The organism is Curtobacterium sp. PhB137 (genome assembly GCF_003814955.1).
In the GTDB taxonomy this organism is placed as follows: Bacteria; Actinomycetota; Actinomycetes; order Actinomycetales; family Microbacteriaceae; genus Curtobacterium.
This window is the reverse complement of the sequence record NZ_RKQO01000011.1, coordinates 54359-103697: the sequence shown is the minus strand read 5'-3', so window position 1 is coordinate 103697 and position 49339 is coordinate 54359. Positions and strand designations below refer to the sequence as shown.

51 protein-coding genes and 1 rRNA gene (1 of these 52 only partly in view) are annotated in these 49339 nt (G+C 68.4%); 34 read left to right on the top strand and 18 right to left on the bottom strand.

What is annotated here, in order from left to right; translation table 11 throughout:
• The 12 genes from rrf to EDF28_RS18710 all read left to right on the top strand — a co-directional run.
• Nucleotides 1–88, top strand: a 5S ribosomal RNA gene (gene rrf / locus EDF28_RS18760); the annotation flags it as partial.
• Nucleotides 89–481: 393 nt separating this feature from the next.
• The gene (locus EDF28_RS18755; RefSeq protein ID WP_123939398.1) at nucleotides 482–1579 is read left to right on the top strand and encodes a hypothetical protein; all 1098 of its coding nucleotides are present in this window, start codon (nucleotides 482–484) and stop codon (nucleotides 1577–1579) included.
• A complete protein-coding gene (locus tag EDF28_RS18750) occupies nucleotides 1570–2379 on the top strand; it encodes a hypothetical protein (RefSeq protein WP_123939397.1) in 810 nt (269 codons plus the stop codon). Before EDF28_RS18755 ends, EDF28_RS18750 begins: the two co-directional genes overlap by 10 nt.
• Nucleotides 2380–2410: 31 nt before the next feature.
• Nucleotides 2411–3382, top strand: coding sequence for an HAD-IIA family hydrolase (locus EDF28_RS18745; RefSeq protein WP_123294974.1), 972 nt, complete (start codon nucleotides 2411–2413; stop codon nucleotides 3380–3382).
• Between the two features lie 10 nt (nucleotides 3383–3392).
• Nucleotides 3393–3560: a hypothetical protein gene (locus tag EDF28_RS19370; RefSeq protein ID WP_159572718.1), complete on the top strand. Its 168-nt coding sequence runs from the start codon at nucleotides 3393–3395 to the stop codon at nucleotides 3558–3560.
• Between the two features lie 13 nt (nucleotides 3561–3573).
• Entirely contained in the window at nucleotides 3574–4386 is an 813-nt protein-coding gene (locus tag EDF28_RS18740; RefSeq protein ID WP_243650133.1) for a TlyA family RNA methyltransferase, read from the top strand.
• Nucleotides 4383–5312 (top strand): NAD kinase, encoded by a 930-nt coding sequence (locus EDF28_RS18735; RefSeq protein ID WP_111086586.1) that lies wholly within the window; start codon nucleotides 4383–4385, stop codon nucleotides 5310–5312. The genes EDF28_RS18740 and EDF28_RS18735 overlap by 4 nt, the downstream gene beginning before the upstream one ends.
• Nucleotides 5313–5337: 25 nt before the next feature.
• Nucleotides 5338–7032 carry a DNA repair protein RecN gene (recN, locus tag EDF28_RS18730; RefSeq protein WP_123939395.1) on the top strand — a complete coding sequence of 565 codons (1695 nt, stop codon included), beginning with the start codon at nucleotides 5338–5340 and terminating at the stop codon, nucleotides 7030–7032.
• Between the two features lie 218 nt (nucleotides 7033–7250).
• Nucleotides 7251–8966, top strand: a complete 1716-nt coding sequence (locus EDF28_RS18725) for a CTP synthase (RefSeq protein WP_185094304.1) — start codon at nucleotides 7251–7253, stop codon at nucleotides 8964–8966.
• Between the two features lie 114 nt (nucleotides 8967–9080).
• The gene (locus tag EDF28_RS18720; RefSeq protein ID WP_260155092.1) at nucleotides 9081–9656 is read left to right on the top strand and encodes an NUDIX domain-containing protein; all 576 of its coding nucleotides are present in this window, start codon (nucleotides 9081–9083) and stop codon (nucleotides 9654–9656) included.
• Nucleotides 9653–10234 (top strand): DUF1349 domain-containing protein, encoded by a 582-nt coding sequence (locus tag EDF28_RS18715; protein WP_123939393.1) that lies wholly within the window; start codon nucleotides 9653–9655, stop codon nucleotides 10232–10234. The genes EDF28_RS18720 and EDF28_RS18715 overlap by 4 nt, the downstream gene beginning before the upstream one ends.
• A 19-nt stretch (nucleotides 10235–10253) precedes the next feature.
• Nucleotides 10254–11270, top strand: a complete 1017-nt coding sequence (locus EDF28_RS18710) for a site-specific tyrosine recombinase XerD (protein WP_123939411.1) — start codon at nucleotides 10254–10256, stop codon at nucleotides 11268–11270.
• A gap of 112 nt (nucleotides 11271–11382) precedes the next feature.
• Here the strand turns inward: EDF28_RS18710 and EDF28_RS18705 are convergent, their stop codons facing one another.
• Nucleotides 11383–11829, bottom strand: a complete 447-nt coding sequence (locus EDF28_RS18705) for a DUF2510 domain-containing protein (protein ID WP_185094303.1) — start codon at nucleotides 11827–11829, stop codon at nucleotides 11383–11385.
• A 123-nt stretch (nucleotides 11830–11952) separates the two neighbouring features.
• Between EDF28_RS18705 and EDF28_RS18700 the strand changes: the two genes are divergently transcribed.
• Nucleotides 11953–12465, top strand: coding sequence for an ASCH domain-containing protein (locus tag EDF28_RS18700; protein ID WP_260155091.1), 513 nt, complete (start codon nucleotides 11953–11955; stop codon nucleotides 12463–12465).
• 9 nt (nucleotides 12466–12474) lie between these two features.
• On the opposite strand, the gene EDF28_RS18695 is transcribed toward EDF28_RS18700, so the two are convergent.
• Complete coding sequence (locus EDF28_RS18695) at nucleotides 12475–13506, bottom strand: LLM class flavin-dependent oxidoreductase (protein WP_395875480.1); 1032 nt, start codon at nucleotides 13504–13506, stop codon at nucleotides 12475–12477.
• Between the two features lie 56 nt (nucleotides 13507–13562).
• On the opposite strand from EDF28_RS18695, the gene EDF28_RS18690 reads away from it, so the two are divergent.
• Both EDF28_RS18690 and EDF28_RS18685 read left to right on the top strand, forming a co-directional pair.
• On the top strand, nucleotides 13563–13895 hold the full coding sequence (locus tag EDF28_RS18690; protein ID WP_123939389.1) for a TraR/DksA C4-type zinc finger protein: 333 nt from the start codon (nucleotides 13563–13565) through the stop codon (nucleotides 13893–13895).
• A gap of 131 nt (nucleotides 13896–14026) precedes the next feature.
• A complete protein-coding gene (locus EDF28_RS18685) occupies nucleotides 14027–14482 on the top strand; it encodes a TIGR02611 family protein (protein ID WP_260155090.1) in 456 nt (151 codons plus the stop codon).
• 94 nt (nucleotides 14483–14576) lie between these two features.
• Here EDF28_RS18685 and EDF28_RS18680 read toward each other — a convergent pair whose 3' ends face one another.
• A complete protein-coding gene (locus EDF28_RS18680; RefSeq protein ID WP_123939388.1) occupies nucleotides 14577–15830 on the bottom strand; it encodes an MFS transporter in 1254 nt (417 codons plus the stop codon).
• A 100-nt stretch (nucleotides 15831–15930) separates the two neighbouring features.
• On the opposite strand from EDF28_RS18680, the gene EDF28_RS18675 reads away from it, so the two are divergent.
• Together EDF28_RS18675 and EDF28_RS18670 are read left to right on the top strand one after the other, a co-directional pair.
• Entirely contained in the window at nucleotides 15931–16296 is a 366-nt protein-coding gene (locus EDF28_RS18675) for a helix-turn-helix transcriptional regulator (RefSeq protein ID WP_123314349.1), read from the top strand.
• Nucleotides 16297–16340: 44 nt separating this feature from the next.
• Complete coding sequence (locus tag EDF28_RS18670; protein WP_260155093.1) at nucleotides 16341–17888, top strand: methyltransferase; 1548 nt, start codon at nucleotides 16341–16343, stop codon at nucleotides 17886–17888.
• Nucleotides 17889–17910: 22 nt separating this feature from the next.
• Here EDF28_RS18670 and EDF28_RS18665 read toward each other — a convergent pair whose 3' ends face one another.
• Both EDF28_RS18665 and EDF28_RS18660 read right to left on the bottom strand, forming a co-directional pair.
• Complete coding sequence (locus EDF28_RS18665; protein ID WP_123939387.1) at nucleotides 17911–18771, bottom strand: NAD(P)-dependent oxidoreductase; 861 nt, start codon at nucleotides 18769–18771, stop codon at nucleotides 17911–17913.
• 245 nt (nucleotides 18772–19016) lie between these two features.
• Nucleotides 19017–19607 carry a TetR/AcrR family transcriptional regulator gene (locus EDF28_RS18660; RefSeq protein ID WP_123939386.1) on the bottom strand — a complete coding sequence of 197 codons (591 nt, stop codon included), beginning with the start codon at nucleotides 19605–19607 and terminating at the stop codon, nucleotides 19017–19019.
• A gap of 131 nt (nucleotides 19608–19738) precedes the next feature.
• Between EDF28_RS18660 and EDF28_RS18655 the strand changes: the two genes are divergently transcribed.
• Both EDF28_RS18655 and EDF28_RS18650 read left to right on the top strand, forming a co-directional pair.
• Nucleotides 19739–21007, top strand: a complete 1269-nt coding sequence (locus EDF28_RS18655; RefSeq protein WP_243648859.1) for an MFS transporter — start codon at nucleotides 19739–19741, stop codon at nucleotides 21005–21007.
• 57 nt (nucleotides 21008–21064) lie between these two features.
• The gene (locus EDF28_RS18650; protein WP_395875477.1) at nucleotides 21065–23575 is read left to right on the top strand and encodes a glycoside hydrolase family 3 protein; all 2511 of its coding nucleotides are present in this window, start codon (nucleotides 21065–21067) and stop codon (nucleotides 23573–23575) included.
• Between the two features lie 448 nt (nucleotides 23576–24023).
• Here the strand turns inward: EDF28_RS18650 and EDF28_RS18645 are convergent, their stop codons facing one another.
• Nucleotides 24024–25040 (bottom strand): LLM class flavin-dependent oxidoreductase, encoded by a 1017-nt coding sequence (locus EDF28_RS18645; protein WP_123294963.1) that lies wholly within the window; start codon nucleotides 25038–25040, stop codon nucleotides 24024–24026.
• Between the two features lie 87 nt (nucleotides 25041–25127).
• Here EDF28_RS18645 and EDF28_RS18640 point away from each other — a divergent pair, with 87 nt between their 5' ends.
• Nucleotides 25128–27752 (top strand): RNA helicase, encoded by a 2625-nt coding sequence (locus EDF28_RS18640; RefSeq protein ID WP_221182591.1) that lies wholly within the window; start codon nucleotides 25128–25130, stop codon nucleotides 27750–27752.
• Nucleotides 27752–28264, top strand: coding sequence for a GNAT family N-acetyltransferase (locus EDF28_RS18635; protein ID WP_123939385.1), 513 nt, complete (start codon nucleotides 27752–27754; stop codon nucleotides 28262–28264). The genes EDF28_RS18640 and EDF28_RS18635 overlap by 1 nt, the downstream gene beginning before the upstream one ends.
• Nucleotides 28265–28295: 31 nt before the next feature.
• On the opposite strand, the gene EDF28_RS18630 is transcribed toward EDF28_RS18635, so the two are convergent.
• The 3 genes from EDF28_RS18630 to EDF28_RS18620 all read right to left on the bottom strand — a co-directional run bounded on the left by EDF28_RS18630 (nucleotide 28296) and on the right by EDF28_RS18620 (nucleotide 30755).
• Complete coding sequence (locus EDF28_RS18630) at nucleotides 28296–29333, bottom strand: NAD-dependent epimerase/dehydratase family protein (protein WP_123939384.1); 1038 nt, start codon at nucleotides 29331–29333, stop codon at nucleotides 28296–28298.
• 86 nt (nucleotides 29334–29419) lie between these two features.
• Nucleotides 29420–29941 (bottom strand): ribonuclease H, encoded by a 522-nt coding sequence (locus tag EDF28_RS18625; protein WP_123294960.1) that lies wholly within the window; start codon nucleotides 29939–29941, stop codon nucleotides 29420–29422.
• A gap of 70 nt (nucleotides 29942–30011) precedes the next feature.
• A complete protein-coding gene (locus EDF28_RS18620) occupies nucleotides 30012–30755 on the bottom strand; it encodes a LysM peptidoglycan-binding domain-containing protein (RefSeq protein WP_123939383.1) in 744 nt (247 codons plus the stop codon).
• A 202-nt stretch (nucleotides 30756–30957) separates the two neighbouring features.
• On the opposite strand from EDF28_RS18620, the gene EDF28_RS18615 reads away from it, so the two are divergent.
• The gene (locus tag EDF28_RS18615; RefSeq protein WP_111086565.1) at nucleotides 30958–31209 is read left to right on the top strand and encodes a hypothetical protein; all 252 of its coding nucleotides are present in this window, start codon (nucleotides 30958–30960) and stop codon (nucleotides 31207–31209) included.
• Here the strand turns inward: EDF28_RS18615 and EDF28_RS18610 are convergent.
• The 3 genes from EDF28_RS18610 to EDF28_RS18600 all read right to left on the bottom strand — a co-directional run bounded on the left by EDF28_RS18610 (nucleotide 31206) and on the right by EDF28_RS18600 (nucleotide 34050).
• Nucleotides 31206–31778, bottom strand: coding sequence for a hypothetical protein (locus EDF28_RS18610; RefSeq protein WP_123939382.1), 573 nt, complete (start codon nucleotides 31776–31778; stop codon nucleotides 31206–31208). The two genes, EDF28_RS18615 and EDF28_RS18610, sit on opposite strands and share 4 nt — an antisense overlap.
• Before the next feature lie 51 nt (nucleotides 31779–31829).
• Nucleotides 31830–32648 (bottom strand): aldo/keto reductase, encoded by an 819-nt coding sequence (locus EDF28_RS18605; protein ID WP_123939381.1) that lies wholly within the window; start codon nucleotides 32646–32648, stop codon nucleotides 31830–31832.
• 196 nt (nucleotides 32649–32844) lie between these two features.
• Nucleotides 32845–34050, bottom strand: a complete 1206-nt coding sequence (locus EDF28_RS18600; RefSeq protein WP_123673613.1) for an MFS transporter — start codon at nucleotides 34048–34050, stop codon at nucleotides 32845–32847.
• Between the two features lie 333 nt (nucleotides 34051–34383).
• Here EDF28_RS18600 and nrdH point away from each other — a divergent pair, with 333 nt between their 5' ends.
• The 5 genes from nrdH to EDF28_RS18570 all read left to right on the top strand — a co-directional run bounded on the left by nrdH (nucleotide 34384) and on the right by EDF28_RS18570 (nucleotide 39996).
• Nucleotides 34384–34617 carry a glutaredoxin-like protein NrdH gene (gene nrdH, locus EDF28_RS18595; RefSeq protein ID WP_017886897.1) on the top strand — a complete coding sequence of 78 codons (234 nt, stop codon included), beginning with the start codon at nucleotides 34384–34386 and terminating at the stop codon, nucleotides 34615–34617.
• A gap of 110 nt (nucleotides 34618–34727) precedes the next feature.
• On the top strand, nucleotides 34728–35144 hold the full coding sequence (gene nrdI / locus EDF28_RS18590) for a class Ib ribonucleoside-diphosphate reductase assembly flavoprotein NrdI (RefSeq protein ID WP_123939380.1): 417 nt from the start codon (nucleotides 34728–34730) through the stop codon (nucleotides 35142–35144).
• Between the two features lie 17 nt (nucleotides 35145–35161).
• A complete protein-coding gene (gene nrdE, locus EDF28_RS18585; RefSeq protein ID WP_123939379.1) occupies nucleotides 35162–37267 on the top strand; it encodes a class 1b ribonucleoside-diphosphate reductase subunit alpha in 2106 nt (701 codons plus the stop codon).
• Nucleotides 37268–37769: 502 nt separating this feature from the next.
• A complete protein-coding gene (gene nrdF / locus EDF28_RS18575; protein WP_110892181.1) occupies nucleotides 37770–38771 on the top strand; it encodes a class 1b ribonucleoside-diphosphate reductase subunit beta in 1002 nt (333 codons plus the stop codon).
• Between the two features lie 346 nt (nucleotides 38772–39117).
• On the top strand, nucleotides 39118–39996 hold the full coding sequence (locus EDF28_RS18570) for a hypothetical protein (RefSeq protein WP_123939378.1): 879 nt from the start codon (nucleotides 39118–39120) through the stop codon (nucleotides 39994–39996).
• Nucleotides 39997–40493: 497 nt separating this feature from the next.
• Here EDF28_RS18570 and EDF28_RS18560 read toward each other — a convergent pair whose 3' ends face one another.
• From EDF28_RS18560 to EDF28_RS18550, 3 genes are all read right to left on the bottom strand, one after another.
• Nucleotides 40494–41564 (bottom strand): hypothetical protein, encoded by a 1071-nt coding sequence (locus tag EDF28_RS18560; RefSeq protein WP_123939377.1) that lies wholly within the window; start codon nucleotides 41562–41564, stop codon nucleotides 40494–40496.
• Between the two features lie 784 nt (nucleotides 41565–42348).
• On the bottom strand, nucleotides 42349–43236 hold the full coding sequence (locus tag EDF28_RS18555) for a toll/interleukin-1 receptor domain-containing protein (protein WP_123939376.1): 888 nt from the start codon (nucleotides 43234–43236) through the stop codon (nucleotides 42349–42351).
• Nucleotides 43237–43314: 78 nt separating this feature from the next.
• Complete coding sequence (locus EDF28_RS18550; RefSeq protein ID WP_123939375.1) at nucleotides 43315–43623, bottom strand: MazG nucleotide pyrophosphohydrolase domain-containing protein; 309 nt, start codon at nucleotides 43621–43623, stop codon at nucleotides 43315–43317.
• 148 nt (nucleotides 43624–43771) lie between these two features.
• Here EDF28_RS18550 and EDF28_RS18545 point away from each other — a divergent pair, with 148 nt between their 5' ends.
• From EDF28_RS18545 to EDF28_RS18525, 5 genes are all read left to right on the top strand, one after another.
• Nucleotides 43772–44314 (top strand): hypothetical protein, encoded by a 543-nt coding sequence (locus EDF28_RS18545; protein WP_123939374.1) that lies wholly within the window; start codon nucleotides 43772–43774, stop codon nucleotides 44312–44314.
• A 144-nt stretch (nucleotides 44315–44458) separates the two neighbouring features.
• Nucleotides 44459–44740 (top strand): hypothetical protein, encoded by a 282-nt coding sequence (locus tag EDF28_RS18540; RefSeq protein WP_123939373.1) that lies wholly within the window; start codon nucleotides 44459–44461, stop codon nucleotides 44738–44740.
• Nucleotides 44737–45582 (top strand): DUF6602 domain-containing protein, encoded by an 846-nt coding sequence (locus tag EDF28_RS18535; protein ID WP_123939372.1) that lies wholly within the window; start codon nucleotides 44737–44739, stop codon nucleotides 45580–45582. Before EDF28_RS18540 ends, EDF28_RS18535 begins: the two co-directional genes overlap by 4 nt.
• Complete coding sequence (locus EDF28_RS18530) at nucleotides 45575–46048, top strand: hypothetical protein (RefSeq protein WP_123939371.1); 474 nt, start codon at nucleotides 45575–45577, stop codon at nucleotides 46046–46048. The genes EDF28_RS18535 and EDF28_RS18530 overlap by 8 nt, the downstream gene beginning before the upstream one ends.
• Before the next feature lie 378 nt (nucleotides 46049–46426).
• Nucleotides 46427–46942, top strand: coding sequence for a hypothetical protein (locus tag EDF28_RS18525; RefSeq protein WP_123939370.1), 516 nt, complete (start codon nucleotides 46427–46429; stop codon nucleotides 46940–46942).
• 108 nt (nucleotides 46943–47050) lie between these two features.
• Here EDF28_RS18525 and EDF28_RS18520 read toward each other — a convergent pair whose 3' ends face one another.
• The 3 genes from EDF28_RS18520 to EDF28_RS18510 form a co-directional block, all read right to left on the bottom strand.
• The gene (locus EDF28_RS18520; protein WP_123939369.1) at nucleotides 47051–47425 is read right to left on the bottom strand and encodes an HIT family protein; all 375 of its coding nucleotides are present in this window, start codon (nucleotides 47423–47425) and stop codon (nucleotides 47051–47053) included.
• A gap of 136 nt (nucleotides 47426–47561) precedes the next feature.
• On the bottom strand, nucleotides 47562–47987 hold the full coding sequence (locus tag EDF28_RS18515) for a hypothetical protein (RefSeq protein WP_123939368.1): 426 nt from the start codon (nucleotides 47985–47987) through the stop codon (nucleotides 47562–47564).
• A 129-nt stretch (nucleotides 47988–48116) separates the two neighbouring features.
• Nucleotides 48117–48470, bottom strand: coding sequence for an SdpI family protein (locus EDF28_RS18510; RefSeq protein ID WP_123939367.1), 354 nt, complete (start codon nucleotides 48468–48470; stop codon nucleotides 48117–48119).
• 105 nt (nucleotides 48471–48575) lie between these two features.
• Between EDF28_RS18510 and EDF28_RS19365 the strand changes: the two genes are divergently transcribed.
• Nucleotides 48576–48815 (top strand): PLDc N-terminal domain-containing protein, encoded by a 240-nt coding sequence (locus tag EDF28_RS19365; RefSeq protein ID WP_185094302.1) that lies wholly within the window; start codon nucleotides 48576–48578, stop codon nucleotides 48813–48815.
• 110 nt (nucleotides 48816–48925) lie between these two features.
• A protein-coding gene (locus EDF28_RS18500; protein ID WP_123939366.1) for a serine hydrolase crosses the window boundary here: on the top strand, nucleotides 48926–49339 show its start. It continues 432 nt past the right edge of the window; only the first 414 of its 846 coding nucleotides appear in the window; the start codon lies at nucleotides 48926–48928; its stop codon lies beyond the right edge, outside the window.

Sequence of the window (49339 nt, the reverse complement as noted above, 5' to 3'; positions counted from 1 at the left end):
CGGTCACATTCCGAACCCGGAAGCTAAGCCTCTCAGCGCCGATGGTACTGCAAGGGGGACCTTGTGGGAGAGTAGGACGCCGCCGGACTTAACGTAAGAAGATGTGGCCATCGGCCCTCCATCGTGAATTCGCAGGGGAGACCCTCGTTCACGGTGGTGGCCGGTGGCCATTTCTGTTTTGCCGCTCGTCGCTCGACGTCGGCTCCGGTTCGTGATGGACTGGAGCTCGAACGTCGGTCCGACCGACGCGGCACCCAACACAACGACACAGCGGACGAACGCCCGGCCTTCGGCTCGGGCACGCGATGAGGAGCAACGGTGGCGAACGACGACGAGCGGCGGAACGACGGCGACCGGGGAGACCGACCCCGACGGGACGACCGAGCCCCTCGACGCGACGGAGGTCCGCGCGGAGACGCTGCGAGCGGAGGCCGTTGGTCGTCCGGTCCGCGTGACTTCGAACGCCGTGAGGATGACCGTCGTGACCGTCCTGAGCGCTCCGACCGTCCGTTCCGCGACGGCGCTGCACGTCGCGACAGTGCGCCGCGGAGCGGTGGCGACCGTCCGTTCCGCTCCGGAGACCGTGATGATCGTCCGTCGTGGCGGAGCGATCGCGGCGACTCCGGCCGTCCGCCGCGCGGCGACGGCCCCCGCGGTGCTGAGCGTCCGCGCCGCGACGGGGACCGTCCGTTCCGGTCGGACCGCCCCGCGCGTGATGGTGACCGTCCCGCCTACCGTGATGGTTCGGATCGCCCCGCGCGTGATGGTGACCGTCCCGCCTACCGTGGTGGTTCGGATCGTCCGCGTCGTGATGGTGACCGTCCCGCGTTCCGCGGTGGGTCGGACCGTCCCGACCGTCCCGCCCGCGGTGGCGACCGGCCGGCCTACCGCGGTGGCTCGGACCGTCCCGCCCACGACGGCGATCGTCCTGCTTACCGTGGTGGTTCGGATCGTCCGCGTCGTGATGGTGACCGCCCGTACCAGGGTGGTTCGGATCGTCCGCGTCGTGATGGTGACCGCCCGTACCAGGGCGGCTCGGATCGCCCGCGTCGTGATGGCGACCGTCCCGCGTACCGCGGTGGTTCCGACCGTCCTGCTCGCGATGGAGACCGCCCGTACCGCGGCGGCTCTGACCGCCCGGCTCGTGATGGCGACCGTCCGTCGTACCGTGGCGGTTCATCGGACCGTCCGCGTCGTGACGGCGACCGTCCCGCGTACCGCGGTGGTTCCGACCGTCCCGCGTACCGCGGTGGTTCCGACCGTCCGGCCCGCGACGGCGAGCGTCCGGCCCGCGACGCCGACCGTCCGCGTCGTGACGGCGACCGTCCGTCCTTCCGGGGTGCTTCGGACCGTCCGGCCCGCGGTGGCGACCGCCCGCGTCAGGACGGTGGCGACGACCGACGCCGCTTCGGCGACGGGACGCGTCACGCCGGCGCACGGTTCGGCGAGGCAGCCCGCGACGACTGGGAAGACCGCGACCCGTACGGCACGAAGTCGATCCGTCCGCGCCACGACGACCCGGACATCCCCGACGAGATCGATGCGCGCGACCTCGACCCCGCAGCGCGCATGGAGCTGAAGACGCTCAGCAAGGACAACGCCGACTGGGTCGCCCGGCACCTCGTGGCCGCGGCGCTGTTCGTCGACGAGGACCCCGCTCTGGCGAACGAGCACGCCCTGAGCGCCGCCCGCCGTGCCGGACGCGTCGGTGTCGTCCGCGAGACCGCTGCGATCACGGCGTACCGCCTGGGGGACTTCGCGACCGCGCTGCGCGAGCTCCGCACCTACCGGCGCATCTCCGGCCGCAACGACCAGCTCCCGATGATGGTGGACTGCGAACGAGGCCTCGGCCGCCCCGAGCGTGCGCTCGAACTCGGCCGTTCGGTGGAGCGTGCCGCGCTCGACACCGCGGTGCAGGTCGAACTCGCGATCGCGATGTCCGGCGCACGCATCGACCTCGGGAACCCCACAGCTGCCCTGGGCGAGCTGGAGATTCCACAGCTGGACCCGTCCACGGCCTACACGTGGTCACCGGCGCTCTACAGTGCTTACGCGGCCACGCTCGAAGAGCTCGGCCGCCAGGACGAGGCCGACGAGTGGTGGGCCCGTGTCGACCGTGCGGCAGCGGCTCTCGCCGAAGCCGCCGACGAGAACGCTTGGGAGACAGTTGATGTGGTCGAGGAAACGCTCGAAGTCGAAGAACACGGAGACGCCGGCGAGCTCGACGACACCGACCAGCTCGACGACGACGCCGACCTCGACGACGACGAGCCAGCCCTCGCCGAGCCCGACGTCGTCGGCGAACCCGGCGACGCCGACGAGCCCGGCGAACTCGACGACGACAACCCCCGCGACGTCGACGGCTCCGCAGCCGACTGACGTCCCGACCGCGCCGACGGACGGCGTCGACGTGGTGCTCACGGACCTCGACGGCGTCGTCTACCGGGGGCGCAACGCCATCCCGCACGCGGTCGAGGCGCTCACACGGGCCTCGCTGACCGCACGGGTCGGGTACATCACCAACAACGCGTCCCGACGACCGATCGACGTCGCAGAGCACCTCGAGCGCTACGGGCTCGAGGTGTCCGAGGACGACGTCGTCACGTCGTCGCAGGCGGGCGTGCAGCTCCTGTCGACGCTGGTGCCCGCCGGCGCGACGGTGCTCGTCACCGGTGGGCTGGGACTGTCGAGCATCGTCGAGGCCGCCGGCTTCACGGTGACGACCAGTGCCGAGGACTCCCCGGCCGCGGTCATCCAGGGCTTCTCCCCGGACCTCGGGTGGAAGGAACTGGCCGAGGCGTCGTTCGCGTTGGCCGACCCGGCGATCCCGTGGGTCGCCACGAACATGGACTGGTCGATCCCGGTCGAACGCGGCATCGCCCCCGGCAACGGCACGCTCGTGTCCGCGGTCCACCAGGCCGTGGGGCGGATGCCCGTGGTCGCCGGCAAGCCGGAGCGCCCGATCTTCGACGCCGCGGTCGAGCGGTTCGGCGGTGGGAAGACACTGTTCATCGGCGACCGTCTCGACACCGACATCAAGGGGGCGAACGACGTCGGGATCCCGAGCGTCCTCGTGCTCACCGGCATCGACCAGGCGAAGCAGGTGCTCGCGGCCGATCAGCGCTCGCGTCCACTGTTCGTGCTCGAGGACCTCCGTGGTCTGTCCGAGCCCTACCCGGTGACCGTCCGGCGGCAGGACGACGACGGCACGCGGTACGTCACCGTCGGCAGCGCCACCGTGGCGATGCGGGGGCACGTGGTGCGGGTGCTCGACGCCGGCAGCGACATCGATCGGCTCCGTGCCGGCGCAGCGCTGATCTGGGAGTCCGGTCTGGCCATCTACGGCCTCGACGTGGACCCGCAGCTGTACGGCGGCGAGTAGCGTGTCGGACGTGCCGAACCCCGAGCAGCCGTCCGCCGACCTGGAACCGCAGGACGAGTTCGCCGCGCGCACCTCGGCGGCCGAGACCCTGCCGCTCGTCGAACGTGCAGACGCGTTCTCGGCACTCCACGACGAGCTGCGCACGCGGCTCGAGAGCGGCGGCACCGCGAGTGCCTGAACCGGACGGAGCCGTGCCCGACGCGACCCCGGTCCGCCTCGACGCCCTGCTCGCGACACGTGGCCTCGCGCGTTCGCGCACCGCTGCCACCAAGCTCATCCAGGACGGCAGGGTGACGGTCGACGGTCGTCCTGTCGTGAAGCCCTCCACCCCGACCTCGCCGGCTGCCGACATCGTGGTCGACGCGGCCGACGAGTGGGTCTCCCGCGCTGCCCAGAAGCTGGTCGGGGCGCTCGATGCGTTCGGCGTCGACCCGTCCGGCCGTGTGGTGCTCGACGTCGGTGCGAGCACGGGTGGCTTCACGCAGGTGCTCCTGGCCCGAGGTGCTCGCCGGGTCATCGCGCTCGACGTCGGGCACGGGCAACTGCACCCCACGATCGCCGTCGACGAGCGTGTCGCAGTGGTCGAGGGCACCAACGCCCGCAGCCTGACCCGGTCGGACTATCTCGCGCTCGACGGCGCTGCAGCCGAGACGACCCTGGTGGTCGGCGACCTGTCCTTCATCTCGCTCCGGCTCGTGCTGCCCGCCCTGGCCGAGGCCGTCCCCGCCGACGACTTCGTCCTGTTGGTGAAGCCGCAGTTCGAGGTCGGTCGCGGCGGGGTGCGCGAGGGCATCGTGCACGATCCGGCGCTCCGAGACGACGCCCTGATGAACGTCCTGTGGGCCGCATGGGACCTGGGCTTCGGGACCACAGGGCTCGCGGCGTCGCCGATCATCGGGACGCACGGGAACCACGAGTACCTCGCGCGCTTCCAGCGTGGTGTCGGTGGCAATCCGACAGAATGGAGAGTCCGGGCAACCGAACTCACAGAGGGGACCGCATGAGCGACGACCGGCACATCCTGCTCGTCTCCCACACGGGTCGCCGTGACTCGATCGACGCTGCGGTCGAGGTCTGCGACCTCCTGCACGCCGCCGGTCTGATCCCGGTGATGCCGTTCGACGAGTACGCCGACATCCGGCGGGCCGAAGCCTCGGTGGGGCAGGTCGACATCCTGGGCGTCGACGTCCAGGCGGACCAGCTCGAGATCGTCATCGTGCTCGGCGGCGACGGCACGATCCTGCGTGCGGCAGAACTCGTGCGCGAGACGCGGGCGCCGATCGTCGGCGTGAACCTCGGGCACGTGGGCTTCCTGGCGGAGAGCGAGCGGGACGCCCTCGCCGAGACCGTCGAGCGCGCCCTGTCGGGTGAGTACCACGTCGAGGAGCGCGTCACCCTGCAGGTCGACGTGGTCGTCGGCAACCAGATCGTCTACTCGAGTTGGGCGCTCAACGAGGCCACCATCGAGAAGGCCTCGCGCGAGCGCATGCTCGAAGTGGTGACCGAGGTCGACGGTCGCCCGCTGTCCTCGTTCGGGTGCGACGGCGTCGTCGTGTCGACCCCCACCGGGTCTACGGCGTACTCGTTCTCCGGCGGCGGTCCCATCGTCTGGCCCGACGTCGACGCCCTGCTGATGGTGCCGCTCAGCGCGCACGCCCTGTTCGCCCGCCCGATCGTGGTGGGCCCGGACTGCACGCTCGCGATCGAGGTCCTGCGGCGCACGAGCGGTGTCGGGGTGCTGTGGTGCGACGGCCGCCGGACGCACGACCTGCCGCCGGGCGCTCGCGTCGAGGTCCGACGGTCGCCGGACCCCGTGCGGGTCGCGCGCCTCAAGGACGCTCCCTTCACCGACCGGTTGGTCGCGAAGTTCCGGCTCCCGGTCACCGGGTGGCGCGGGCCGCAGACCGACGAGGACGAGGACCACCTGTGACCGGCCGAGGCGAGGAGCACCACCGATGATCGAGGAGATCGCGATCCGTGACCTCGGGGTCATCGGCGAGACCACGCTCGAACTCGGTCCGGGGTTCACCGTCGTCACGGGCGAGACCGGTGCCGGCAAGACCATGATCGTCACGGCCCTCGGGCTGTTGCTCGGTGCTCGGGCGGACGCCGGTTCGGTCCGCCGTGGTGCCTCGAGCGCCGTGGTCGAGGGCCGGTGGAACGTCCCCGAGCACGCTGCCGTCGCCGAACGCGTCGAGGACGCCGGCGGCACGGTGGAGGACGGCGAACTGATCCTCACGCGCACGGTCTCGGCCGAGGGGCGCAGCCGTGCGACCGTCGGGGGCCGCAGCGCTCCCGTCGCCGTGCTCGGTGAACTCGCGGACCAGCTCGTGACGGTGCACGGCCAGTCCGACCAGATCCGACTGACCTCGTCGACCGCGCAGCGTGCGGCGCTCGACGGCTTCGGCGGGGCGGCCCTCGAGAAGGCCCTGAACCGGTACGTCGCCGCGTACGACGCGTGGCAGCAGCACACGGGCGAACTCGAGACACTGACGCGCGACCGCGACGAGCGGGTGGCCGAAGCCGACCGGATCCGCGCTGCCTCGGACGAGATCGAAGCGGCCGACCCGCAGCCCGGCGAGGACGTCGAGCTCGCCGAGCGCGCCGACCGGCTCGGCAACCTCGAGGAACTCCGGCTGTCCGCGGCCCTGGCGCACGAGGCCCTGTCCAGCGAGTCCCTCGACGGCGTCTCCGACGTCGTCGGCCTGGTCGAGTCCGCCCGACGCGCCGTCGAGCGGGTCGCCGACTCCGACGCCGCCCTGCAGCCCGTGCTCGAACAGCTCACGGAGCTCGGCATCCAGGCGGCCGAGGCCTCGGCGAGCATCTCCAGCTACCTCGGCTCGCTCGAGCCCGAGGCCGGTCACGACCTCGAGCTCATCAACGAACGGCGCGCCCTGCTCGCCGGCCTCACCCGCAAGTACGGCGAGACCGTCGACGACGTCATCGACTACGGGCAGCGGGCGAGCGACCGCCTGCTCGAGCTGGACGGCGACGACGACCGCATCGCCGCCCTCCAGCAGTCCGTCGAGCAGGACGAACAGGCACTCGGGGTGGCCGCGGCCGCGTTGACCGCTGCCCGCACGAAGGCGGCAGCGGACCTCGCGAAGCGCGTCACGACCGAGCTGAAGACGCTCGCGATGGCCGGCGCCACCCTGGTGGTCGAGGTCACCGACGCGGGGGAGTACCGCCGACACGGACGCGACCAGGTGTCGATCCTGCTGCAGCCGCACTCCGGCACCGACCCCCGACCGATCGGCAAGGGGGCATCGGGCGGCGAGCTGTCGCGCGTGATGCTCGCGATCGAGGTCGTGATGGCCGGCAGCACGACCGTGCCGACGTTCGTCTTCGACGAGGTCGACGCGGGCGTGGGCGGTGCCGCGGCGATCGAGATCGGCCGTCGGCTGGCGAAGCTCGCCGAGCGCACGCAGGTCATCGTCGTCACCCACCTGGCGCAGGTCGCGGCCTTCGCGAACAACCACCTCAACGTGGTGAAGGACGCGAGTGGCGCCGTGACCTCGTCGAGCGTGCGACGGCTCGAGGGCGAGGACCGCCTGCAGGAGATGGCGCGGTTGCTCTCGGGGCTCGGCGACAGCGCGAGCGGCGTGGAGCACGCCCGCGAACTGCTCGACGTGGCCGGCCAGACGGCCTGACCTGCCACGCGGCCGCAAGCAAGCACGCAAGCAAGCACGGCAAGCACGCAGTCAAGCACGCAGGCAAGCACGCAGGCAAGCACGCAGGGACGCAGGCAAGCACGCGCGCCCACGCGCCCACGCGCGCACGGCCCGAACACCCGGCCACCCACCCCGCGCAACGCCCACGGCGAACCGAGGTCGCGCCTCCCGGCAGTTCTGACGTACGATGGAATCCCGTGGCGGACACTCTCAGCAGCGGTACCCAGGCAAACACCCCGACCCCGAAGGTGACGAAGCAGATCTTCGTGACCGGCGGGGTCGTCTCGTCTCTCGGCAAGGGCCTGACGGCAGCCAGCCTCGGCAATCTCCTGACGGCTCGCGGCCTCAAGGTCGTCATGCAGAAGCTCGACCCGTACCTCAACGTGGACCCGGGCACCATGAACCCGTTCCAGCACGGCGAGGTCTTCGTGACCGACGACGGTGCGGAGACGGACCTCGACATCGGGCACTACGAGCGTTTCCTCGACATCAACCTGGCGCAGTCGGCGAACGTCACGACCGGCCAGGTGTACTCGACGGTGATCGCCAAGGAGCGTCGCGGCGAGTACCTCGGTGACACCGTGCAGGTCATCCCGCACATCACCGACGAGATCAAGCGTCGGATGCGCGAGCAGGCGGAGAACGACCCGCAGCCCGACGTCATCATCACCGAGGTCGGCGGCACCGTCGGCGACATCGAGTCGCAGCCGTTCATCGAGTCGGCGCGCCAGGTGCGCCACGAGCTCGGCCGCAACAACGTGTTCTTCGTGCACGTTTCGCTCGTGCCGTTCATGAACGCCTCGGGTGAGCAGAAGACGAAGCCGACGCAGCACTCGGTCGCCGCGCTCCGCTCGATCGGCATCCAGCCCGACGCCCTCGTGCTGCGGTCGGACCGCCCGGTGTCGGACTCGAACAAGAAGAAGATCGCCCTGATGTGCGACGTCGACGAGGACGCCGTGGTGAACGCCGTGGACGTCCCGTCGATCTACGACCTGCCGACGCTGCTGAACAACCAGGGCCTCGACCAGGTCATCGTCGACGCGCTCAAGCTCGAGGCCGGCCCGGTCGACTGGACCGCGTGGACCCCGGTGCTCCGTGCCGTGCACGAGCCGAAGAAGGACGTCACGATCGCCCTCGTCGGCAAGTACATCGACCTGCCGGACGCCTACCTGTCGGTCACCGAGGCGCTCCGTGCCGGCGGCTTCGCGCACGACGCGAAGGTGACGCTGAAGTGGGTCGTCTCCGACGACTGCACCACGCCCGAGGGCGCTGCGAAGCAGCTCGGCGACGTCGACGGCATCTGCATCCCCGGCGGGTTCGGCGTGCGCGGCATCGAGGGCAAGCTCGGCGCGCTGCGCTTCGCCCGTGAGCAGGGCATCCCGACGCTCGGCCTGTGCCTCGGCCTGCAGTGCATGGTCATCGAGTACGCCCGCCACGAGGCCGGCCTGACCGACGCGTCGAGCACCGAGTTCGACCCGGAGACCTCGACGCCGGTCATCGCGACCATGGCGGAGCAGGTGGACATCATCGCCGGTGGCGACCTGGGCGGCACCATGCGCCTCGGCCTGTACCCGGCGACGTTCAGCTCCGGGTCGTTGGCCGAGTCGCTCTACGGTGCGCCCGAGGCGTCCGAGCGCCACCGTCACCGCTACGAGGTCAACAACACGTACCGGCAGCAGATCGCGGACGCCGGCCTGGTGTTCTCGGGCACGTCGCCCGACGGAACCCTGGTCGAGTACGTCGAGCTGCCGCGTGACGTGCACCCGTTCTACATCGCGACGCAGGCGCACCCGGAGCTGCGCTCGCGTCCGACGAACGCGCACCCGCTGTTCGCGGGGCTCGTCGCGGCCGCGATCGAGCGCCACGAGGCGTCCAGCCTGTTCGACCCGCAGAACGAGGAGCAGGTCGCGTAACGCGCGTTGTCGATGACGGGAGGCGCGGTGCCAGCTGGCACCGCGCCTCCCGTCCGTCGTCTGGTCGCGCCCACGGAACCTGGTTCCGCGAGGGGCGCGTGCTTGGATGGTTCCGTGACTGACGCACCCATCGCTGACGAACCCGCCTCGTTCGAGGTCACCGAGTCCACCGTCGTGTACGAGGGCGCCGTCTGGGACGTGCGCCGCGACGCGATCGCGTACCACGACGAGACGATGGTGCGGGAGTACATCGACCACACCGGTGCCGTCGCGGTCTACGCCGAGGACGACGAGGGCCGTGTCCTCGTGATCCAGCAGTACCGACACCCGGTTCGGGTGCGCGACTGGGAGCTGCCGGCCGGGCTGCTGGACGTCGAGGGCGAGGACCTCCAGGTTGCTGCCGCCCGAGAGCTGGCAGAAGAGGCCGACCTCGAAGCGGACACGTGGGAGCCGCTGGTCCGGTACAACACGTCGTCGGGCGGGAGCAACGAGTTCCTGCAGGTCTACCGCGCCCGGGGCGTGCGGCCCACGACGACGGCGTTCGAGCGCGAGGCCGAGGAAGCCGACATCGTGAAGCGGTGGGTGCCGCGAGCCGAGCTGGTGGAGGCGATCCTCGATGGTCGGCTGCACAACTCCGGGCTGGTCGTGGCCGTGCTCGCGGTGGATGCGCTCGAGCGAGGCCGCGCATGAGCCTGCGAGAACTGGTCGACGCGGCGACGTGGACGCACGAGCCCGAGGCCGTGGAGTTCGACGGCGACGTGCTGCGCGTGACCGCGGTCGAGGGCAGCGACGCCTGGCGGACCACCTCGTACGGGTTCGTCCACGACTCCGAGCACGCGCTGGTGCAGCCCCTCGATGGGTCGTTCTCGGTCGAGGCATCGTTCGTCCTCGACTACACGGAGCAGTTCGACCAGGCCGGTGTCTTCCTGCGCGTCGACGAGCGGAACTGGATCAAGGCCGGTGTCGAGTTCTCCGACGGGACGCCGCAGCTCGGCGCCGTGGTGACCCGTGACTTCTCGGACTGGTCGGTGGCGCCCGTGCCGGAGTGGGTGGGACGTGTGGTGACCGTCCGGGCCAGCCGCGACGGTGATGCCGTGACCATCCGGGCGTGGGCCGACGACGAGGAACCCCGGCTGGTGCGGGTTGCGTACCTCGATCCCGATGCTGCCGTGTCGGCCGGACTGTTGTGTGCAGCTCCGACGCGAGCCGGCCTGACCGTGACGTTCACCGGGTACCGGGTCGGGGCCCCCGACGAGGCACTGCACTGACCGTGCGCCTGCTGTCGTGATTCCCCTGGACCGTGCCACGGAGACGTACCTGCGGCACGTCGCGATCGAGCGCGGGCTGTCGCAGCACACGCTGTCGGCGTACCGGCGTGACCTCGCGGTGTTCACGTCGTGGTTGGCGACCGCTCCGGTGGTGCACTCCGACGGAGCCGACCGGGCCGGCGGGGCATCTGCGATCGACGACGTCGGGCGGCTCGCTCGGGCAGACGTCTCGGAGTTCGTGACCTACCTGGCGACGAAGCCGGACGGTCCGCTGGCACCGAGGTCGATCGCCCGGATGCTCAGCTCGGTGCGGTCGTTCACGGCCTTCGCGGCGGGGGAGGGCTGGCTGCCGCTCGACCCCGGTACCGCCGTCCGGCCGCCGAAGGCCCCGATGCGGCTGCCCAAGGCGATCTCGGTGGAGGACATGGAGCGGCTGCTCGGCGCGGTGTCGACGGACGTCTCCGCAGACGGCGTTTCCGGTGTGGACGACCCCGTGCGGCTGCGGGACAAGGCGTTGCTCGAACTGCTCTACGCCACCGGCGCGCGGATCTCCGAGGCGGTGGGGTTGTCGGTGGACGACGTGACCACGCTGTCCGACGACTCGGCTCCGGACGCCGACGGTCTCGCCGTCGTGAAGGTCACCGGCAAGGGGAACAAGCAGCGGGTCGTGCCCCTCGGCAGTTTCGCGCGGGCGGCGATCGACGCCTACCTGGTGCGGGCCCGTCCGGTGTTCGCAGCGCGAGGAGCCTCGACTCCGGCGCTGTTCCTCGGTGCCCGGGGCGCTCGGCTCTCACGACAGAGCGCGTGGCTCGTGATCCAATCCGCAGCCGGGGCAGCGGGCCTCGAGGCGCACGTGTCGCCGCACACGTTCCGGCACTCGTTCGCGACGCACCTGCTCGAGGGCGGTGCCGATGTGCGCGTGGTGCAGGAGCTGCTCGGGCACGCGAGCGTCGCGACGACCCAGATCTACACGATGGTCACGGCGGACATGCTGCGGGACGTCTACCAGACGGCGCATCCGCGGGCGCGGCGGTAGGGCTCGTCGCGGCGGGCCCGGGCGTGCACTTCGTGAGCAGAAATGGTCGGGTCGCTAGTCGGCACCCGACCATTTCTGCTCACGAAGTCGGACGGTGACGGCCCGGGACGCGTCAGAAGAGGTGGAACTGCGTCGACGCCGCCACCGCGCCCGTCGCGACCGCGACCACCAAGGCGCTCGAGGACGCGCTCCTCGCCGCGACCGCCCACCCGCCGGTCGCACCGGGGCGAACGACACCGACGAGCCCGCACACGAGGGCGAACGCGCTGCAGACACCCAGTGGGTTGATGAGGATCGACGTCAGAGACAGCAGCACCGCGAGCACCGTGAACACGCACAGCCGGCGGTCGCGACCGCCGCCGGACGCCCACGCGTGGGTCCGGATCGATGCCGTGTGCACGGAGAACGAGGGACCGACAGGTGCGACGACGATCGGCAGGACCGGTTCCGGAGCACTCGGCAGGACACGGGTCGCGGCACCCCAGGCGTGACCGTCCCACCAGCGGAGACGACTGGCGTCCTGCGGGTCCGGGAACCAGCCTGCGGCCGGCAGTGTCACGGGGACTCCTCGAGGTGCGGCGGATGGTGCTCCTCGACGGTAGGGGACGCCGCCCCGCCGCCACAGTCCCAAGGCGGGTGTCGGCACAAGTGCGGACACCCGGCGGTGCGCTACGGTCGGCTGGTGACCGCGAGCCTGGACGACTTCTGGAACGAGCGGCGCGACGAGGCCTCGGAACTGCCGGCCGAGGTGCCGGAGGCGTGGTCGTTCGGTGCCACTCCGGAGCAGGCAGACGAGCTGCTCGGCCTGGTGCTCCGCGGGGTCAAGGACGGCACAGCGTCATCGCTCTGGGACTACGAGGCGACGGGTGACCCGCTCCCGGCGACCGGTGAGTGCAGCATCGTGACCGACGGCGCCGGTGTTCCCCGGGCCGTCATCGAGACGACGGACGTCCGGATCGTCCCGTTCGACGCGGTCGGGGCCGAGCACGCGCGCGCCGAAGGCGAAGGAGACCGGACTCTCGAGCACTGGCGCACGGTGCACGAGGCGTACTGGCGCGCGCACTCCGAGAACCCGCGCGGCTTCGAACCGGACATGCCGGTGGTCTGCGAGCGCTTCCGGCTGATCTGGCCGACGCCTGCGCCGACCCAGACGCCGACGCCGGCGCAGACGCAGCCGCCGACCGTCAGCGCCTGACCGAGCAGATCAGGCCGGGACGGGTGCCGCGTCGACCTCGGTGAACACGTCCTTGACGGCGGCGAGCAGTCTCGCGTTGAAGTCGACGCCGAGCTGGTTCGGCACGGTGACGAGCACGGTGTCGGCAGCGCGGACGGCCTGGTCGGCCGCGAGCTCCGCGACGAGGTCCTCGGGTGAGCCGATGTACGAGCGGCCGAAGCGGGCGAGCCCGCCGTCGAGGTGCCCGACCTGGTCCTGCCCCTCGACCTGGGCGCGGACGCCGAAGTAGTGCCGCGACTCGTCGTCGATGATCGGGATGATGCTGCGCGAGACCGACACCCGAGGGGTCCGCTCCCAGCCCGACTCCGCCCAGACGCGGCGGAAGCGTTCGATCTGTTCGGCCTGCAGTTCGTCGAACGGCACGCCGGTGTCCTCGGTGAGCAGGGTCGACGACATCAGGTTCATGCCCTGCTCGGCGGTCCACTCGGCGGTGGCTCGTGTGCCGGCGCCCCACCAGATGCGGTCGCCGAGCGAGTCGGAGAGCGGGGAGATGGGCAGCGATCCGGCCGAGCCGGTCATCTGCGGGTTGGCGTTCGCCATCGGTTCGCCGGCGACGGCGCGACGGAACACGCTGGTGTGCGCGCGGGCCATGTCGCCACCGTTCTCGTCGGACGCGTCCGGCACGTAGCCGAACTGCTGGTAACCGGCGAGGGCGGTCTCGGGTGAGCCACGGGAGACGCCGAGCTGCAGTCGTCCGCCGGAGATCAGGTCGGTCGCCGCGGCCTCCTCGGCCATGTAGAGCGGGTTCTCGTAGCGCATGTCGATCACGCCGGTCCCGATCTCGATGCGGCTGGTCTTCGCGGCGATCGCGGACAGCAGGGGGAACGGTGCCGCCTGCTGCGGTGCGAAGTGGTGCACGCGGAAGTAGGCGCCGTCGACGCCGGCCTCTTCAGCAGCGACCGCGAGGTCGATCGCCTGCACCAGGGACTCACGCCCGCTGCGCACCTTCGACCCCGGCACGTCGCGCCAGTGTCCGAACGACAGGAACCCGATCTTCGTCATGTCGATGCAAACGCATTCGGAGAGTCGGGCATTCCGTCACGACTACGGTGTGCGCCATGGACGACCCCCGCACCGCGCTCGACACGGAACGCGCCCGCAACGAACGGCTGCTCGCCGACGTCGAGCGGAGCATGCGCGACGTCAGTGACGCCCGCCAGGACGCCAACTCCGACGACGAGCACGACCCCGAGGGCGCGACCCTCGCGTGGGAGCGCGGCTCGCTCGGTGCCGTCCGCGACGCGGCCCGGCAGCGGATCGAGCAGGTGGACGCCGCGCTCGCGCGGCTCGACGCCGGCACCTACGGAACCTGCGCGGTCGGCGGAGAACCGATCCCAGCGGCCCGATTGGTCGCCGTGCCGTGGGCCGCGACGTGCGTCGCCCACGCGTGACGGGCCTCCCGGCGGACACCCGCTGACGGGCGGGAGGCACGGCGCATCCCCGCCACACGACCTCCGTCACGCGCACCGCGCGTCCACCGCGTGCGCCGCGGATTCCCAGCCGCACGCCCTACGTTTTCGGCATGGACGGCGACGCGAACGACGGAACCGGCGAGAGCCGGACCGACGGTGCGCCGCGTCAGCGTTTCCAGTGGTTCCACGACATGCGGACCTGGATCCACGCCAGGCCGCACCTGCACCTCTTCTACAAGGTGCTCGTCGGCATCGTCGGCGGGCTGGTCGTCATCATCGGACTCATCCTGGTGCCGCTGCCCGGGCCGGGATGGCTCGTGGTGTTCATCGGACTCACGGTGCTGGCGAGCGAGTTCCACTTCTTCCACAAGATCATCGTGTGGCTCAAGGCGCAGCTGCACCGCTTCTGGGACTGGGCCAAGCGGCACGGACCGAAGCGGCTGCGTGATGCTGCCGACCGGGGCAAGGCCGACGTCGACGCCGCCCACACGGGTGCGGCTCGGACGGTCGGGGTGCGCGCTCGTGGACGGGCGCGCGGCGCCAACTCGGCGCACCCGGGCCACTAGCCGTCAGCTGGTGCGAGGTTGATCACTCCGTGCGGTGCTGTGGCCTCGCACCGTGTGGCCAACCTCGCACCGAGCGGGTGCCGGGCGCCGGCCGCTACTCCGCCGCGACGCGGATCGAGCCGGTGGCGGTGCGCTCGATGACCTCGGCGGCCTGCTCCTCGACGGCGGCCGCGTCCTTCGACGTCAGCTGCAGCACGAGCGCGACGACGGCAGCGAGGACGATGAACCCGCCGTACCCGGCGATGACGGGGACGAGTCCGATCGACGGTTCGAGCAGCCCACCGATGACGGCGGGGACCCCGAACGCCAGGTAGCTGACGACGTAGATCGTCGAGAGCAGTCCGGCGCGGTGGGTCGGTGCCGCGGTCGCGAGCAGCATCCGCAGCGGCGCCTGGAACCCGGCACCGAAGCCGATGCCGGCGATCGCACTGCCGACGACGAGGCCGGGCAGGGAGTGGGCCATCACGAACGCCACGGTCACGATCGGCCCGAGCACCAGGGCGACGAGCCCGACGAGCACGGCGCGACGAGCGTCCATCCGCTGCGTCGCGAGCCCGGTCAGTGCACCGACGCCCGTGACGACGGCGATGAGTGCGCCGGCCGCGAAGTGGTTCGTGATGCCGAACACGGCACCGAGGGCCGAGGGGACGAGTGAGAGGAACATGCCGCCGAGGGCCCAGCTGGCGACGAGGGAACCGACGACCCCGCGGAACAAGCGACGCGAGCTCCGCGGCACGCTGATCGTCGGGCGCAACGAACGGAGTGCTCCGGGGCGCCGTTGGACCTGCTCGGGGACCACGAACAGCGCCAGCACGAGGAGCACGAGCAGTGCGCCGAAGACCAGGTAGACGAGCTGCTCCGGCGCCGGACCCCACTGCACGAGTGCACCGCTCGACATCGCACCGGTGGCGAGTGCGATCGGCGGGATGACACCGTTCAGCACGCCGGCCAGGGTCGGGTGCCGCTCGAGCGAGTTGTCGATGAGGGCCGCCCCGAGCGCACCGATCAGGAGTCCGACGGAGACGCCCTGCACGATGCGGTCGACGATGAGCGCGCCGACGCCGTCCGCGATCGCGAACAGTCCGAGCGACAGGGCGACGCCCAGACCGCCGGCGACGAGCACGGGCTTGCGGCCGACGTGATCGGACAGCCGTCCGGCGATCAGCAGACTCGCGAGCAACCCGGCGACGTAGATGGCGAAGACGCCGGTCAGCATGAGCGGCGCGAGGTGCCACTCGGCGGCGTAGACCGGGTAGATCGGCGAGGGGACCGCGGACGACGCGACCGACACCAGGAGCATCGCCGCGAGGATCCAGAACCCGGCGACCGAGCGAGCTGACTGCTGCATGAGCATCCTTCCGATGGTCCGTTGTACGACTGCATTCGTACCGCAGTCCGCAGTACGACGCAAGTCGTACAGCAAGCCGAACGGTGGTAGCGTCCCGTCCATGCCCGCGCACGTCGATGCCCCCGAGCGGCTGCCCCAGCCGTCCGTGGCCGAGATGGACCTCCCCGTCGTCCTGGACGCCCTGAGCGACCCGATCCGGTTGGCGATCCTGCACCGCTACCTCGTCGACGCCGCCGGTGGTGAACGGAGCTGCGGCTGGGTCGGCATCGACCGACCGAAGTCCACGCTCACCCACCACTTCCGGGTCCTGCGCGAGGCCGGACTGCTCGAACAGCACCTCGAGGGCCTGACCCGCATCAGCCGGGTCCGGATCGAGGACGTGCAGCAGCGGTTCCCGGGGCTGCTCGACCTGGTGCTCGACTGGCAGGTGCCCGCGGCGCTGCTCCGCGACGGGATCGAGTCGTGAGCACGGTACCCGGCGCCGGCGCGGGTGCCGGCGCCGGGGACTCCGTGCACACGCTGCCCGACATCGGCGCTGACCCGGCCGTGACGACGGCGCTCGCCGCGGACCTCGACGCCGCCGGCTTCACCGTCGACCGGGTCGACGCACTCTGGGGGACCGAAGCGGCCGCATCGCTGCACCGGGGGTCGCGAGTGGCGGCCCGCCGTGCCCTGGCTGCTCGTGAGACATCCCCGCTCGGCACCCTCGCCACCCTGTTCGTGCTCGGGCTGCCGACGTCCCGCGCGGACGCAGCTGCCGCGTTCCCGACCGCCGGGCTCGACGCCGTGGTCGCGGCAGGCCTGCTGCGGGTCTGCGACACCGACGCCGCAGTCGTGGAGCCGACGGTGGACCTGCGCCCCTACGCCTTCGTCGACGACCTCGGCGCCGGCAGCTGGTGGATCGTCTCGGACCTCGGCGAACTCGCCCTCGGCCACGCGATCAGCGAGGAGCACGTCCTCGGCATCGGCGGCGCCACCACCACGCTGAGCGGCCTGCAGGTCCCCGTCCCCGTCCGCACGGTCCTCGACCTCGGCACCGGATGCGGGATCCAGGCCATGCACGCCCGGCGCTTCGCCGAGCACGTGGTCGCCACCGACATCTCGCGCCGCGCCCTCGACATCGCCCGCTTCAACGCGCAGCTCAACGGCATCGACGGGATCGACTTCCGGTACGGTTCGCTCTTCGAGCCCGTCGCGGGGGAGCGGTTCGACCGCATCGTGTCGAACCCGCCGTTCGTCATCACACCCCGTCGGCCGGGCGTCCCCTCGTACGAGTACCGCGACGGCGGCATGGTCGGCGACGCGCTCGTCGAGACCGTGCTCCGCGGCCTGTCCGAGCACCTCGAGCCCGGTGGGACCGCGCAGCTGCTCGGCAACTGGGAGTACCACTGGGGCGTCGACGGCCTCGACCGTGTGCGCAGCTGGTTCGCGGACACCGACCTCGACGCGTGGGTCATCGAGCGCGAGCGCCAGGACCCCACGTCGTACGCCGAGACCTGGATCCGCGACGGCGGCACGAAGCCCGGGACGCCCGAGTTCGACACGCTCATGGGCGCCTGGCTCGACGACTTCGCGGACCGCCGCGTCACCGGCGTCGGCTTCGGGTACGTCGTGGTGCGTCGAGCCCTGCCAGGAGGAACGGCGAGCCTCCGCCGGTTCGAGCGCGTCCCCGAGACGCTCGGCTCCAACCCCGCCGGGCTCGGCGCCACGGTCGCTCGCGTCCTGGACGCGGCGGCGTGGCTCGCCGCGCACGACGACGTGGCGCTCGCCACGGCGCACCTGACGGTGGCGGGCGACGTCACCGAGGAGCGCTACTACTGGCCGGGCAACGACGACCCGACGGTGATGTCGCTCGTGCAGGGCGGCGGACTCGGACGGCGGGTGGACGCGGACACGGCGCTCGCCGCGTTCGTCGGAGCCTGCGACGGGGACTTGTCCGTCGCGGCGATCGTCGGCGCGCTCGCGCAGATCACGGGCGTCGACGAGGAGGTGCTCGCCGCCGACCTGTTGCCGGCGGCGCGCGACCTGGTGCTCGACGGGCTGCTGCTGCCGGCCTAGCGAACGGACGGCGCGGTCGCTGTCAGCGGCCGTCGCGCCAGCTGTGCTCGGGGGCGTAGCCGAGCAGCTCGCGGGCCTTCTCGGACGACAGCAGCGAGCTGACGCCGTCGATGTCCGCGCGACGCTCGATGTCGGGCACGTAGCGCTCGACGAGCTCGATCGTCGGGGTGTCCATCACGGTGTCGGGGCTCGCGATGACGAACGCCTCGAACCCGGTGAGCTCGGCCTCGACGGCCTTGCGGACCGCCTGGGCACCGTCACGCGAGTCGATGTAGGACCACAGGTTGAAGGTCTTCGCCTCGGGGGTGGCGTCCCACGGGAACGCCGGGTAGTCGGTCTCGTCCATCACGTTCGAGAACCGCAGGCCGATCATCTTCAGCTCCGGGTCCCAGCGGGTGAAGTGGCGGGCCATCTCCTCTTCGACCGCCTTGCCGAGCGAGTACGACGACTGCGGGCGGACCGCGAACTCCTCGTCGACGGGCAGGTAGGGCGGGTGGTGATCGCCCATCGGGATGCCGAGCAGGGTCTCGCTCGACGCCCACACCAGGTTCTTGATCTTCGCGGCGCGTGCGGCGTGGAAGACGTTGATCGACGCCGTCACGTTGTTCGTGATGAGCGCCACGTCGGGGACCTGCCCCGGAGCGGGCACGGCCGCGAGGTGCACGACGGCGTCCACGTGGTCGTACCGGTCGTCGATGCCGAGCAGGGCGTTCAGGACCTGGCCGTAGTCGGTCAGGTCGATCCGGACGAACTGCACGCCCTCGGGCTGGTCGGGTGAGGGCACGCGGTCGAGCAGCACCACGTCGTACCCGTGCGCATCGAGGTCGCGCACCACCGCTCGTCCGAGCTTGCCGCTGCCGCCGGTCACCACTACACGCGTCATCGCGTCACTCCACATCGTCGTCGGGTCGCCCTCCGGGCACGCCCCATCCTGCCCGGCGCCGCCTGACCCGACCAGGCCCTGTCCGTACCCCGCTCCGCCGCGCGAACCAGGTTCCGGACACGACACCACGGAATCGCTCGGTGCTGTGTCCGGAACCTGGTTCCGGCGGGGCGCGCGCGGGAGCGTCGGCGGGGAACGCGCGGGGCCGTCGGCGGGGAGCGCGCGGGGCCGTCGGCGGGGGAGCGTCAGGCGGTGGGGGCGACCTGGGCGATCGCGAGCCGGGCCACGAGCTCGACGTGCTGCGCCATGTCCCGCGACGGGTCGAACAGCCACTGGATCTGCATGCCGTCGGACACCGCGAGCAGCACGCTCGTCAGTTCCTCGGCATCGACGTCGGCGCGGAGCCGTCCGTCCTGCTGCATGGTGCGGAAGTCGGCGGACAGGTCGCGACGGCTGCGCTCGTAGCGCTCTTGGAAGTACGCGTGCGCGGGGTGCTCGGGGTCGGTCGCAGCTGCGGCGGAGAGGTTGACGAACATCTGCACCAGGCCGGGGACCTCGGCGTTGTGCCGGACGATCGCGGCGAGCAGGGCGGCCGGGTCCGGCGCCTGCCAGTCGTAGTGCAGGTCCATCTCGTCGCGTCGTCGCAGGATCTCGACCCAGAGCTCGTCCTTGGAGTCGAAGTAGTGCAGCAGTCCGGCCTGAGTCAGTCCGACGGCGTCGGCGATGTCCTTGATGCTGGTGCGGCGGAACCCCTGCGAGGCGACGAGGTCGAGCGCGACCGTGAGGATCTCCTCGCGCTTCGCGATGCCCTTCGCGTACGAACCCCGTCGTGCCATGGCAGGACTGTACCGCTCGGAGTGCACACAGAAAACCTAGCCGCACTTGGTTTTGGTGTTACCGTGGGCGGAGCCGCCGACGAAGGCGTGCGAGTCACCGGTGCAGGTGGCGTACCCGAGAAGAGGTTGCAGTGGCCAACGACGCCCTGACCGTCAACGACACCCCGACCGCAGTCGCACCCACGCGCGGCCGAGGTGCCCCGCTCATGTACACGCTCGGCATGCCGATCGCGATGCTCGGCCTGTACATCGCGCTGCTGCCGCCGGTGCTGGTCGCCATGGCGCTCAAGGTCGCCGAGATCGCACCGGACAACCAAGCAGGTGTGCTCGGCCTGGCACTCGGTGTCGGCGCGTTCGCCGCGATGGTCGCCAACCCCCTGGCCGGTCGCTTCAGCGATCGGACTGCCGGGAGGCTCGGCATGCGTCGTCCGTGGATCATCGGTGGCACCGTGGTCGGCTTCGCGGGCCTCGTGGTCGTCGCGACGACCACCTCGACCGTCGTGCTCGTCCTCGCGTGGGGCGTCACGCAGATCGCCTACAACGCCACGATCGCCGCCATGACCGCGGTCCTGCCGGACCACGTCACGCGGTCCCAGCGCGGCCGGGTCGCGGCGCTGCTCGGGCTCTCCCAGAACCTCGCGCTCGTCGGCGGCACGTTCCTCGTGCAGCTCTTCTCGACCTCGGCGACGCAGATGATCATCCCCGGTGCGATCGGGTCGATCGTCGTCGTGCTCTACGCGCTCGTGTTCCGCGACCGCGTGCTGACCCACCGGCCGACGTCGAAGCTCGGCATCGGGCAGGTCTTCGGCTCGTTCGTCTTCAACCCCGTTAAGCACCCGGACCTCGGCTGGGCCTGGCTCACCCGGTTCCTGATGGTCGCCGCGCAGTACACCGCGGTGAGCTACCTGACGTACTTCCTGCGGGACGACATCGGCGTGGACCCGGACCACGTCGCGAACGCGGTGTTCCAGGGAACGCTGTGGAACGTCGTCGGCATCGTGCTCACCTCGCTGATCGCCGGCTGGCTGTCGGACAAGCTCGGCCGCCGCAAGCTGTTCGTCGCGATCGCGGGCATCGTCGGCGTGGTCGGGCTCGTGATCATCGCGCTCGCGCCGTCGCTCGGCATGGTCCTGGTCGGCGAGTTCGTGATGGGTGCCGGCATGGGCGTCTTCTACGCCGTCGACCTGGCGCTCATCACCGACGTGCTGCCGTCCGACGAGGACAACGCGAAGGACCTCGGCGTCGTCAACATCGCGCAGGCCCTGCCCCAGTCGATCGTGCCCGCGGCGGCCCCGGGCGTCATCGCCCTGACCGGCGGGTACAGCGGCTTCTTCATCACCGGTGCCGTCGTCGGACTGCTCGGCATCGTCTCGGTGTCCCGCATCCGCGGCGTGCGCTGACCACGCTTCCCCAGGCTCTGAACGAAAGGACCGACCACCGTGACTACCGTGAACGACGTGACCCTCCCCTCCGACTCGGCCGCCCCGCCGCTCCGCGACGCCGCGGTACCGGCCGGCGGGGGCCCAGCCTCCAGTACGGCCGAGCGCATCGACGCGCTCGTCGACCAGCTGACCACCGACGAGAAGGTGCAGCTCCTGACCGGGCGCGACTTCTGGACCACCTGGCCCATCGAGAAGATCGGGCTGCGCCGGATCCTGATGTCGGACGGCCCCTCGGGCGTCCGTGGTGAGGTCTGGGACGAACGCGACCCGTCGCTGAACCTGCCCTCGGCGACCGCGCTGTCGGCGTCCTGGGACCGCGCGATCGCGAAGCGCTACGGCGCAGCAGCAGCCGTCGAGGCACGCCGCAAGGGCGTCGACGTCGTCCTCGGCCCGACCATCAACCTGCACCGCTCGCCGCTCGGCGGCCGGCACTTCGAGGCGTTCAGCGAGGACCCGGTCCTGACCGGTGACCTGGCTGCGTCGTACGTCGACGGTGTGCAGGAGAACGGCGTGGCCGCGACCCCGAAGCACTACATCGCGAACGACTACGAGACCGACCGCTTCACCGCGTCGACCGAGGTCTCCGACCGGGCCCTGCGCGAGCTGTACCTGCTCGCGTTCGAGAAGGCCGTGACCGAGGCACACGCCTGGGCGATCATGTCGTCGTACAACTCCATCAACGGCGTCACCGCGTCGGAGCACGACCTGCTCGAGACGCCGCTGAGCTCGGAGTGGGGCTTCGACGGCATCGTCGTGTCCGACTGGACCGGCGTGCGCTCGGTCGACTCGGCGAAGGCGTCGCAGGACGTCGCGATGCCGGGCCCGAACCAGTGGTGGAGCGAGGGTCCGCTGCTCGCCGCGGTGCAGTCCGGTGACGTGCCGATCGAGGCGATCGACCGCAAGGTCCGCCGCATCCTGACCCTGGCCGCCCGCGTCGGCGCACTCGAGGGCTTCGAGCCCGTGGCCGCGCAGCCGGTGCACGTCGAGGACGGCGTCGCCTTCGTCCGCGAAGCGGAGGCCGAGGGCACCGTCCTCGTCCGCAACACCGGCGTGCTGCCGCTCGACGCGCCCGCCGTGTCCCGCATCGCCGTCATCGGCCACAACGCCGACCAGGCCCGCACGCAGGGTGGTGGCTCGGCCACGGTCGTGCCGTCGCAGGTCGTCTCGCCGCTCGACGGGATCCGCTCGGCGTTCCCGGGCGCCACGGTCGACTACGCGATCGGTGCCGTCGTGCAGGAGGGCATCGCGGAGTTCCCGCTGTCCACCATCACGAACCCCGGTACCGGCGAGCCCGGCGCCCGCGTCGCCTTCGTCAAGGACGACCAGGAACTGTACGTCGAGGACCGCCGCGCCACGGCACTGTTCTGGTTCGGCGGCGACGCCCCCACGCGGGAGGCCGACCGGCTCGACATCACCACGACCTACACCGCGCCGTCCTCCGGCACCGTGCGGATCGGCATCGGGGCGGCCGGCCGGTCGCGGATGTGGATCGACGGGGAGCTCGTGCTCGACGAGGACGTGCCCTTCGAGGGTGACCAGCTCGGCGCGGCGTTCCTCAACCCGCCGGCACGTTCGGTGCCCGTGTCGGTGACGTCCGGGCAGCAGGTCGCGATCCGCATCGAGTACGACGTCATCCAGGACGAGACCCTCGGCGGGGTGCTCGCGTACCAGTTCGGCACCGAGCCGTCCGACGAGGACCCGTCGGTGCTCATCGATGCCGCAGTCGAGGCTGCCCGCACGGCTGACGTCGCCGTGGTGGTCGTCGGCACGAACTCGAAGGTCGAGTCCGAGGGGTACGACCGCTCATCGCTCGCGCTGCCCGGCCACCAGGACGACCTGGTGCGTGCGGTCGTGGCGGCCAACCCGAACACGGTCGTCGTCGTGAACGCCGGCTCGCCCGTGGAGATGCCGTGGCGGAACGACGTCGCCGCGGTCCTGCTCACCTGGTTCGGTGGGCAGGAGTACGGCAACGCGCTCGCCGACGTGCTGACCGGCGCGCAGGAGCCCGGCGGACGTCTGCCCACCACCTGGCCGGTCGCGATGGCCGACGTGCCCGTGCTGGACGTCACCCCCGTCGACGGCAAGGTGTCGTACGACGAGGGCGTCCACATCGGGTACCGTGCCTGGCTCCGTGCCGGCACCACGCCGGCGTACCCGTTCGGGCACGGCCTCGGCTACACCTCGTGGACCATCGACGGCGTCGTCGCGACGCCGACCGTGTCCGAGGGTGATGCGGTCATCGTCACGGCGACGGTCGTCAACACCGGATCGCGCGCCGGCAAGCACGTCGTGCAGGTCTACGCCTCGCGGGAGTCCTCGGCGGTGGACCGTCCGGCGCGCTGGCTCGTCGGGTTCGCCCCGGTGCGCCTCGACGCGGGGGAGTCGACCGAGGTCTCGATCGAGGTGCCGGCCCGGGCGTTCGCGCACTGGGACGGAGCCTGGCAGTACGAGCCCGGCGCCTTCACGCTGCACGTCGGAGCCTCGGTCACCGACGAGTCCGGGAGCGCGGCCCTCGAACTGGTTTGATCAGTTCGTCCGGTTTCCGCGCACCGACGACGCCTGTTGAGTAACATCGGTGTGCGCCAGTCGGCTGGTTACCGTCGGCGCACGCACCGACTACGGGGTCGCTGGTTGTGCGACTCAGCCTCCTGATCCGGCTGACGATGCCCCAGCTTCCCCGGTGCGTCCAGAATGCGTCCCCGCGTCCGCGCGGGGGCGCATTCGTTCGTCCCGACTGTTTCCGTCCTGGAAGGGGTTCGGCGAACCGGTTGACGGACTTCGTGCGATCCGGGCAAAACGGGTGACGGATGATCAACTTTCTCGTCCTGGGGGCGCACCTCAGTGTGACAAACCGCTCGGTAGGTGGAACGATGGTCCCACCATCCCGTGCGGATCAGGGACGAGATGGTCATCCGGCAGGGCTCTCGAGCATCACCGACTCGATCTGAGCCCCGCCGGGTGTCCTGATCCGTTCTCAGGCCCGCAGTGCCGGCGCGATCTCCTCGGCGACGATGCGCAGGATCCGCTCGTGGGCGGCCACGTCCCCGTTCGCGGGCAGGGTGATCACGAGCTCGTCCGTCGCGGTGACGGCGGGGTCGGCGAGCAGGGCGTCGACGATGGCGGCCGGCTCGCCGGACAGCACCTTGCTGAACCGGAACGGCGGACCGGAGAGCGGTCGGCCCTCGTCGTCCATGCCCGAGGCGTACCCGGTCAGGAACTCGTCGTGGACCGCGCGGTCGTGGTCGTCGAGCAGCGGCACGACGATGCGGCCCACCGCGACCTTCGACGTGCGGCCGGTCCCGCCGTGCAGCTCGGTGAACCGCTCGCGGTAGGCGGCGATCTGGTCGGCCTGCGCCTGGGCGAAGGGTGCACCGGTGTCCTCGGTGTTCAGGGTCGAGCAGTGCAGGAGCAGCCCCTTCTCGGCTGTGCGCACCGCGGTGCCCATGCTGCCGCCGCCCCACCAGACGCGGTCGCGTAGGCCGGGGCTGAGCGGCTGCAGGGTCAGGTCCGCACCGGCCGGGATGCTCTCGTAGCCAGAGCCGGCGCTGCCGAGTGCGTCGCCGTCGAGCACCTCGAGCAGTCGGGCAGCCCGGGCCTCGGCCTCGTCGCGGAACGAGCGGTCGACGGAGCCGAACACCGGGTCGAGGATCGGCCCGTACCCGGCGATGCCCGTGCTGATGCCGAGCTGCACCCGCCCGCCGCTCAGCAGGTCGACCGTGCTGGCGTCCTCGGCGAGGCGCACCGGGTCCTCGTAGCGCATGCCGAGCACCGCGGTGCCGAAGGCGATGGTGCTGGTCCGTTGGGCCGCGGCGGCGAAGAACGTCATCGGGCTCGTCAGGAAGGGCTCGAAGTGCCGACCGCGGACCCAGCCCGTGCCGTAGCCGAGGGTCTCGGCCGTCTCGAACAGCCGCAGACCATCCTGCAGGGCGCTCGCCGCACCCGCAGTGCCGCCGTGGTTCGGGACGAAGGTGAGGAAGCCGAGTTCGCGCATGACGCGAGTCTATGCGCGCGTATGGAGCCGGGCCTCCCGGTCGTCCGTACCGACCACCTCGTCACCGCAGCCTGGGAGGATGGGGCCATGACCGACGTCACCACCGTGCCCCCGCTCGTCGCCGCGATCCCGGCGGCGGTGGACGGCGTCGTCGACGCCGACGAGGTCTACGAGGCCTTCGCGGCCTGGGCCGAGGAAGGCGGCCGGCCGCTGTACCCGGCACAGGACGAAGCGGTCATCGAGCTCGTCTCCGGCGCGAACGTCGTGCTGAGCACCCCGACCGGCACCGGCAAGTCGCTCGTCGCGGCCGGCGCGCACTTCGCCGCGCTCGCCGAGGGCAAGCGGAGCTACTACACGGCACCGATCAAGGCGCTCGTCTCCGAGAAGTTCTTCCAGCTCGTCGAGCTGTTCGGCGCGCAGAACGTCGGCATGGTCACCGGCGACTCCAGCGTGAACGGCGACGCCCCCATCGTCTGCTGCACCGCCGAGATCCTGGCGAACCTCGCCCTGCGCGAAGGACCCGACGCCGACGTCGACGTCGTGGTGATGGACGAGTTCCACTTCTACGGCGACCCCGACCGCGGCTGGGCCTGGCAGGTGCCGCTGCTCGTGCTCGAACGTGCGCAGTTCCTGCTGATGTCGGCCACCCTCGGGGACGTCACCACCATCGCCGACGACCTGTCCCGACGCACCGGCCGACCCACCGCCCGCGTGACCGGGGTCAGCCGACCGGTGCCGCTCGAGTACGAGTACGTGATGACGCCCGTGCAGGAGACCGTCGAACGGCTGCTGGAGGAGGGCAAGGCGCCGATCTACATCGTGCACTTCGCCCAGGCCGCGGCGCTCGAACGGGCGCAGTCGCTGATGTCGGCGAAGGTCGCTGATCGTGCGCGTCGAGACCGGATCGCGGAAGCGATCGCGGGCTTCCGTTTCAGCGCCGGCTTCGGACAGACCCTGTCCCGCCTGATCCGCGCCGGCATCGGCGTGCACCACGCCGGCATGCTCCCCAAGTACCGACGGCTCGTCGAGCAGCTTGCACAGCGCGGGCTGCTGCCCGTCATCTGCGGCACCGACACCCTGGGCGTCGGCATCAACGTGCCGATCCGCTCCGTGCTGTTCACCGGGCTGACGAAGTTCGACGGCACGAAGATGCGGCAGCTGTCCGCGCGTGAGTTCCACCAGATCGCCGGCCGTGCCGGACGCGCCGGGTACGACACCGAGGGTGACGTCGTCGCCGAGGCCCCCGAGCACGACATCGAGAACGCCCGCGCCGTCGCCAAGGCCGGCGACGACCAGAAGAAGAAGAGCAAGATCAAGCGGAAGAAGGCGCCGGAGGGGTTCGTGTCCTGGGGACAAGCCTCGTTCGACCGGCTCATCGGCGCCGAACCGGAGCCGATGGTCTCGCGGATGCGCATCACGCACGCGATGGTGCTGTCGGTGGTGGCCCGCGGCGGTTCGGCGTTCGACGAGGTGCGCTCGCTGGTGTTCGACAACCACGAACCGCGCGCCCGCCAGCTCGCGATGGCCCGGCGTGCCCTCGTCATCGCCCGGACGCTCATCAACGCGCAGGTCATCGAGCGGGTGCCGGGGCCTCCGGTCTCCTACCGGCTCACCGTCGACCTGCAGTCGAACTTCGCCCTCAACCAGCCCCTGTCCCCGTTCGCGCTCGCCGCGTTCGAGCTGCTCGATCCTGCTTCTCCCACGTACGCGCTGGACATGGTCTCGATCGTCGAGGCGACACTGGACGACCCGCGGGCGATCCTGTCGCAGCAGCAGTTCAAGGAGCGCGGCGAAGAGGTCGCCCGCATGAAGCGCGAGGGCATCGAGTACGAGGAGCGGATGGAGCTGCTCGAGGAGGTCACCTGGCCTCGCCCGCTGTCCGAGCTGTTGGAGGCGGCGTACGAGACGTACGCGGCTGAGCAGCCCTGGGTCCTCGACTTCCAGCTCTCGCCCAAGGCCGTCGTGCGCGACATGTACGAGCGCGCGATGACCTTCGGCGACTTCGTGCGGTTCTACCAGCTCACCCGGTCCGAGGGGCTCGTGCTCCGGTACCTGTCCGACGCCTACCGGACCATGCGGCAGACCATCACCGAGGAACAGCGGAACCAGGAGCTCGACGACCTGATCGAGTGGCTCGGCGAGGTCGTCCGGCAGACCGACTCCTCGCTCGTCGACGAGTGGGAAGCGCTGCTCAACGGCGACGTGCTGCTCGCCCTCGCCGAAGAGCAGGAGATCGCGCCGCCGCAGCCGGCACGGCTCACCGGCAACGTGCGGGCCTTCACCGTGCTCGTGCGGAACGCACTGTTCCAGCGGGTGCTGCTCGCTGCACGCGACGACGTCGACGGACTCGGGGCGCTCGACGCAGCAGCCGGTTTCGACGGTGACGCGTGGGACGCGGTGCTCGAGGAGTACTACGAGGAGCACGACACCATCGGCACCGATGCCGAGGCGCGGTCGATGTCCTACCTGGTGCTCGACCAGGCGGGGGCGACGGGTGCCGGGGCGACGCGTGTGGGGGCGTCCGGCTCTGGGGCTGCAGGCTCGGCGCGTGTGTGGCGTGCCCGGCAGATCTTCGCGGACCCGTCAGGCGACAAGGACTTCGGGTTCTCGGCGACGATCGACCTCGACGCCTCGGACGAAGCCGGTGAGGCCGTGGTCCGGGTCACCGAGGTCGGTCGGTTCGACGGGTGGGCCGACGTGGACGTGGACTGATGCCGGCCGGTGCTGGTTCGTTCGTCGTGCGAGCGCTCGGTGCGGACGACGTCGACGCGCTGCAGGTGCTGCTCGAGACCGTGCCGGACTACGCCGAGCGGATCACCGGGTACCCGCCGGGTCCGTCCGACGGGCTGAGCGCACTGATGTCGGTGCCGGACGGCTTCGACCCGGCGGGCAAGTACGGGATCGGGCTGTGGGACGGCGAATCGCTCGTGGCGTTCGCGGACGTGCTGCTCGGGTACCCGGCACCGACCACGGCGTACGTCGGACTGCTCGTCGTCCGCGGCGATCGGCAGGGTTCCGGCCTCGGACGAGTCCTGCACGAGGCCGTCGTGTCCCTGGCGGCCGACGCCCGCGCCGACCGACTACGACTGGGGATCGTGGCGACGAACGCGGTCGGTGCCGAGCCGTTCTGGCGGGCGCTCGGGTACGCGCCGACAGGGGAGCGGAAGCCGTACCGGTACGACGGGCTCGAGAGCACGGTGGCGTTGTGGGAGCGGGCGGTCTGATCCTCGTGGGTCAGGGGTGGACCAGGGTTGGTCAGGGGTGGACCAAGCCCTTCGCCACCAGGCTCCGGGCCGCCGCCACGATCGCCTCGTGCGGATCACGAGGGGTCCAGCCGAGCACGGTGCGCGCTCGCTCGTTCGAGGTGCGCTTGGCGTAGCCGAGGTCGGGCACCATCGCACGGAACTGCGGCTGGGTCTCGGCCGCGGTCCGTACGACGTCGTCGGGCAGCGTCTGCGTCGGGACTGCCCGGGCGTCGTCACCGAGGTGCTCGCGCAGGGTGGCGGCGATCTCGGCCATCTCGAGCGCCGGGCCGTTCGACAAGAGGAACCGCTTGCCCGCTGCATCCGGGGCGGTCGTCGCGGTGACGTGCGCCGCGGCGACGTCACGCACGTCGACGATGGGGATGAACAGTCGCGGTGTCGCGGGCATCGCGCCGGAGAGCATGGCCTGCAGGATGTGGTTCGCACCGGACACCGCGTGCCCCATTGCCGGGCCCATCACCGCGACCGGCATCGTCGTGACGAGCTCCGGCGCACCGGGCTCGGACGCGACGAAGTCCCACGCGGCCCGTTCGGCGAGGGTCTTGCTCTTCCCGTAGGCGTCGACTCCGGGCCCGTCGAGCACCGTCCAGTCGGCCTCGGCGAACACGTGGTCGGAGTGCGGGTGGCCCCAGCTGACCGCGTGGAAGGCCGAGGTCAGCACGACGCGATCGACTCCGGCCGTGTGTGCGGCGCGCAGCACCCGCAGTGTCCCCTCCACCGCCGGACGGATCACGGTGTCCTCGTCCTCGACGTGGCCGGGCATCACCGGCGAGGCGACGTGGTGCACGACGTCGATGTCCGCGACCGCCTGGGCCCATCCGTCATCGGACGTCAGGTCGGCGGCGACGAACTCCAGCCGGTCGTCGGCGGTCAGGCCGGCCTCGGCGAGGACCGCACGGACCTCGGGTGTACGGTCGAGGGACCGGATCGTGGTGCGGACGCGGTGCCCGGCGTCGAGCAGCTGCAGGATCAGGTGGCCGGCGATGAAGCCGGAGCCGCCGGTGACCAGGACGTGTTCGGTGTTCTCCATGCGCCCAGCATCGTCTCGGGGTCGGATGCGGACCAGTGCCTCGGTGTTCCTGGGTCTCCGAGACCCAGGCTGACCGAGCTCGTCGGTCAGAAGAGCGTGGCCGGCGGGGTCGCCTCGGGCAGTGCGGACGGCTCGGTGACCTCGACGCCGGGCCAGCCCGGACCGTGCGGCACGTCGGTGTGGTTCTGGTAGGCGGTGGCCGCACCACGGGCGCGGACGTCGGCGGCTTCGTTCATCTCGTGGCCGACGTGCCCGCGGACCCACTCGAACGTGACCTTGCGGCCCTGCAGTTCGGCGTCGAGCTCCTTGATGATCTCGACGTTCATGACCGGCTTGCCGTCGGCCTTGCGCCAGTTCTTCCGCTTCCACCCGGCGAGCCACTCGGTGCAGGCCTTGATGGCGTATTGGCTGTCGCACAGGATGTGCAGCGGCTCGCCGGAGTCCTTCGTCGCGCGGAGCAACTGCAGGACGGCCGTGAGCTCGCCGATGTTGTTCGTTGCCCGGGGCCAGCCACCGGCGGCCCAGCGGTCGTCGTCGACGTACCAGGCCCAGCCAGCGGGGCCGGGGTTGCCGAGGGCTGAGCCGTCTGCTGCGGCGACGATCGTCACGAGTGGACCTCCTGGTCGGGGCTGGTGCCCGTCGAGCGTAACGGACGGTCGAGTGCCGTCCGCGCCGAGGTCAGCGGCGCGCAGGGTCGAGGTTCAGCGTGCTGCCCTCGAGCAACCAGTCGTCGGCGCGGGTCTCCATGTACGGGTTGAGCCACTGCACCTCGGCCGGCGTGATGCCGAACCGCTGCGCGACCGTGGTCAGCTCGTCGCCGTGCGCCACCAGGTAGTCGGCCGGTCGTCCGTCGGCGTCCGTGACGATGCCGTACGCCCCCGGTCGGTCCTTGCCCACGGTGATGCGCAGGTCCGGGTAGGGGTTCGGGATCTTCCACTCCAGGGCGCCGGCGGCCAGCACCGATCCGACCCACGGACGCTTCGCGGGATCTTCGTCCGGCACTGAGGCAGGGACGAGGACGACACTGCGCAGGTAGTCCGGTCGTGCACCGGCGTCGTTCATCACCGCGGTCTTCGGCGGGCCGGAGGCGGCGGTCCACTCGGTCGTGTCCCGCGCCGAGGCGTCACCGCCGTCGAGCGGGCTGGCGGTCCGGTGCCGGAACTGCAGGCTCATCTGCTGCGGGTTGGTCGTGCGGTAGCCGGACAGCTGCGCGGTGAACGTACCCTCGTCGTTCGCCACGATGCGCACGTGGATGCTCGTGTCACCGCTCGGGGACGTGACGTCGGTCTCCGCCGCGACCGTGCCCGTGGGCAGGACCTGCTCGACCTCGTCAGGTTCCCCGTCGACTTGCTCGGTCGTGAGCGTCGGATCGGGGATCGGCTCCGCCGTCCGCTCGGCAGCTTGTCTGGTCGGCTTCGGCAAGGGGTCGTCCCCTCCGAATGCCGTGCAGCCCGTGAGCAGCAACCCCACCAGTGCGGTGCCGGCTACTGCGCTCGCCGCGGTCCGCGCTCGTGTTCGTCGTCGTTCGATCTCCCCCACGGCAGGGAGCGTACCGCCGGGGTCCGGCCCGATCGACCGTCGTGACCGAACTGGTACTCGGGGCACACGGACTACCGTCCGGGTCATGAGCGACAGCATCCCGGAGACGCCGGATCCCGACTCGACCGACACTGCGTACAGCCCGTCGAGCGAGCGAGAGACCGAGGCGTCGCAGACGAACCAGCGCAGCGACGCCGAACTCGAAGCGGACGGCATCGACACGTCCAAGATCACCGCCGCACCGGGAACGGGAGGCGCGGACGACGCCGGCGACGTGGAACCCGCACCGGGCGATCTGCACCTGCCGTGGCAGTCGGAAGAAGACCGTCGGGGCTAGCGCGCCACGCGGTCGAGTTCGCGGACGAGTTCCTCGCCGTCGCGGACGTCCCAGAACGCGAACACCTGCGGTCCGAACAACCCGTCGAGTCCGGTGTTCGCGTAGATCTTGGCGGTCGCTCCGCCGGCGAAGAACGCCGCCACTCCGCTCGGATCGCCGGTGTTCCACTCCACCGAACAGTGTCGTCGCCCCCCGGTCCAGGTGATGGTGCGATCGGTGCGTCCCACCGGAACCTCGCGTGTGGTGTTCGGCGTGATGATCAGTGCGCGGCGGTCGGTGACGGCGTACACGGTCGTGCGCTTGCGGTGGGCCTTCACGAAGAAACGCCCGAACACGAGGTGCAGGCCGACCAGCGACAAGACGATCGGGATGATCGCGCCCGCGCCGAGGTACCCGTTCCGCACGACGTCGGCCACTGCAAACGAGACGAAGCCGGTCCAGAACAGGGAGAACGGGACGAGGAAGCCGTCCCGCCCCGTGAAGAGCTTCGCCTGGTCGCTCGTGCCGGCCCAGTACAGGTGCTCGTCGGGCCCGAGGTGCTCACGTGCGGTCTGCTGAGGATCGTTCACCCCGAAGAACCTACGCCGTCACGCGAGCACCACGTCACGACGGCGCTCCCGTCACGACACCGAGTCGGGGTGCGAGCCCGTCCGCTGCCCGGACTCGAGCGTGGCGATCGCCGCGAGCTCGTCGTCGCTGAGCACGAAGCCGTCGACGTCGAGGTTCGACCGGATCCGCGACGGCGTCACCGACTTCGGCAGCACCACGACCCCCTGCTGCACGTTCCACCGGACGAGGACCTGCGCGACGCTCACCCCGTGTGCGTCCGCGATGCCGGTGAGGACCGGTTCGTCGATCAGCCGACCGCGACCGAGCGGCGACCAGGCTCCGGTGACGATGTCGTGCTGCTGGTGGAACTCCATGAGCTCGCGCTGCGGGAGCCACGGGTGCCGCTCGACCTGGTTGAGCGCCGGGACCTCGCCCGTCTCGTCGACGAGCCGCTGCAGGTGCGGCACCTGGAAGTTCGAGACACCGATGCTGCGCGCCCGGCCGGACTCGCGCAGTTCCACGAGCGCGCGCCAGGTGTCGACGTAGCGGTCGTTCGCCGCGGCCGGCCAGTGGATCAGGTAGAGGTCGACCGCGTCGAGCCTCAGCCGCTCGAGGCTGCCGTCGAACGCACGCAGGGTCGCGTCGCGCCCCTGGTGGTCGTTCCACACCTTGGTCGTCACGAAGACGTCGTCACGGTCGAGCCCGGAGGCCCGGATCGCGTTCCCGACGCCGGTCTCGTTGCCGTACATCTCGGCCGTGTCGACGTGCCGGTAGCCGGCTTCGAGCGCGAGACCGACCGCCGTCTCGGCCTCGGTGTCGTCGACCTTGTAGACGCCGAACCCGATCGTGGGGATCGCGGCGCCGTCACGCAGGGGAAGTGAACTGACCATGCACCCATCCTGCCGGTGCGTGGCGGGCGCGCGCCGGGCCTCCCGGCCATCTGTGGAGAACGCGACCCGCCCGCCGGAGGCACGTTCCTTCCCATACCGGCCGCGATGGCAATTGCAATCGGGCGTACCTGGTCAGAACTTTCGACCAGGTACGCCCGATTCGGCCAGGTACGCCGCCGAGAGCCCGCGCCCCCGCTCAGGTCGGCAGGACCACCGGCTCGGTGTCGGGGATGGGGCTGGCGTCACGGCCGCGCAGGTCGGGCAGCCAGCGCTTCGCCCCGAGCGCGACGACGACGCCCACCCCGGCCATGACCGCACCGACCGTGAAGCCGCCCACCGGGCCACTGCTGTCGATCAGGAAGCCGGCGACCGCGGAACCACCCGCGGCACCGATGAGCTGGCCGGTGCCCATCCAGCCGTAGGCCTCGGCCGTGTCGGAGAACTTGACGGTGGCGGAGACCGAGCCGAACATCACCGCGAGTGCCGGCGCGATGCCGATGCCCGCGATCACGAGGGCGATGCAGAGCCACCAGAAGTTCGTGCCGCCCAGGGCGAGCGCGAGACCGACGAAGACGATCGCCATGCGCGTCCACAGGGTGTTGGGGGAGATCGGACGGTGGCCGAAGGCCAGGCCGCCGAACAGGGACCCGACCGCGAAGACGGCCAGGACGATGCCGGCGTTCGGGCTGCCCTCGCCGAAGACGCTGGTGACGCTGGCCTCGACCGCCGCGCACGCGCCGATGAGCAGCAGACCGGTCAGGGTGGCGACGACGACCGACGGGCGCTTCAGCACGACGCCGAACGCGCGCTTCGAGCGGGGGATGCGGACGCGGCCGAGCTCGGGGGAGGCGATGAACCAGATGCCGCCGACCACCAGGAAGACCATGGCGACGACGATCGCCTCGACCGTGCCGACCTGGGTCGCGACGAAGGTGGTGATGACCGGGCCGGCGACCCAGATCAGTTCTTGGGCGCTGGCATCGAGCGAGAACAGGGGGGTGAGCTGCGACGAGGTCACCATCTTGGGGTAGATGGTGCGCACCGCCGGCTGCACGGGCGGGACTGCGAGGCCGCCGAGGAACCCGACCACCACGTAGCCCCAGAGCGGCATGAGCACGAAGCCGATGACCCCCATGCTCACGAGCGCGACGATGCTCGTCAGGATGAGGACGGGGCGCATGCCCCAGCTGCCCATCCAGCGGCTCGTGAGCGGGCCCGCCAGCGCCTGCCCGACACTCGTCGTCGCGAGCACCAGGCCGGCGGCGCCGTAGGAGTGGAAGACATGCTCGACGTGCAGCAGGTAGGCCAGCGAGAGCATCCCGAACGGGAAGCGCGCGGTGAGCTGTGCAGCGATGACACGACCCACGCCGGGGGTCTTCAGGAGGGGGCCGTACGTGCTCACGAGACGAGTGTACGGACCGGACGGATCGGGGTGTCACCCGTCCGGGGGAGGTGTGGAGGAGGTCCTCGTCGACACCGTTCTCAGACACGCCGACGGGAGGTGTCGAGAACTTCCGTCCACAGCTTGTGGAGAGTGTCGGTGGTGGGTGCGAGAGTGGCGGAAAACCGGGCCTCCGGGAATCCACAGTCTGTGGATCGGGTTGTGGAAACTACAGGCGTGTAACACTTTCTCTTGTGGTCGACGGGTCCGCCGGGCACAACATGTAGTAGCGTCGTCCTCAGCACCGCACACGAACTTCGGACCTGGAATCAGGCCCAGAAACCAGGGGAGAACATGGCCGTCACCGTCTACACCAAGCCGTCCTGCGTCCAGTGCACAGCGACGTACCGGGCCCTCGACAACAAGGGCATCGAGTACGAAGTGCACGACGTCTCCACCGACGAGGCAGCCCTCGAGCACGTCAAGAGCCTGGGCTACATGCAGGCCCCCGTCGTCGTCACGGACGACGACCACTGGTCGGGCTTCCGCCCCGACAAGATCGCGACGCTCAGCGCCGAACTGGCGTAGTCGCCTCCCGTCCTGTGGACGGTCACCCCGGACCCGCTCAGGAGGCCCGGATCACCGCCCACAGGACACCCCCGGTCCGTCTGTCTGCACCTTCCACCGAGGAGCGCGCCATGAGCCGATTGGTCTACTTCTCGAGCGTGTCCGGGTACACCGCGCGCTTCGTCGAGAAGCTCGGCCGCGACGCGGACCGGATCCCGCTCTACCCGAGCGAACCCTTCCTCCACGCGGACGAGCCCTACGTCCTGTTCCTGCCCACCTACGGTGGCGGCAACGGCGAGGGTGCGGTCCCCAAGCAGGTCATCAAGTTCCTCAACGACGCGCACAACCGCTCGCTCATCCGCGGTGTGGTCGTCGGCGGCAACACGAACTTCGGCGAGGCCTACGGCCTGGCAGGGGACGTCATCGCGCGGAAGTGCAACGTCCCCCTTCTCTACAGATTCGAACTCTTCGGGACCCCTGACGACGTGTCGGCGGTCAACACAGGATTGGATGCATTTTGGACGCAGCAGTTGCAGACGTCGATCTGACGTCGCCGCAGACGGGGATGGACTACCACTCCCTCAACGCGATGCTCAACCTCTACGACGCGGACGGCAACATCCAGTTCGACAAGGATCGTGAGGCCGCCAAGCAGTTCTTCCTGCAGCACGTCAACCAGAACACCGTCTTCTTCCACAATCTGAAGGAGCGGCTCGACTACCTGGTCGAGAACGAGTACTACGAAAAAGCGACGATCGACATGTACTCGCTGGACTTCATCCAGCGACTCAACGACCTGGCGTACTCGAAGAAGTTCCGGTTCCAGACGTTCCTCGGCGCGTTCAAGTACTACACGAGCTACACGCTCAAGACGTTCGACGGCAAGCGCTACCTCGAGCGCTTCGAGGACCGCGTCGTCATGACCGCCCTCGGCCTGGCCCAGGGCAACGAGCAGCTCGCGATCGACCTCGTCGAAGAGATCGTCGCCGGCCGCTTCCAGCCCGCCACCCCGACGTTCCTCAACACGGCGAAGGCCCAGCGCGGCGAACTCGTCTCCTGCTTCCTGCTGCGCATCGAAGACAACATGGAGTCGATCTCGCGCGGGATCAACTCGTCGCTGCAGCTCTCGAAGCGCGGCGGCGGCGTGGCCCTGCTGCTCTCCAACATCCGTGAGGCCGGTGCCCCGATCAAGCAGATCGAGAACCAGTCCTCGGGCATCATCCCCGTGATGAAGCTGCTGGAAGACTCCTTCTCCTACGCGAACCAGCTCGGTGCGCGTCAGGGTGCCGGCGCGGTCTACCTCAGCGCCCACCACCCGGACATCATGAAGTTCCTCGACACCAAGCGTGAGAACGCCGACGAGAAGATCCGCATCAAGACGCTGTCCCTCGGCGTCGTCGTGCCGGACATCACGTTCGAGCTCGCGAAGAACAACGAGGACATGTACCTGTTCTCGCCGTACGACGTCGAGAAGGTCTACGGCGTCCCCTTCGGCGACGTCCCGATCTCCGAGAACTACCGTGCGATGGTCGACGACTCGCGCATCAAGAAGACGAAGATCAAGGCGCGTGACTTCTTCACGACCATCGCCGAGATCCAGTTCGAGTCCGGCTACCCGTACATCGTGTTCGAGGACACGGTGAACAAGGCCAACCCGATCAAGGGTCGGATCAACATGTCCAACCTGTGCTCGGAGATCCTGCAGGTCAACACCCCGACGACCTTCAACGAGGACCTGTCCTACAAGGAGATCGGCAAGGACATCTCCTGCAACCTCGGGTCGTTGAACATCGCGCTGACGATGGACTCGCCGGACTTCGGCAAGACCATCGAGACGGCCATCCGCGGCCTGACCTCGGTCTCGCAGATGTCGCACATCGCCTCGGTGCGTTCCGTCGAGGACGGCAACGACAAGTCGCACGCCATCGGCCTCGGCCAGATGAACCTGCACGGCTACCTGGCTCGTGAGCGCGTCTACTACGGCTCCGAAGAGGGCATCGACTTCACGAACATCTACTTCTACACGGTGCTGTTCCACGCCCTGCGCGCCTCGAACAACATCGCCATCGAGACCGGCGAGACCTTCGACGGGTTCCGCGACTCGAAGTACGCGTCGGGTGAGTTCTTCGACAAGTACACCGACCAGGCGTGGACCCCCGCGACCGCTCGTGTCGCCTCGCTGTTCGACAACGCGAACATCACGATCCCGACGCAGGAGGACTGGAAGGCGCTGAAGGCGTCCGTCCAGGAGCACGGCATCTACAACCAGAACCTGCAGGCAGTCCCGCCGACCGGTTCGATCTCGTACATCAACCACTCGACGTCGTCGATCCACCCGATCGCGTCGAAAATCGAGATCCGCAAGGAAGGCAAGCTCGGCCGCGTCTACTACCCGGCGCCGTTCATGACGAACGACAACCTGGACTACTACCAGGACGCGTACGAGATCGGTGCCGAGAAGATCATCGACACGTACGCCGCGGCGACGCAGCACGTGGACCAGGGCCTGTCCCTGACGCTGTTCTTCAAGGACACCGCCACCACGCGTGACATCAACAAGGCCCAGATCTACGCATGGCGCAAGGGCATCAAGACGATCTACTACATCCGTCTGCGCCAGCTCGCCCTCGAGGGCACCGAGGTCGAGGGCTGCGTCAGCTGCATGCTGTAGAGCTGCTGCTCTCTTCCTGGAGGCGCGGGGCGGGCCCCGCCCCGCGCTACTAGGTCCACACAAGTCCATAAAAAGCTCAGGACCAGGTTCGCGAAAACCTGGTCCTGAACAGCCCCAAACAGGGACCCCAACTGAGCGCTGGAACGTCCACTGTACATGAGTCGAACTGGCCTGTCGGGCTGGGCTCTCGGGGCTGATTCAGCCCCGAGAGGAGGTGAAGACAGTGGGTAGAAGTGTCAACCGAAGCGCCTCAAGCGGCCGCTTCGTCAGCGCGGCTGCCGCCGCTCGTTGGCCGTCGAAGACGACCACCGAGCGTGTGGGCAGCGGTACAGGAAACTCCCGCACGGTGAATCGTTCCGCTGGTACTGGGCAGTTTGTGACAGCAGCAAGTGCGAAGCGAAACCCCGACGGCACCATCACGCAGCGCGTGTAGCGCTGGGGGCGGGGCAGGCTCAGGCTTGTCCCGCCCACCTCAACGGCAAGCCATATCCAGGAAGAAACCATGACCCTCACCGACCCGGTCCACGCCACGGGCAAGTCCATCCCGCTGATCAGTGCGGTCAGTGCCATCAACTGGAACCGAATCCAGGACGACAAGGACGTCGAGGTCTGGAACCGGCTGGTCAACAACTTCTGGCTCCCCGAGAAGGTGCCGCTGTCGAACGACGTGCAGTCGTGGAACACGCTGACGCCGGCAGAGCAGCAGCTCACCATGCGGGTCTTCACCGGCCTGACGCTGCTCGACACCATCCAGGGCACCGTCGGCGCGATCAGCCTGATCCCCGACGCGATCACCCCGCACGAAGAAGCCGTCTACACGAACATCGCGTTCATGGAGTCGGTGCACGCGAAGAGCTACTCGTCGATCTTCTCGACGCTGGCCTCGACACCCGAGATCGACGACGCCTTCCGCTGGTCCACCGAGAACGTGAACCTGCAGAAGAAGGCCCAGATCGTCCTCGACTACTACACCGGTGACGACCCCCTGAAGCGCAAGGTCGCCTCGACGCTGCTCGAGTCGTTCCTGTTCTACTCCGGCTTCTACCTGCCGATGTACTGGTCCTCGCGCGCCAAGCTCACCAACACCGCTGACCTGATCCGCCTGATCATCCGCGACGAAGCCGTCCACGGTTACTACATCGGGTACAAGTTCCAGAAGGGCCTCGAAGGCGCTTCCGAAGAGCGCAAGCAGGAGATCAAGGACTACACGTTCAACCTGCTGTTCGAGCTCTACGAGAACGAGGTGCAGTACACGCAGGACCTCTACGACCAGGTCGGGCTGACCGAGGACGTCAAGAAGTTCCTGCACTACAACGCCAACAAGGCGCTGATGAACCTGGGCTACGAGCCGATGTTCCCCAAGGAGACGACGGACGTGAACCCGGCGATCCTGTCGGCGCTGTCGCCGAACGCCGACGAGAACCACGACTTCTTCTCGGGGTCCGGGTCGTCGTACGTCATCGGCAAGGCGGAGAAGACCGAAGACGAGGACTGGGACTTCTGACCCCGGTCTGACTCATGGGGACGCCCCGCTGGCTTCGGCTGGCGGGGCGTTCCTGTTTCCGTATGTCGCCCCGTCAACGAAGTTCCGCGCGGACGGGCTATGTGAGACAGGGTTTGTCTACCTGCTGAAGCGTGGAGCGGTTTGTCCGGTGGTCGACCGTCTTGCGGACACGTAGGCGGAAGGCTTCCTGCAGGCAGGAGAGTAATCAAACAGCTGAAGGGCTCCTCACTTCACTGTCTTCGCGCCGAAGACGTGCCAACAGGAAGTGTCACCAGTCGTCGTTACGCTCGGGTCGGAAGCTTCAGAGAAGCCTTCACCGCAACCGCACCCGTGGGGGAAGTTAGAAGTGACTTGGAACAGCCTCGGCACGCTCAGTGCTCGCGAAGAGGCGGTGCTTGTGTGGTCGGCGATTTTGATCCTGGTCGTTCTCTCCAAACCGAGCTGGCGCCGAGCAGCCGTCCCCGCCGCTTTGGATGTCTTGCGCGCCATGCTTGTATGGCGGATCGTCGCGGTCTTCGGTCTCTTTCTTGTTTACATCGCCGGACTCATCTGGCTGGGAAGCTGGACCTCCGCTTGGAACCCGTCGCTCACGAAAGACACGGTGCTCATCGTGGTAGGTGCGAGCCTGCCACTCCTCTCGAAGGGCATCGTCAGCATTGAGGACGGCGGAAAGCTCTTCAAGCACTTCATCCAGGAGACCGTCGGAGCGACCGCGGTAGTGGTGTATGTCGCCGGCCTCGCTTCATACGCGCTGTGGATCGAGCTTCTTCTCCTACCTGTGGCTGTCTTCGCGACAGCGCTCAACGCCTTCGCGAGTAGGAGAGAGGATGGGCGAGCGGCGTCGATGGTCTCCTCGTTCGTTCTAATCGTGCTCGGGATCGCCGCCATCGTTTGGTCAGTATCTAGCCTCCTTCGAGGGGCGTCAGGCCTCGAATTCGGGGCGGAGATGCGAAGCTTCACCCTTACCATTTGGCTTCCGCTGGGTACGCTGCCGTTCGTGTATGCGACGGGCTATCTCACTGCGTACGGGCGAGTGCTCGCGCTCGTGCACGCAAGTAGCGGGATACGGGCAAGCTGGCAGGTGAGAATCGCGCTCCTGCTCGGGTTCAGGGGACGGCTTGGTGCGGTGAAAGGTTTCCACCCGTACACCAGCGGAGTGCGGGGCGACTCCTCCTTCCGCGAGGTGCTGCACGTAGCGATCGGTTCACCTCCCGCTCACCGTTGAGGGGGAGAGCACTAGTCGGTGTGCTCAGCGCTTGCATGACCGGCGCCAGCGCCAGCGCCAGCGCCAGCGCACTCACCGCGCTCCGCGAGACCGCCCCCGACTGTGCTGACTACATGCACTCCACTCGAGAGTCGTTCGGAAGTGGATCGTCAGGCGGACAGTCGGACAGCGACCTCATCGGGGGTCAGCTAATGACCGGTCGCACCCGCTCCAGACCAGTTGACGTCGGCGAGGAGGCCGTCCCGTCGCAACCCCGGAAGCCAACGAGACGCAAAGCGCTCGATGCCGCCGGACGTCCGGAACCCGCGCCGAGACCGGCTTCTACCTCCGGACCGCGCCGCATATCTGAGGCCGGCAGCTGTCAGCGAGCGACTCGGTGCCGTACGGACCTGCTCCAAGATGACTGCATGATTCCGACGGATGGGCCGATCCCGCAGCCTCACTAGGGGTACACAGATGGAGTATGTGCGGCACGTCGCCCCTTTGAGGTGACGGCGTCATACCTCAATGCGTAGGGCTGAGCCACTTCGCGTTAGTTTCCAGCAGGTGCCAGCATGTTTGTTCACCGCTTCAACGGCCCGCAGGTTCTCCTCGTATTTGCTGACAATGAGTACCGGGCCATTAGCGAGAGCGGAGTCGACTGTTGAAGTCAGCTGGAAAACGTCACTGTACGAGACATGGCCGTCAATGTACAAGACGACCTCGGAGCAATCGGCAACAAACGTATATGGACGGTGGTGCGTATCGGTCATTCGTCCGTAGCCCACGACGGCACTGCATGGGCCTGATGCGCCGACACCGTCTCGCACGTCGGTCAGTGACCATGTCGTGATCGTGCCGTTCGGATACGATGCCAGTCTGAACTGCGCGTTCCAGTCCTCATACCAAGAGGAAGCGCCGACGTGTCCACCTCGTCCGTTCTTCGAAGTGAGAAGCTGATCAACACCGAAGTGGCCAGCGGGGCTGTCGAAAGCGATTTCAACCTGGGTCGCCGACGCCTGCAGCGTAGCCGATAAGCTAAGCCCATGGCGATACGCATTGTCGAGAATCTCGAAGAGGAGACGCGCGGCGGTGCCTTGAACATCTGCCCCCCATGCGACTGAAACCCCGGACGCCTCCATGAATTCTACGATGCGCTGCACCGAGAGATTGGACGTCAGGTCGAGCTCGATACTAAATGCAAACAGTTCACGCAGTTGCGTCCGTGGCATGTTGAGTTGATCTCGACGGGCCTCTTCGTGCCGGGCTTCTTTCCACTGCTCGAGGAGTTCCTTGGTAAAGATAGAGTCGTTGCGATCGATCGCCGCGGCGTGGGTGCGGCAAAGCCAGATTCCATTGTCGAAGTGCTTCCGATCGGCGTCGGTTTGATGCGCGTCGTAACGCGCACTGCTGGGTGTTCGTCCGAGTATGTGAGCCGCTTCACCCACGTCCGACACTCCACTTCTCGTGGAGGACGATCCGGCGATGGTTCTCGTACTACACCATGGGGCCGAGCATTCAGCCCCCGCCCAGGCCATCAGCGTCTCGCGAGTTCGCTTCTGGAACTTGCCGTCTTCGGTGTTTGACACGACAGCCATCTTGCCGAAAACCGATCACGACTGCTAGTGATCCACAGCGCACGGCTTGAAATTGGGGTGCGTTCTTGCTCCGCCAGTCCGTCCCTCCAAAGGCCATCACCCAATGCGAGACCCAGTCCGTCCGCTCTCCTGCGCCTCTGCCCGTAACACGTCCGAAGGTGTTGCCGATCTGTCAAGCCCGCTCGGATCATGAGGGCTATAGCAGGCCAATCGTGTCTGTCAGTAGTCTCGTGCGAGGCCGTGACCACGACAGCATTCGGAGCCATCAGTGCCCAATCCTGCGCGTTGCTGGATTGCTTGCAGGCGCCAATGATGAGCAGCTTGCAGAGCAGGAACGGGTTGCCGCCCGCAAGTGCGATCAAGTCGAGTGGGCTGTGCCGGACCGTCGGCTTGAGCGTCCTGCCGATGGTTCCGTCTTGGAAGCCATGAGCGTCGATAACGACGACCCGAGCCTCTGTCTCGTGGGTCTTCAGCAACGAGTCTTGCAGAGCTGCGTCGGGGCCTGCGGCGTCGCCACAGCGTCGGAGCGTCGTACAGTCTCCGACGTTGGCCATTGTGAGAGCAACGGCCGGACACCGATACGGCGCCTATGCGGGACTGGGTGCCATCGTTTGCTGGCTCCCACGCGCGCGCGGCACGGAGGTCACTCTTCCCCTCGAGTGGAGCTCCGATGGCGTCGGACGAGAGCGAGTGCCGCGCTTCCTCGGGTGCGGTGTGCCGATCTCGTCGACGGCTGCCCACGCCTTCTACTGCATGAACGGATGCCACACCGAGATTAGGCGGGAGGCTGCTCAGCGACAGCGGGTGACCAGGCGAGCCGACGACCTTCTGCCATCGTCCTGGTCGCCGCTGATTGCAGCGACGTCACCGTCACTTTCACATCCTTGCCTAACCGGCGGTAGATTTCCGCAAAGCCCGCGTCCTCCAACTCCCTCGTCACCTTCTTGTCCTCGCTGACGAAGACGTAGAGGTCTCCGCTCAGCATGTGAACCACCTGATCGACTCTCACCGTCCCCTTCGATGCGACGGCGACGGCGGCACTAACTGCCGCTGGATCGTCGTCGCGAAGATGTTGCTCAACCCTCGACTGGTTGAAGGTCCGAGCCTGAGCAGTGTCGATCGAGCGAACTCGCTCGACCAGCTCCTCCAACATCTCCTGCGTCGAACGGTGGCGCTTCGGCGCGGCATTCGGATCCGGCGCCCACGACTCCTGAATTGATTTCCACGCCGCGTCGAACAGCGTCGCCACCGTCCCCGCCGGGAACGAAGCCCGATTGTGCTGAGCTACCTCGGTGAACAGTCGCAACATTTCTGCACGGTCATGGAAGAGAACTGACTGGAACGGCGCCAACGGTGTGTCGACCTCGGCTCGGCCCAGGTCCATGAGGACGACTGCCACACGCCGATCTAGCAGGGTGGCGAGTGCGCCGCCCTCGTAGTTGATCCAAGGTCGGTCTTTGTTCGCGGCCGAGAGCACCACGATGCCGTAGTCCGTCGCTGACAGCTTCGCGTCGATCATCGGGATGCCCCGTTCGCCAAGCGGAATGTCCTGGCTCGATACAAACGGCTCGACTTCGCCGGCACACACGCTTATCAGCGCATCCCTCAAAGCCTCGGCCACGTGTTGCTCGGCCGCCCCGGACCAGCTGATGAACACCTTCATGCTCGTGACGTTACCGGACCCAGCACCGGCCAACGCGAACTGTCTTAGCACCGATGATGTCCGCTAGCCGATTGGCTACTACAACGGTTTCCAGACGAGCCACTTCTTCTCGACCTCGTCTGAAAGGTCAACATCGAAGCGACGGGCGATGAGGAGGAGCTGCGCGAGCACGTCTGCGAGCTCGGAGCGGAAGTCAGTCTCCACTTCCTCCTTCGTTCGCCCCTTGTCGCGCGCCTGTCCGGCACGAGCGAGGTACGCCTGCGTGAGCTCTCCGACTTCCTCGTTGAGCTTCAGTAAGAACCAGTCATTGGTCCGGTCGATCCCGTGACGTTCCGCGTAGAACGCAGACACCTGTTCGACCTCGTTGCTCAGCTCGTCGATGTGCATCATGGCAGTGTCGCATCCACACTCACCGGGGCAAGCGGATGCCGGTCACAAGGCACAGAGCATCGTCTCGCTGACCGATCGGCTATCGGGCATGCTGCCCCTCGTGTTTGAGCCATCATCAGCAGTAGGTTCCTCAGAGGAGGGGTCGATGACCAGTCACAACTTTCGGAGCCTGCGGGGCTCGGTGATCGCTGGGTCACGGGCTGACACTTGGGCAGCAGCGGTCGAAGAGTGGGAAGTGGCTGGGCTGGAGGAAGATCCAACGAGCACCGGCACGTGCGTATGCGGCAACACCGGACTCCGCTACCTCTACACGATCCGCAACCCCACCACCGGCCACGAACTGTCTCCGATCGGAAGCGTGTGCGTTGAGTACTTCGAGGTTCCCGAGCTGACAGAGGGTGTGACTGCCCTCCGGAGGCTCTTCAACCTGCGCGCCGCCTACGTCAACCGGCGGCCCGTCGTCCTCACGACCGAATATTTCTCTCGTGCGCTGCTCGCCGACCTGTGGGAGAACGGCGCGTTCCCCGACAACGGCTACAACAGGCACAACGGGGAGAACGATTACCGGTTCCTTCTCGACTGGTTCAACAGCCACAGTGAGCCCAGTGAGAAGGAGGTGCGGAAGCTTTGGGTCCTAGTGAACAGGACGATCCCGCGGTTCGTCCTGACTGACAAGCGGCTGAGCTAGCGCGTCATCGGTGCCGTTGGCGCACTGCTCTCGCCACGGGTTCAAGTGGGCGTTGCCGGAACACCACGCGGTGCTACGGACCGACAGGGGCTAGCCAGTGCCGGGTGGTGTGGATATGTTGTGGTTCTCTACTGAAGGGTTCCCGTGTCTGATTCCAGCAAGCCGCCGGCTCGGCACAGCGACAAAGGCCCCACGCGGCATGACTTCAAGATGCCGAGTACGGGTGAAGTCGTCCCGGTTTATGCAGGTAAGAAGCTTGGTCGCGCGCTCGACGAGCTCCAACATGACTTCACGATCTACGAGGGCGTTCGGATGGCACAGGTCATCGAGGCAGTCTACAAACAAGGCTTGAAAGATGGCGCCGGAGCCAGGCCGCCGGGGCGCCCTCCGTTGAGCTCTGGCGAAGAGTTGGACGAAGACGAGTGACCGGCACTGACGCGCGGGTGCCTGGGCGCTTCGAGGAGATTATGAAAGGCGTCGCGGAGCGCCTACTGACTGACTTCAAGCTCACTGCCGCGCTCCACCATAGCGGGTCGAAAGGGTCGGTACGCGAAGATCGGCTGCGTCTGGATTTTCTGGAAAAATACCTTGTCGGTACCGTTGCGGTTCTCGGCAGCAGCGAAGTTGTGGCAGCAGATGGCCAGGTCTCGCGACAAAGTGATGTGCTCATCGTTGACCCGTCGGTCCCACCGCTCTGGGATGCTGAAGGATATCGAGTCGTCCCCGCTGAGGCTGTCGACGCTGTCATTGAGGTGAAGTCGCAGCTGACGCTCGCCGAGCTACGTTCCGCGTGGCAGAATATTGCCTCTGTCAAGCGACTGCCCAAAACTGCCTACGGTCCAGAGGCCGGACCAATCGAATATCGAACCACGCTGTACGGGCGCGAGTGGGACACCTGGCCTACCCTGGGTTTCGTTTTTGCCTACAGCAGTAATGCCAATCTCGAAAGCCTGGTCACCGAATTTGGTGCACTTGCCGGGGATGAGCCCGATCCCTCCAAGCGGTTGGACGCAGTCTTTATCCTTGACCGCGGAATGCTCTTGTGGCAGAACCCCGAGACGCAACAGGTCAGTCTGACTCCAGGACCCAGCACGTTGTTTGCCGTTGCTGCCGACGCATCGCCGAGTCAAGTGCTCATGTCGATGGTAGCTGGATTGAATAGCATTTTATCACAAGTGCATCACAAGCCGATCAGGTTGAGTGCATACCTTCCGCCAGACTATGGAACGATTACACACCGCGTGCTGACCATTAAGACTCATGACTGACACCGGCCTCATTAACAAGATGGCCGACCAATGGGCATCAAATTACGGCCTCGTCAGGTACGAGCGTTATGTTGGCGAAACGACTCTTGCTCCTTTAACACACCCGTCGGAGCGAGACCGGCTCCGCACGGCGGAGCGAGAACACTACGGACACCTGCTCCTCGACCACTCACGAGCCTTCAAGAGGGCCGGTAGCGGCAGATTCGAGCCTGCAGTCATGGTGTCAGCGCCCTACGAGGATACGCTTCGGCGCGAAATTGGCCGCCGGGAGAAAATTGTGGACGAGGCGTTCGCCCTAGCGGACGCACTGGGGATGCGTGTGCGAATAGGACACCCAGCGGACATGATTTATGACAGTAATCCATCGGGCGAGTTCCCAATCTTGCCGATTGTCTGGTGGAAGCATGAACGCTTTTCCCTTGCCTACCCTCCGGTGCCGGGTTCTCAGGCTGTCGATTCCGACTGAGTGATTGGACGGCGCCAGCGCCTTCCCCGGGACATTTTTCTCTGGGGGCGACGTGAGTGCACTTCGCGTGGCGCCCTGCCCTGCTCCGCTGCGGCAGGCCCTCGGAGGGTTCGCGCTGGAGTGATGTACGTCGGCCGCAGCAACTCGAAGCGGGGCAAGGCGGGAGTGGGTTCCACTCGAGTGTCAGAGGGCAGTTCGCGTTGCCGATGCTGCTATGGACCTAGTGCTGCCTGCGCTGCCCTGCAGTTGGGGCACCAGTCGACGCCGTCTGCTGAGCAGTCCCACCCGGACGACTCGGCATGGCCGCGCGCGCCCTGGTAACTCACCGCGTTGGGGCCGATCAGGGCGAGATTTTCGCTGCACTGGTAGCCGTCGCAGGTGAGCACGATCGCGGGGTGGATTGCCATGCTGTCTCGTTCCTCGCCGGCGTTAGGCGTCGACGGTGATGCCGAGGCTGATCCACCCGTCGGGGATCGACTGGAGGTATGCCGCCAGGGCGGCGTCGTAGTTCGGCCCGGACGCCTCGTGCGGTTGGATCTCGGTCCATCGGGCGACGGCGCGGACGGTGATGTTCTCGGCCGCAGTCGAGCTCAGCGTGTTCGTCTGCGCGACGTCGTACCCGGTGAGATCCAGGCCGTCGACGGCGCCGGCCCGGGCGGTGCTCTGGTCGTCCGCGTGGCCGTCAGCGCTGATGGTGTTCGTGGAGCGGATCGTCTAACGGACGTCGGTGTCCTCTGGCGCATCTCTGCGACGGCGGATAGCTCGGAGAACCGCTCTCCAGCTGGCGAGGTACACCACGAGGCCGATTGCTATTGCGATCGTTTGCGGGGCGCCGACGAGCACGAGTACCAGCGCTGCGAGGAGCGCTGCCAGAAGAGCGCCGACGAGAAGTAGGGTCTGGAAGTTGCGCAGCCGCCGCTCGGCTCTGGTCGCTCGCATGTTTCGAATCTAACGAAAGCGTCCGTCAGCCGATCCGCCTCAGGATGCCCCACGAGCGTTCATTCAGTAGTACCCGCGGCCCAGGACAGCGTGACGAACTCCGCCCGCCGGCGACATCACATCCCCGTCGAAGCGAGGCATGACGTGCATGTGAGCGTGGAAAATGGTCTGGCCCGCCGCCACACCGTCGTTGAATCCGACGTTGTAGCCAGTAGGACTGTGACTCTCATCGAGTTGGTGCTTCACAACGGCCACCAGCTCGGTCATGGCGACAACCTCCTCGGCAGTCGCGTCGAACCAGCTCGCCATCGCGCGCTTCGGGATGACGAGAGAATGCCCCGGCGACACCGGGTGCGCGTCACGGATCGCGAAGACCAGAGCGTTCTCGGCGATCCAATCGTCACGCGGGACCTGCTCGAACACCGACGTCTTTGGCATGCCCCTACTCAACCGTGTTCGCACGTCTCATTCAACGATCGTCTGTTGAGACGCCGGCGCACGCTCGCCTAAGACTTCTTTTGGCACGGGGGCGCTCGCAGGTGTGATCTAAGCGAATGCCGCCCTCCGGGCACAGTCAGGCCGGCGGCGTCGTCCCTGCGCCCTCGGTGTCGTCCGCGCCTGCCGGCCCTGTTCCGGCTTGATCGAGGTTCTCGTGCGGGTCGCCCATGTCCCCGGTCGCCGCCCCAGCGACAGACAGCCCGAAGTGTTTGCGGACGGCGTTCGCATCGGCGAGGGACAAGGTGTGTCCGGGCCCGAGTGACGGCGCGCCCTTGATCGCGTTCTTTGTGTACCCGACGTGCAGATCCGTGCCCTCGAAGGTGGCGTCCTCGACCGGGACGAGCGCCTGGTGTCTCCCGAGCATTCCCGTCGCGACGCTGACGTAGGCCGCGCTTCCGTCCTCGTCGGAGGGGAACACTTGCGTCACCTTGCCGACCGTCGCGCCGTCGCGATCACGGACCGTCGCGCTCTCGACCTGATGGATGAGGCTCTTGGAGATCATGGGCGTAGTCAACGCCGTGCGCCTGACGCTTCGCGGCAACGCGTGTTCGGACGGGAGGCGCGGTGCGAGCTGGCACCGTGCCTCCCGTCCGGCGCTTGGCACGCAGACCCGGAAGAGACGACTTCGCGATCATTCCTCGAGGGACGCTCGACGGATGGCACGGTGCGCCACCGGAATCGACAGGAGTGCGCCGCCGACGAGCATTCCTGCGGCTGCGAGGACCGAGACCGGATTGCGGAGCGGAGCAAGGCCGATGCTGGCCAGGCACCACGCCGCGGTGATCGTCCCGCTGATGATCGTGGGACGCAGTGCCGCATGATGCCCGATGCGCCAGGCCGCATCGCTTGGCATGGTGGTCCGGGTCCGGATGCCGGCGAGATCGTTCCGAGCCAGCGACCCGTTCGCGGCCCTCCAGGTCAGCCAGGTCACGAGTACCGCGGCACCGACCTCGAGAGCCAGCGCGAACACCATTGCCTCATCCATGGGTTCGACGCTACTGTGCGGAAGTATGAACGGCAATGTTTCGGTTGTTGTCTTGTTGCCAAGCAGGGGAACGGACAGAATGTCGAATCCGACGGAGGACTGGGCGTGAGCCCTCTCGTCCCGACAACGTTGGATGGCGCCGCGATGAGTGTCTGCATCTTCGGGCTGTTGCTTGCCCTTGCAGCTCTCGCGTCGCTGATCAGAGCCGCGTCACCGACGGGATGGCATGTGCTCGCCTGGGCTCTCGTCGTCCTCTTCGTCCCCTTCGTCGGTCCGGTGTCGTGGTTCGCCGTTCGGTTCCGTGGGCGGCGGCAGAGGCTCCGGTACCTCGATGACGACGCCTGATTCCCATCGAATGGCGAGCGGTGATGTCCCGAGCCGCCAGTGCCGATTCTGGTCGCGGCGGAACGGCCCTGCAGACCCCCTGACGACGCTTCTGCGGAGGGAGAGATCAGGTGCGGACCCCGCGTCAACTTCAAGGGCTCTGGCGTGCGAGTCTTCGCACGGCTGACGGCTGGCGGACCGTCCGGGAACCCCGCGGGCCCTACGCCACCGCCTCGGTACTCGAGTGGGGGAGCATCACGAAGGGACTCGTGGGCACGACGGCCTGGCTCACACTCGAGGTCGAGCGGCCGGTCGTGTACTACCTCCCCGGGGTGCCCGATTCCGAGATGACGGTTGCTGACCTCATCCACCACACCTCGGGTCTGCCCCGGCTTCCGGCCACGATGCGCGACCGCCTGTTCGGCGACCCGTACCGAGAGTCTGTCGGGGTTCCTCTGGATCTGGCAGCTGCGGTGCCGGCCACGCCCCGAGGCCAGTTCGTGTACTCGAACCTCGGGTACGCGCTGCTCGGCGCAGTGCTCGAC

Bases quoted from the DNA above. Each gene is read 5' to 3' on its own strand.
- EDF28_RS18750 (WP_123939397.1), top strand. From the start codon at position 1,570: ATGGAGCTGAAGACGCTCAGCAAGGACAACGCCGACTGGGTCGCCCGG.
- EDF28_RS18735 (WP_111086586.1), top strand. From the start codon at position 4,383: ATGAGCGACGACCGGCACATCCTGCTCGTCTCCCACACGGGTCGCCGT.
- recN (WP_123939395.1), top strand. From the start codon at position 5,338: ATGATCGAGGAGATCGCGATCCGTGACCTCGGGGTCATCGGCGAGACC.
- EDF28_RS18715 (WP_123939393.1), top strand. From the start codon at position 9,653: ATGAGCCTGCGAGAACTGGTCGACGCGGCGACGTGGACGCACGAGCCC.
- EDF28_RS18695 (WP_395875480.1), bottom strand. From the start codon at position 13,506: ATGACGAAGATCGGGTTCCTGTCGTTCGGACACTGGCGCGACGTGCCG.
- EDF28_RS18690 (WP_123939389.1), top strand. From the start codon at position 13,563: ATGGACGACCCCCGCACCGCGCTCGACACGGAACGCGCCCGCAACGAA.
- EDF28_RS18685 (WP_260155090.1), top strand. From the start codon at position 14,027: ATGGACGGCGACGCGAACGACGGAACCGGCGAGAGCCGGACCGACGGT.
- EDF28_RS18680 (WP_123939388.1), bottom strand. From the start codon at position 15,830: ATGCAGCAGTCAGCTCGCTCGGTCGCCGGGTTCTGGATCCTCGCGGCG.
- EDF28_RS18675 (WP_123314349.1), top strand. From the start codon at position 15,931: ATGCCCGCGCACGTCGATGCCCCCGAGCGGCTGCCCCAGCCGTCCGTG.
- EDF28_RS18665 (WP_123939387.1), bottom strand. From the start codon at position 18,771: ATGACGCGTGTAGTGGTGACCGGCGGCAGCGGCAAGCTCGGACGAGCG.
- EDF28_RS18660 (WP_123939386.1), bottom strand. From the start codon at position 19,607: ATGGCACGACGGGGTTCGTACGCGAAGGGCATCGCGAAGCGCGAGGAG.
- EDF28_RS18645 (WP_123294963.1), bottom strand. From the start codon at position 25,040: ATGCGCGAACTCGGCTTCCTCACCTTCGTCCCGAACCACGGCGGCACT.
- EDF28_RS18640 (WP_221182591.1), top strand. From the start codon at position 25,128: ATGACCGACGTCACCACCGTGCCCCCGCTCGTCGCCGCGATCCCGGCG.
- EDF28_RS18635 (WP_123939385.1), top strand. From the start codon at position 27,752: ATGCCGGCCGGTGCTGGTTCGTTCGTCGTGCGAGCGCTCGGTGCGGAC.
- EDF28_RS18630 (WP_123939384.1), bottom strand. From the start codon at position 29,333: ATGGAGAACACCGAACACGTCCTGGTCACCGGCGGCTCCGGCTTCATC.
- EDF28_RS18615 (WP_111086565.1), top strand. From the start codon at position 30,958: ATGAGCGACAGCATCCCGGAGACGCCGGATCCCGACTCGACCGACACT.
- EDF28_RS18605 (WP_123939381.1), bottom strand. From the start codon at position 32,648: ATGGTCAGTTCACTTCCCCTGCGTGACGGCGCCGCGATCCCCACGATC.
- nrdH (WP_017886897.1), top strand. From the start codon at position 34,384: ATGGCCGTCACCGTCTACACCAAGCCGTCCTGCGTCCAGTGCACAGCG.
- nrdI (WP_123939380.1), top strand. From the start codon at position 34,728: ATGAGCCGATTGGTCTACTTCTCGAGCGTGTCCGGGTACACCGCGCGC.
- nrdE (WP_123939379.1), top strand. From the start codon at position 35,162: ATGGACTACCACTCCCTCAACGCGATGCTCAACCTCTACGACGCGGAC.
- nrdF (WP_110892181.1), top strand. From the start codon at position 37,770: ATGACCCTCACCGACCCGGTCCACGCCACGGGCAAGTCCATCCCGCTG.
- EDF28_RS18555 (WP_123939376.1), bottom strand. From the start codon at position 43,236: ATGAAGGTGTTCATCAGCTGGTCCGGGGCGGCCGAGCAACACGTGGCC.
- EDF28_RS18550 (WP_123939375.1), bottom strand. From the start codon at position 43,623: ATGCACATCGACGAGCTGAGCAACGAGGTCGAACAGGTGTCTGCGTTC.
- EDF28_RS18545 (WP_123939374.1), top strand. From the start codon at position 43,772: ATGACCAGTCACAACTTTCGGAGCCTGCGGGGCTCGGTGATCGCTGGG.
- EDF28_RS18530 (WP_123939371.1), top strand. From the start codon at position 45,575: ATGACTGACACCGGCCTCATTAACAAGATGGCCGACCAATGGGCATCA.
- EDF28_RS18520 (WP_123939369.1), bottom strand. From the start codon at position 47,425: ATGCCAAAGACGTCGGTGTTCGAGCAGGTCCCGCGTGACGATTGGATC.
- EDF28_RS18515 (WP_123939368.1), bottom strand. From the start codon at position 47,987: ATGATCTCCAAGAGCCTCATCCATCAGGTCGAGAGCGCGACGGTCCGT.
- EDF28_RS18510 (WP_123939367.1), bottom strand. From the start codon at position 48,470: ATGGATGAGGCAATGGTGTTCGCGCTGGCTCTCGAGGTCGGTGCCGCG.